Here is a 57464-nt window from a genome sequence, read left to right on the forward strand (position 1 = left end):
CCGGCCACCGCGCCCACCAGGTGTACCCGTCGTGGGAGTCGTTCTCCGCCGGGTACGTCCTCGGCCGGATGCTGCGCTTCGACGACGGCGAGTTCGGCGAGTGGTACGAGCGGTCGCTCACCGGCCACCGGGTGCTCGCGGAGGACCCGTCCAGCCCCTGGCGGCGCATGTCCTGGGGGTAGGGCCGCCAGGGGGCGGGGTCACAGCGCGTCGATCTCCTCGATGATCGCCTGGCGGGCGGCGGCGTCCAGGGACGAGGCCGTGACCGCGTTGCGGGCGAGGGCGGCCAGCGCCGCGCGGTCGAGCCCGAACACCTCGGCCGCCGCCCGGTACTCGCCGGTGAGCGTGGTGTCGAACATGGGCGGGTCGTCGCTGTTGAGCGTGACGAACAGGCCCGCCTCCAGCAGGCGCGGCAGCGGGTGCTCCGCGAGGGAGGCGACCTGGCCGGTGCACACGTTGGAGGTCGGGCACACCTCCAGCGGGATCTGCGTCTCGCGCAGGTGGGCGACCAGGCGCGGGTCGTCCAGGCAGCTGATGCCGTGCCCGATCCGCTCGGCGCGCAGCCCCTCGATGTTCTCCCAGATCATCTCGGGCCCGCTCATCTCGCCGCCGTGCGGGAGGCTGCGCAGCCCGGCGGCACGGGCCGCCGCGAACGCCTCGCGGTAGGTGTCGCGGTGCGGCGGGCGGCACTGCTCGATGCCCGCGAGCCCGAACCCGACCAGCGCCTCCGGCGGATGCGTGAGCGCGTGGTCGAGCGTGCGGCGCGCCGCCTCGGCGCCGAACTCGGTGGGGATGTCGAAGATGTAGGCGACGCGGACGCCGTGCGCCTCCCGCGCCTCCCGCACGGCGCGGTCGAGCGCCTCGGTGATCGCGGGCATCGGCATCCCCGCGCGCTGGTGGGTGTAGGGGGTGACGGTCAGCTCGACGTAGCGGACGTTCTGCGCCGCGAGGTCGCGGGCCGTGCCGAGCACGAGCGTCGCGACGTCCTCGGGCGTCCGGACCAGGCTCGACACCGACTCGTACACCTCGGCGAAGTGCGGGAAGTCGCGGAACCGGTAGAAGGAGCGCAGCTCGCGCTCGTCCAGCGGGACGGGGCCGTCCGGGTGGCGGCGGGCCAGCTCCAGGACGGTCGGGACGGAGGCCGAGCCCACGAGGTGGACGTGCAGCTCGACCTTCGGGAGGGCGTCGATGAACGCCTCGATGGAGGTGTTTTCGGTGAGCACGCCGCGAAACTAACAGCCGCCGGGCCGTGGCCGACAGGAGAAACCGCGGAACCTCACACCAGATTGTCAAGAACGGACGGGACGGTCGCCGCGGGTGCCAGGATGGGAGCGTGAGGGCTTCCCGGTTGATCTCGCTCGTCCTGCTCCTGCAGTCGCGGGAGACGATGACGGCGGCCGAGCTGGCGCGCGAGCTGGAGGTGTCGGAGCGGACCGTCTACCGGGACGTGGAGGCGCTGTCGGCGGCGGGCGTCCCGGTGTACGCCGACCAGGGCCGCCACGGCGGCTACCGGCTGGTCGGCGGGTACCGGACGCGGCTGACCGGGCTCTCCCGGGAGGAGGCGGAGGCGCTGTTCCTGTCGGGGCTGCCGGGTCCGGCCGGGGAGATGGGCCTCGGCGGCGCGGTCGCCTCGGCGGGGCTGAAGGTGCTCGCGGCGCTCCCCGCGTCGCTGCGGGACGCGCCGGCCCGGGCCGCGCAGCGGTTCCACCTGGACGCGCCGGGCTGGTTCCAGGAGGCCGGGCCGCCGCCGCTGCTGCGCGAGCTGGCGCGGGCGGTGTGGGAGGACGAGGTCGTCGAGCTGCGCTACCGCAAGGACCGGGAGGTCGTCCGGACGGTCGAGCCGTACGGGCTCGTGCTGAAGAACGGCATCTGGTACCTGGTCGCGCGGGTGGACGGCAGGCCGCGCACCTACCGGGCGGAACGGGTCACGGCGGTCCGGCCCACCGGCGACCGGTTCGAGCGCGACGAGTCGTTCGACCTGGCCGCGCACTGGCGGGAGCAGGCGGCGGCGTTCGTGCGCTCGATGCTCGGCGGCGAGGTCACGGTGCGGCTCAGCCCGGCCGGGATGCGGGGGCTGCGGTGGGCCGTCGAGCAGTACGCGGCGGAGCGGGCGGCGGAGGCGGCGGGACCGCCCGACGAGCGGGGATGGGTCGTGACCACCCTGCCCGTCGAGTCGGTGGCCGTCGCGTTCTCGGAGCTGCTGCGGCTCGGGCCCGAGGTGGAGGTCCTGGAGCCGCCGGAGCTGCGCGCCCGGATGGCCGGCGCCGCCGCCCGCCTCGCCGCGCTCTACGGCTGAGGCGCCCCCGCGCCGGCCGTCACCGGTACCCGGTGACGTCGGCGGGCAGGTCCCGCTCCACGACCTCGGTGATGTAGCGCCAGGCGTCGGGTCGGCTGCCGTCGGTGTCGGTGAACCCGTACTCCTTGGCCAGGCCGCCGCTGGACTGCGACGTCCCGTTCCAGCGGGCCCGCTCGGGGTCGGCGGCGACGGCCGCGACGGCGCGTCCGACGAGGGCGGGCGTCTCGGAGATCGCGAAGTGCGGCACCTTCTCGACCGCGTCGCGCCAGGTCTCCTCGGTGACGCCGTAGTTGTCGAGCATCCCCTCCGACCGCAGCCAGCCCGGCGTCAGCGAGAGCGCCGTCGCCCCGTACGGGGCGATCTCCACCGACTGGGCGAGCGCCATCCGGATGACGGCGCTCTTGGCGAGGTCGTAGAAGAACCCGACCTCCTTGCGGTACTTCGCGTTGTACTCGGCGGTCCCGTCGGTCACCTCGACGACGAGCCCGCCGGGCTCGCGGATCAGCAGGGGCAGCGCGTGGTGGCTGGTGATGGCGTGGGTGTGGATGGAGAGCCGGAGCATGCGCAGGCCGTCCTCCAGCGACTGCTCCCACAGCGGCTTGCCGAACTCGAAGAGCCCGTCGCCGCCCCAGATGTCGTTGACCAGGACGTCCAGCCGCCCCTGCTCGGCGTCCACGCGCCGGACCAGCGCGGCGACCTGGTCGGGGTCGAGATGGTCGGCCGGGGCGGCGATTCCCTCGCCGCCCGCGGCCGTCACCAGCTCCGCCGTCTCCTCGATGGTCTCGGGACGGTTCATCTCCGACCGGCGCTCCCGGGTGGAGCGTCCGGTGCAGTACACGGTCGCCCCGGCGGCGCCCAGCTGCACGGCGATGCCGCGCCCCGCGCCCCGCGTGGCCCCCGCGACCAGTGCGATCTTTCCAGTCAGTGCACGGTTCATGAAGACCAGGCTGGCACCGAAACCTGACAGGTTACGTCAGGGTTTCTCGTGGCCCCGCCCGTCTCCGGGGGGAATTTCGGTCAAGTGAAGATGCTGACGCCACCGGGGCCGACCAGCAGGCCGACGACGATGAGGACGGCGCCCCAGATGAGGTCGCGCCGCGCGAGGATCACATAGATGCCCGCGATGACCAGGATCACCGCGATGAGCCACAGGATTGTCATCATGCTGAGGGGGATCCCCTCTACAAACCCGGCAAAACACTCGCACCTGTTTCGGTCATCCGAAACATGGATTTGGTACGGAGGGGGGACGCCTCCCCCCTCCGTGGGGGATAACAGCGGTCAAACACGTGTCACGGAAACGTGGCACTCTTGCCGTCACAGAGTCTTCCGTCCCGGGCCCCCGCACGGTAGGGACCACGGAACCATTTCCGGCCCGTTCGGCTAGTGCCTCGGGACTAGGGCCGCCGCCCGAAAGGCCCCGGGCCGCGGTGACCGCCCGGTCAGCGGCAGAGCCGCAGCACGTTGGCGACGATCCGGTGCCCGGCCCCGCCCGAGGCCGTCAGGATCGACTCGGGATGGAACTGGACGGCCCACCGGCGCCGGCGCGGGTCCTCGATCCCCATCACCACGTCGCCGGTCAGCGCCGTCACCTGGAACCCCTTCAGCCGGTCGGGCGTGGTGTGCAGGGAGTGGTAGCGGGCGCCGGTGAACTCGTCCGGCAGCCCCTCGAACAGGCCGCCGCCGGTCACCTTCACCTGTCCCGGCTTGCCGTGGGAGGGCTCGGGCAGCAGCGCCAGGTCGCCGCCCGCGTGCTCGACCATCGCCTGGAGCCCCAGGCAGACGCCGAAGACGGGGAGGTCGCGCTCGTCCAGCGCGTCCAGCAGCGCCGCGGCGCCGAAGTCCTCGGGACGGCCCGGCCCCGGCGACAGGACGACCAGGTCGGGGGCGTGCTCGTCCAGCATCCGCGCCGGGAACCCGTGCCGCAGCGTGACGACCTCCGCCCCCTCCTGCCGGAAGTAGTCGGCGAGCGTGTTGACGAAGGAGTCCTCGTAGTCGACCAGCAGGACCTTCAGGCCCTCGCCCGGCCGCTCGGCTGCCGGCTCCGCCTCCTCGACGGGGGCGGCGCCGGTCTCGGCCTGCGCCGCCGCGAGCGCCCCGAGCAGCGCGCTGGCCTTGAGGTGGGTCTCGCGCTCCTCCTCGTCGGGGTCGGAGTCGTACAGCAGCGTGGCGCCCGCCCGGACCGTCGCGACGCCGTCGCGGATCTGCGCGGTGCGCAGCGTCAGCCCCGTGTTCATCGACCCGTCGAACCCGATGAAGCCGACCGCGCCGCCGTACCAGCGGCGGGGCGACTCCTCGTGGTCCTCGATGAACTGCATCGCCCACGCCTTCGGGGCGCCGGTGACGGTCACCGCCCACATGTGGGTGAGGAACGCGTCGAGGGCGTCGAACCCGGGCCGCAGCCGCCCCTCGATGTGGTCGACGGTGTGGATCAGCCGGGAGTACAGCTCGATCTGCCGGCGGCCGAGCACCCGCACGCTCCCGGGGACGCAGATCCGCGACTTGTCGTTGCGGTCCACGTCGGTGCACATCGTCAGCTCCGACTCGTCCTTGGCGGAGGTGAGGATCGCGCGGATCTGCTCGGCGTCCTCCAGCGCGTCGCCGCCGCGCCGGATCGTCCCGGCGATCGGGCACGTCTCGACCCGGTCGCCGGTGACCCGGACGAACATCTCCGGCGAGGCGCCCACCAGGAACTCGCCGTCGCCGAGGTTGAACATGAACTCGTAGGGCGCCGGGTTGGTCTCGCGCAGCCGCTCGAAGAACACGGCGGGCGCGTCGCACCGCCCGTACATGGCGTGCCCCGGCGTCACCTCGAACAGGTCGCCGCGGACGAACCGCTCCTTCGCCTCCTCGACCATCCGCGCGTACACGCCCGGCACCGGCTGCGCGGGCAGCTCCGCCGCCGCCTCGGGCACCGGCGTCGGCTCGGTGGCGCGCGGCAGCCCGGCGGTGCTCGCGCCGCCGACCTCGAACTCATACGACAGGCGGTGCGAGGTCTCGCGCTTGCGGTCCACGACGACCATCTCGTCCGCGAGGTGCAGGACGAGGTCGCGCTGGTCGGCGGGGCGCTCCAGGCGCGTCCGCAGCGGCTCGAACTGGAGCGAGAGGTCGTAGCCGAACGCGCCGTACAGGCCGAGCCGCGGGTCGTCGCAGCGGAAGACGTCCGCGACGGCGCGCAGCGCGGTGAACACGGTCGGCTGGCGGCTGCGCTCCTCCTCGGCGAAGAACTCCTCGGTGGGCGGGACGAACACCGCGAAGACGTCCGCCTCGTCGGCCCTGACCTCGCCGGTCGCGCGCAGCGCCGGGACCAGCGCGGGCAGCACGACCCGGCCGCGCCCGTTGAGCGCGCGCACGGTGACGGTCCGGCCGCGCGCGACGATCTCCAGGCAGGGGTCGACGTAGGCCATGTGCCAGCGGCTGTAGCGGCCGGGGTACTCCATGCCCGAGCTGAGCACCCCGCCGCGCCGCTCCCCCACGGCGGTGACGAGCGCGTTGAGCACCGCCGACTTGCGCTCGGAATCGACCGGCGTGGCCGAGCGGGTCACGCCGATGCCCCCGGCCGTGACGAACTCGCTGGTCATCGGCTGCTGTGAGACGGTCTCCACCGTGGTGGCCCCTCATCGATAGGGCCCTGCACCGGCGGAGGACACACGAAACGACCGCCGGGAGGGCGGTCGCCTTGGTCTGGAACGTACACGAACCGGCGCCGCCTCAGCGGCGCCACCACCACTGGAAGGTCGCGGTTCGCATACGGCGAGATTACCACGGCGGGCGCGCCCGCGACGGCGCGTACTCCCCGGAACCCGGCCCGTGACCAGGGGGCCTACGAAGCGAGATCGGCCCGTGACCGCCCGGGGATAGGCTCACCCGGCTTCGATCATGGCCCGGACCGCGTCCCGGGACGGGCCGCGCGCTCGACCGCACGTGACGAGGAGGGCCCCTTGGCCTCGACAGAACCCGGCACGGACCGCACCCCGCCGCCGCCTCCCGCCCGCTCCGACCGCAGCCGCTGGAACTGGCTCCTCGCCGTCCCCGCCGTGGTGCCGCTGCTGACCTTCCTGTACAACGACGACGATCCCCGCCTCGGCGGCCTCCCCGCGTTCTACTGGATGCAGTTCGCGTTCATCCCCCTGGGCGTGGTCTGCACGGTCCTCGTGTACCGCATGACCCGGAAGCGGGGCTGAGCGGCGTGTCAAGCGACCACCTCACCGAGATGATCGTGTTCGGCGCGCTCTTCCTGCTGGTCAGCGGGATGGGCTTCGTCGCGGCACGGTGGCGCCGGCCCGGCGACATGGACAGCCTGGACGAGTGGGGCCTCGGCGGCCGCAGCTTCGGCGGCTGGATCACCTGGTTCCTGCTCGGCGGCGACCTCTACACCGCCTACACCTTCGTCGCCGTCCCGGCGCTGGTGTTCGGCGCGGGCGCGGCGGGCTTCTACGCCGTCCCCTACACGATCGTGATGTACCCGATCGTCTTCCTCGTGCTGATCCGGCTGTGGTCGGTGTCGCACGTCCACGGGTTCGTCACCCCCGCCGACTTCGTCCGCGCCCGGTTCGGGTCGCCGACGCTGGCCCTCGCGGTCGCGGTCACCGGCATCGTCGCGACCATGCCCTACATCGCGCTGCAGCTCGTCGGCATCGAGGCCGTGCTGAAGTCGATGGGCGTGCACGGGCACTGGCCGATCGTCATCGCGTTCGTGGTGCTGGCGGCCTACACCTACCAGTCGGGGCTGCGGGCGCCCGCGCTGATCGCCTTCGTCAAGGACGTCCTGATCTACCTGGTGGTCATCGTCGCGGTGCTGTACATCCCGACGAAGCTCGGCGGCTGGGGCGATATCTTCGACTCCGCGCAGGCGAAGTTCGCCAAGTCCCCCGCGCCGAGCGACGGGATCCTCCTGGACGGCACGAACCAGCTCAACTACGCGATGCTGGCGCTCGGGTCGGCGCTCGCGCTGTTCCTGTACCCGCACAGCGTCACGGGCGTGCTGGCGAGCCGGAACCGCGACGTGGTCAAGCGGAACATGGCGGCGCTGCCCGCCTACAGCCTGGTGCTCGGGCTGATCGCGCTGCTCGGCCTCATGGCGATCGACGCGGGCGTGAAGCCGGTCGTGACCGACGGCAAGCCCGACACCAACACGGTCGTCCCGCTGCTGTTCGACAAGATGTTCCCCGACTGGTTCGCGGGCGTGGCGTTCGCGGCCGTCGGCATCGGCGCGCTCGTCCCCGCGGCGATCATGTCGATCGCGGCGGCGAACCTGTTCACGCGCAACATCTACAAGGAGTACCTCCGCCCGGACGCGACCGAGAAGCAGGAGGCGACGGTCAGCAAGCTGGTCTCGCTCGTGGTCAAGGTCGGCGCGGTCGCCTGCATCCTGCTGCTGGACCCCGAGTTCTCGATCGACCTCCAGCTCATCGGCGGCGTCATCATCCTGCAGACGCTGCCGTCGGTGGCGCTCGGGCTCGTGACCCGCTGGTTCCACCGCGGCGCGCTGCTGGCGGGCTGGGCGGCCGGCCTGGCGGCGGGCCTGTGGATGCTGTACGGGATCCCGAACCCGGCGAAGGGCAAGGAGCACTTCGGCGGCTCGGCCTACAAGCTGAGCGACCTCGGCCTCGACACGAGGATGACGGTCTACGTCGGCATGCTGGCCCTGGCCGTCAACCTCGCCGTCGCCGTGGCCGGCACCGTGGTCTGCCGCGCGGCGCGGCTCGCCGACGGTGTGGACGCCACCCGGCCGGACGACTACCTCGCCGACGCCGGCGACCCGAAGGTCCAGCCGATCGAGCTGGCGGGCAGCACCTGATCCGCGCCTGACATGTGACCCATGTCATACAACCGAACGGCGGCCCGACGGGGTCTCCCAGGTGTGAACGCCTCACCGCGCCTCTCCTCGCGCGCCGCACCGCGCGACCCCGTCGAGCTGTCGGTCGTGATCCCGGCCCACAACGAGCTGGCGCGCCTGCCGCGCACGCTCGGCGCCGTCCGGGACCACCTCGACCGGGGCCCGGACCGCTGGGAGCTGATCGTCGTCGACGACGGCTCCACCGACGGCACCGCGCGGCAGGTCCGGGCGGCCGCCCGGCGCGACCCGCGGATCCGGCTGCTGCGCACGCCCGCCAACCGGGGCAAGGGCCACGCCGTCCGGACCGGCGTGCTCGCCTCGCGCGGGCGGCTCGTGCTGGTCACCGACGCCGACCTCGCCACCCCCGTCGAGGAGCTGGGGCGGCTGCGCGCCGCGCTCGGCCCCCGCTGCGCGGCGGCGATCGGCTCGCGGGCCCGCGTCCGCCGGCACCCGCTGCGGCTGGCGCCCGCGCGGCTCGGCCGGACGCTGATCCGGGCGCTCGCGGTGCGCGGGGTCGAGGACACCCAGTGCGGCTTCAAGCTCTTCGACGGCGCCGCGGCCCGCACCGCGTTCGCCGTGGCCCGCGTGGACGGCTGGGGCTTCGACGTCGAGATCCTCGGCCTGTTCGCCCGGCTCGGGTGGCCGGTCGCGGAGGTCCCGGTCCGGTGGACGCACCGTCCGGGGTCCAAGATCCGTCCGGTGGATTACGCGAAGGTGCTCGCCGAGGTCGTCCTGATCGGCCTGCGGCTCGGGCCGGTGCGGCTCGTCCCGCCGCCCCGGGAGCCCGCCCCCGTCAGGGAGATCCAGGACGGGCGGGTGCCGGCGTGACGGCGGACGTGGGCACCCGGCCCGGCGTGGACGGCGCGCGTTCCCGGTGGCGGCTCGGCGGGTGGCGGGCCGACCTCGCGGTCACCGCCGGGTTCCTGCTGGCCGCGGTCGCCGTCCTCGGGCGGCTGTGGATCGACCCCGGCGACCGCTACCTCGTCGACGGCGGGCAGGACCAGACCCAGTGGGAGTGGTTCTTCGCCGTCACGGCACGCGCCGTCACCCACCTCGACGACCCGTTCTTCACCACGCTCCAGAACTACCCGTCCGGCGTGAACCTGATGGGCAACACCGTCATGCTCGGGGTGTCGGTGCCGCTGACGCCGGTGACGCTGGCCTTCGGCCCCTCGGTGACGTGGGCGCTGGTGCTGACGCTCGGCCTCGGCGGGAGCGCCGCCGCGTGGTACCGGCTGTTCCAGCGGCACCTCGGGGCGTCCCGGGCCGCCGCCGCGGTGGGCGGCGGGTTCTGCGGGTTCGCGCCGCCGCTCGTCTCGCACGCCAACGCCCACCCCAACTTCGTGGTGCTGGCCGCGATCCCGTTCATGATCGGACGGCTCGTCCGGCTGGCCCGGGGCGAGGGCGGCGCCGTCCGCGAGGGCGCGCCGCTCGGGCTGCTCGCGGCGTACCAGATCTACCTGGGCGAGGAGGTGCTGCTGCTCGCCGCGGCCGGGCTCGCCCTGTTCGCGGTGGCGTACGCGGCGCTGCGCCCGGCGGCGGCGCGGGCGGCGGCCCGGCGGCTCGCGGCCGGGCTCGGCGTCGCCGCCGGGGTGTTCCTGCCGCTCACCACGTACGCGCTGGTCTGGCAGTTCTTCGGCGGGCAGAGCTACGACGGGCTGGTGCACAACCCGTCCGGCAACGACGTCACGGAGCTCACCGCGTTCGCGCGCCAGTCGCTCGCGGGGCACCAGGCGGTGCCGGGGCCGCTGGACGCGAGCCCGACCGAGCAGAACGCGTTCTTCGGCTGGCCGCTCGTGCTGCTGGTCGCGGCGCTGCTGGTCTGGCTGCGGCGCGACGCGCTCGCACGGGCCCTGGGCGTGGTGATCGGCGGCGCCGCCCTGCTGTCGCTCGGCCGCGAGGTGGTCGTGGACGGATACGAGACCGGGATCCCGGGACCGTGGCGCCTCGTGTCGCGGCTTCCGCTGTTCGAGTCGGTGATCGAGTCGCGGTTCGTCCTGGTGTGCGTCCCGGCGGTCGGGCTGCTGCTGGCGCTCGGCACCGACCGGTTCCTCGCCGCCGCCCCGGCGGGGCGGCGGGCCCGCATGCTGTGCGGCGTCGTCCTCGCCCAGGCGCTGGTGCCGATCGCGCCCAAGCCGCTGGCCGCGCACGACCGTCCGCCGGTCCCGGCGTTCTTCACCGACGGGACGTGGCGGCACCACGTCCGCCCGGGCCGGACGCTGGTCCCGGCGCCGCTGCCCGACGTCCCCGACGCGACGCCGCTGCACTGGCAGGTCGAGGCCGGGCTGGGGTTCCCCGTCCCGGAGGGCTACTTCATCGGCCCGTTCGGATCCGACCGCGAGGGCGGGTACGGCGCGCCCCGGCGGCCGACGTCCGACCTGCTGGCGAAGGCGCGCGACGAGGAGGACCCGCCGGTCGTCGGGGACGCCGACCGCGCCGCCGCCCGCGCCGACCTCGCCTACTGGAAGGCCGACGCGGTCGTGCTCGGCCCGGCGGAGCGCCACCGGGTGCTGCGCGAGGTCCTCCAGGAGCTGTTCGGGCCCGGCAGGTACGAGGGGGGCGTGTGGGTGTGGGACGTCCGTCCCCTTCTCGATGGCGCGGGGAGGTGACCCCGTCGACGAAGGCGAGTACGTGGAGTACGTGACCGGGGCGCTGCCGGGGCTGCGGCGGATCGCGCACCTGCTGTGCCACGACGCGCACCGCGCCGACGACATCGTCCAGACCACGCTGACCAGGCTCTACGTGCACTGGCGGCGCGCCCGCGCGGCCGAGGACACCGACCGGTACGTCCGCGCGATGCTCGTGCGGGTGTTCCTCAGCGAGCGGCGCCTGGCCTGGACGCGGGTCCGGCTCACGGGCGCGCCCGCCGACACGCCGGGCCGGGCGTCCGCGCCGGGGCCGGACGTGGAGACCCGGGCCGTGGTCCGCGCCGCGCTGGAGCGGGTGCCGCGCAAGCAGCGCGCCGTGCTCGTCCTGCGGTTCCTGTGCGACCTGCCGGTCGCGGAGGTCGCGGAGATCCTCGGCTGCTCGGAGGGCACCGTGAAGAGCCAGACCGCGCACGGCCTCGCCCGCCTGCGCGCCCTGATGGGCGCCCGGGACGCGGCGTTCCCCACCGGACGGGGAGAGGAGTAACACCATGGACGACCAGGACAAGGAGGCCGTGCGGCTCCTCGGCGCGCTGCGCGGCTTCGAGGCTCCCGCCGGCGGGGCCGTGGACACCGGACGCGCCGTCCGGTCGGGGCGCCGCCGGGTGCGGGCCCGCCGCGCGGCGGCCGCGGCCTCCACCGCCGCCGCGATCGCGGCGATCGCCGTCTCGGCGGCCCTCGCGCAGCGGGCGGCCGGTCCCGGACCGGAGCCCCGGCCCGTGGCGTCGGTGGAGCGGTTCGACGCGCGCCGGCACGCGTTCACGGTCGGGTCGGCGGGCGGGTTCGCCCCGCAGTCCTACCGGCCCGGACGCGACGTCCAGCGGATCACGCTGCGGGTCGAGCACCCCGGCGGCGCGCTGCGCGCGGACGGGATCGTGGAGATGTACCCGGCGGGCGGGCTGCCGCCGGGAAGCGGCGGACGCCCCCCGTCGGGACGGCGCGCGCCCGACGTGCACGGCCACCGCGCCTACTTCCTTCCCTCTCCCTTGCTGCGGCCCGGCGCGGTGGAGCTGGCGTGGGAGTGGAAGCCCGGGGCGTGGGGGTTCGTGTCCCTCAAGGGGCAGGGCGTGGACGAGGAGCGGGCCCAGCGGGTCGCCCTCAGCGTGCTCCCCGCCGCGGGCGGGTAGGCCCGGACGCGGCGGCGGGGAGCCCGCCGAGGATCAGCTCGACCAGGCCGTCCACGACGTCCGCCCTCGGCACCTCGCGGTCGTGGTCGAGCCACCAGTCCCCCGCCGTCCGCACCATGCCGACGATCGCGTGGCCCCACACGTGCGCGCGGGTCGGGTCGACCGACTCGCCCTCGGCCACCAGCATCTCGGCCAGCTCCCGGCCGACGTCCCGGATCATCGTGCTCATCGCGCCGTGCGCGGCCGAGCCCCGCGCGCCGGCCCGGTGGACGAGGAACCGGTAGAGGTTGGGGTCCGCCGAGATCGTCGCCAGGTAGGCGTCCACGGTGGCGCGGGCGCGCGAGCCGATCGGGGCGTCCCGGGAGAACTCGCCCCGCAGGACCTCGATCAGCGCGCGGGTGTGCCGCTCGGCCAGCGCCCGGTACAGCCCGCCCTTGTCGCCGAAGTGGCGGTACAGGATCGGCTTGCTGATCCCGGCCTCGGCGGCGATCGCGGCCATCGACGCGGCCGGCCCCTCCCGCCGGATGACCCGGTCGGCGGCCTCCAGCAGCGCGCGGCGGCGCTCCGGATCACGTCCCGCGCCCACCGTCATGATCTCGAACCTACCCGCCCCCCGCGCCACCGGCGGGCGGGCGAATCGAGAGGAGTACCTCTCCACCGCCGAGTGGGCACGCGACACCTGGGCGGGTCAGGAGGCGACGGACAGGACGATCTTGCCGGTGGTGCGGCCGGTCTCCCCCAGGATGTGGGCCTGGGCGGCTTGTTCGAGGGGGAAGACCGCGTCGGCGACCACGCGCAGGCGGCCGTCCTCGACCAGGGAAGTGATCTCGCGCAACCCCGCATGGTCGGGTTCGACGAGCATGAACACCGCCCGGATCCCCGCCGCTTCGGCCTCCTCGGCGGGGAAGGTGTGGTCCAGCGGCAGGATCGAGATCAGCGTGCCGCCGGGCCGCAGCGTCCGCAGGGTCCGGGCCCAGTTGGGGCCGCCGAGGGAGTCCAGGGCGACATCCACGTCGCGGACGGTCTCGGCGAAGTCCTCGGTGCGGTAGTCGAACAGCTCGTCGGCGCCCAGCGAGCGCAGCAGCTCGTGCTTGCCCGCGCTGGCGGTGCCGATGACGTAGGCGCCGCGGGCCTTGGCGATCTGCACGGCCAGGTGGCCGACGCCTCCGGCGGCGGCGTGGATCAGGACGCGCCGGCCGGGCTGGAGGTTCGCGGTGTCCACCAGGGCCTGCCAGGCGGTCAGCGCGGCCAGCGGCAGGGCGGCGGCCTGGATATGGTTCAGGCCCTTCGGACGCGGCGCGAAATGCCGGGCCGGGGCGGCGACGTACTCGGCGTAGGCACCCGCCGGGTGCGGGAAGCACGGCATCCCGTACACGTCTTCGCCCGTTCGGAAGAGGGTCACCCCCTCGCCGACCGCCTCGACCACCCCGGCGACGTCGAAGCCGAGCGTGAACGGCGGCTCGGCGCCGTCGGCGAACACACCCCGGTCGCGGGTCTTCCAGTCGGCCGGGTTCACGCCCGCCGCGTGCACCCGGACCAGGATCTCGCCCCGGCCCGGGACGGGGCGCCGCGTCTCGATGACCTTGAGGACGTCCGGTGCTCCGGCGGCGTCCTGGGAGATGGCGCGCATGGTCGAAGGGATGATGGCGTGCTTCATGATGACGTGCTCTCTTCAACGAGGGGTTCGTAGGGGTCGTGCCGGCTTCGCCTGGGCACCTCGCAAGACTGCCCCGGCGGAGACCCCCCGAGTAGTGGCCCGATGGCCAAGCAATGAAAGGATCGGGTCATGCACCGCGTTGGCGTTCTGGCCCTGGACGGCGTGGTCCCCTTCGAGCTCGGCATCCCCGCGCGGATCTTCGGCGCCGCCCGCGACGGCAGCGGCGAACGGCTCTACTCCGTGACCACGTGCAGCGTGGACGGCCTGCCCGTCCGCGCCGAAGCCGACTACCAGATCACCGTCTCCCACGACGCCTCCCTGCTGGCCGCCGTCGACACCGTCGTCATCCCGCCCTCCAACGCGCTGGGGCCGATCCGCGAGGAGGGCCGCCTGCCGGACGCATTGCGCGAGGCTCTGGCTGCCATCCGTCCCGGAACCCGGATCGTGGCGATCTGCACCGGCACCTACGTCCTGGCCGCCGCGGGGCTGCTCGACGGCCGTCCCGCCACCACCCACTGGCGCGAAGCCGACCACCTGCAGCGCATGTTCACCACCGCCCGCATCGACCCCGACGTCCTCTTCGTCGACGACGGCGAGATCCTCACCTCGGCCGGGGTCGCCGCCGGTATCGACCTGTGCCTGCACATCGTCCGCCGCGACCACGGCAGCGACACCGCCAACGAGGTCGCCCGCTCCTGCGTCGTACCGCCCTGGCGCGACGGCGGCCAGGCCCAGTACATCCGGCGTCCCGTCCCCGACCCCGCCGCCCCCGGCACCGCCCCCACCCAGGCGTGGATCATGGAACGGCTCTCCGAGCCCCTCACCCTGGCCGACATGGCGGCCCACGCCAACGTCAGCCTGCGCACCTTCACCCGCCGCTTCCGCGACGAGACCGGCACCAGCCCCGGCCAATGGCTCATCCGCCAGCGCGTCGACCTGGCCCGCCACCTGCTGGAGACCACCGACTGGCCCGTCGACCTGGTCGCCGTCCGCGCCGGCTTCGGCACCGGCGTCTCCCTGCGCCAGCACCTCCACACGGCCATCGGGGTCACACCCCAGGCATACCGCCGCACCTTCCGCCCCCACCCGCCGACGATTCGACGCGGTAGCGGCAGAGCGTCGAAGGACCGGTCACTCTCGACCTGACCCGTAAGCGTCCGCGCGAGTCGGCTCTTCGCAGAGCTTCCGAACAGGGCGAAGTAGGCCGTTGGTGACCATCCCCTGGAGACCGGGCTCGACCGCAGACCGCTTGATCGCGCGCGACGTGCCTCCACGGAGCCGACGGGCAAGCGTGGAGAGTGTCTGGACATCTGCCCCGGGGAGATCGTGCTGGGGGCACAGGCGCAGTCCCGGCTGGGAAACAGGCGACGAAGGCCGGGCGATTGAAGGCGGACGCGACGCGCAACGGCCTGCTGAGCGGGTCGCGGCCGCCAGCAACGCCATCGCCGATGCCCTGGCGGAGTGGCGATCACGAGGTGTTCCTTCCTGCCCGAGGAAAAGACTTAGTCGTCAAGAGTAGGCTAATCAACACTCTCAGTAACGAGGGAGCCGCTCCGCTTCGGGACCGTCCCGCCGGGGTGGGGTGGGAGGACGATCTCGGCCGCGTACGCTGCCGCGAAGTCCCGGCGTGGCGGACCATCGCTCCGGGTCACGCCGATCTGAGGGGCCGGTCAGTCGCGGAGCGTGCCGCTGGGCGGGTGCCCGTAGGCGGCCTTGTAGGCGGCGGCGAAACGTCCGGCGTGCAGGAAGCCCCAGCGGGTCGCGACACCGGTGACGGTCGTGGTGGCCGGATCGGCGGCCCGTAGGTCGGCGTGGGCGGCGGCGAGCCGTACCCGCCTCAGGTGTCCCATCGGCGTGGTGCCCAGGTGCGCGCGGAAGGCGTACTGCAGGGACCGGACGCTAACGCGCGCCGCGGCGGCGACGTCGGCGGTGCTGATGGGGTTCGCGGTGTTGTCCTCCATGAAGGAGATCGCGCGGCGGACGGACACGGGGCGATCGTCGCGCGGTCCCCCGGCGGCGGAGGTGAGGGCGCTGTTAGGGAACGTGGAGAGCACGGTGGCCGCCAGCAGTTGGGAGGCGGCGGAAAGCATCAGCGGCAGTTCGGTCGCCTGGGGGTCTGCCAGCAGGTCCCCCCGCACGTGCTCGATGGTGCGTGCCAGCCTCCGGCCAGCATCGGCGGAGACGGGCCGGTGATCGAGGAGCCTCACCGGCTCCTCGGCGCCGGTGACGTCCGCGAGCAGCCCGGGGTCGAGCATCGTGATGACGTAGCGCGACCGCTGGACCTCGCCCTCGTACGGCCGGTCGGGGGGCGCCAACACGACCGTGTCCCCCGGCCCGTAGACGTCCTCGGCATCACCGGCGACGCGGTTGCGGATCGTGCCCGACTGCACCGTGCACAGGCAGAGCCTGCCCAGGGGGGTGACGTCGTAGCTCATGTTGTAGTTGAGATCGAGCCGGTCCACGCTGACCGTTCCCGCGGCGTCGCGGAGGATCTGCGTCCGGGAGGACCGGGTGTCGCCCCCGATGCGCATCTTGGCGTAGGCCTGGTTGAGGAACGCCTCGGTCCGTCCGAGATCGTCGCTGTCGAAGGCGAAGGTTGGCATGAATCTCCTGCTCAGCCCGACCGGTCCGTCCCATTATGCGCGACCGGTCTGCGTTTTGTGGCCATGACCATGCGCTCGCTGCGCTGCGCGGCCGTGCGCCCCGGTGGTGAGGTCGACGCATGGACAGTGGCGCAGCATGGCCGGACACGGCAGAGCAGACCGAGCGGTCAGACGCTCCGGCATCGTCGGTCCCCGCACCGTCGCTGGTGCGTGCGGCGCGCACGCACCTCACCGGCCGCTTCGCCCGCGCGGCGGCGGGGCTGCTGTGGGAGGAGCACCAGGTCCCGCTGCCCGACATCGAGGCGGCGGAGGAGACGGTCGCGGCAGCGGAGGGCGGCCAGGCCACCGGCCCGGACCTCGCGGCGGCGCTGGTCGTCGCGCAGGCGGCTCGGCTGGACGCCGACCGGCTGGAGTACCGGGTCTGGCAGGCCGCCGAGCGGGCGGGGCTGAGCCTGGAGCAGATCGCCACAGTCCTGGAACTGCCCTCGGCGGAGGCGGCGCGGCAGCACCGGGCCTGGCTGCGCGCCCGCGCGTCCCTGCCCACCGTCCCCGACGGGCCGACCATGCGCCGCCGCGCCCCCCTCGGCCGAAAAGCCCGAGTCTGACCGTCGACGCCCGCCCTTCCCGACGGAGGGACGAACGCAACACCTCCCCCCGCCTTCAACGGCCGTCTCACCGTCCGGCGGGAGCTGCTGAGGAGCCAGTTGTTCACGCTCGTCCCCCACCATCCAAAGGGCACGCGAGCAGTCCGTGCCCAGAACCGTCCCGGTTCTGGGGACGGTCGCACCCGCTTTTCATTCGTGTTCAGACGAACAGCAATACGGGAGCGTAAGCCCGGAGCCGCGAACGGTGGCCGCCCCAACACGGACTCGACAGCCTGACCTGCGGTTCCACCCATTCGGGCGGGCCATGGGAGGCGGATGGTCTTGCTCGGGGACGGTTACTCAAGCGTGGGCGTGGTCAGAGATAGTCGCGCCAGAACGGCACGGTGGCTTGAGGCGCCCAGTCGCGGGGGTGCGCGGGTCGGGGCTCTTCGAACTCCTGGTCGATGTAGTCGAGCAGATCAGCGCCGTAGTAGATAATGTCGCCACCCCACATCGACAGGACCGGGTGGCCGAAGCCGCCGCGGCCTGCGGGCAGGAACCTGTGCCCATAGACAGGGACCATCCTTGGCACCCCGTCCAGCCACGACCGCGCCAGGTCCACGGCCGCTTCGCCGGAGACCGGCCGCTCTCCCCAGGCCGCTTCCCAGAGCCCGTGCTCGACGTCCTGGAGCAGGAGTTCGATCGGCAGATCAAGGCGCCGGCGAAGTTCATCGGGGTCGCCGTTGCGCCAGTCTGGCAGAGGTCTTTCCCACGCGTACCTTACGCCTGGCGTCTCTTTCCTTGGCTAATAGACCGGCAGCCCTGCGGCGAGGAAGGCACGGTGATCGTCGGCGAACTCGAACCCATTTTCATGCTCGATGCGAGCGAACTCCGCTTCGGTCAGACCCGCCTCGATCACGCAGCAGCCGAGTTGGATCAGGCGGTCCGCGGCTTGCCTTCCGAGCCGAGCCCCTCCGTCGCTGATCACTTTCGAACCGTATCGCGGTGTCGGCTGCGCCGTGGGGCCGGTCCTCGGAGCTGGCGACACACGCCGGCCCTCCTGCGTCGCCGCTGCGCTCCTGACCGGTCTCCAGGTGGCCCAAGCTCCGCCCGCGGACTTCGCCATCCCAACGCCGAGATCGGCAATAGTGCTGGCACAGCGCGTCCATAAATACATGGTTCTTCCAGGGCGCTCCCACAAGGCTCGATGGATACTTTGCCCTTGTCGAAGTGAGCGAGCGAATGACCGTTGCCTCCCGGCCTTCGGCGCACCACCTCACGCCCAGGACACATGATGGGTCTGCGTTCCACCGCACGTCCGAAGTCGCGCGCATGCGACACCGACCAGGGGCCCGCTGCCACGTCGGTGACCGGTCACCGACCCAGCGGACCGGCCGGCGAGCTGCCTCGGTAACGCCTTTCCGGCGCCGCGCCAAGTAGGGGTGTAGCCGCGAGAGGAGAAAGCATGGCCAAGTCCGGGAGCGCCCTCAGGCGCATCGGTTCGGATACCGCCGCCTTCGAAGAGTTCTATCGGCAGCATGTCGAGCAGGTCAGCCGGTTCATCGCGCGCCGTGTCGGTGATCCGCACACCGCGGCCGACCTGACCGCGGAGGTCTTCCTGGCGGTCATCGACTCCGCGCACACCTACCGGCCCTCGGCGGGCAGCGAGTCGGGCTGGCTGTACGGGATCGCGCGCAACGTGGTGGCCACGGAGCACCGTAGGGCGGCCAGAGAGTACCGGGCCGTGGGACGGATCGCCGGGCGGCGGCTGCTGGACGCCGGTGACATCGCCCGCCTGGAGGAGCGGATCGACGCCGAGAGCGCCGGACGGCGTGTCTACGAGGCGCTCTCCGACGTTCCGGAAGGCATCCGCGCCTTGCTCGAACTGATCGCGGTGGACGGACTGACGGTCACCGAGGCGGCCGCCGCCCTGGGCATCCGGCCCGTCACCGCCCGCGTCCGGCTTCATCGGGCCCGCAAGGCGGTGCGTGCCGCACTGCCCGCCCAGTCCGCCGCCCTCGCCTTCTCGAAGGAGTGATCATGCAGAGGTTCGAAGAACGGCTCCTGACGGAGCTCAAGGCCGTCGTCGCCGAGCGGACCGCACCGGCGCCGGCGGACACCCACCTCCAGTCCGTCCGGTGGCGGCGTTTGGGACTGGTGGCCGCCGCCGCAGCGACCGCAGGGGGACTGGCGATCGGCATCCCGGTGCTGACCGGTGACCGGGCGCCTCAGGCCAACGCGGTCGTCCGGGACTCCGACGGCTCGATCCGGATCTACATCCACGACTACCGCCATCCGGAGATCATCGCCTCCAGGCTGCGTGGGCTGGGCGTGCCCGCGGTCGTCGACTTCGTGCCCAACGACAAGCGCTGCCGGACGCCCCGCGGGTCCATCACCCCCAGCGACGGCTCGATCCTCACGGGGGAGCCTGAGGACGAGGACGGCGAGGGGCGCTTCAACCGCCTCCATCCCGACCGTGTCGGGCCCGGAAAGACGCTGGTGCTTGAGGTCAGTTTCACCAGCTTCGGCAAAGGCGCATCCGTCGGATCGATGTTCGTCGGCACCGCCACAGGCCACGTCGCCCCCTGCGTCCTGGTCCCGGCGCCGCCCAAGGTGACTCAACTGCCGGACGGCAGCGTGGGCGGCTGACCCATCGCACGATGGCGGGTCAGGCCCACACGCGCCCCAGAAGCGAACATCTTGGGCCGACCCGCCACCGCGCGCGCCGCTACTCCCCGCAGGCCCAGCGACCCAACCCGCCGAAGCCGCGAATGCCGGTCTGTGCCGCCGCGCCGGCCAGCGAACACACGCTTCTCCAGCCCATCTCCGGCTGGACAACGGCGGTGGACACGCTCTCGGAGTAGCCGACCAGAATCACGCCCGACCTCGTCCTTCTCTGCATGGAAAAATCATCTCATTCGGGTGCAGCTCTTTCTCAGTGAATGAATTGATCAGACGGCGTCCATGGCGGTAGTCGATCTCCGCATCACGTGGGAGAGCCTCGCGATTCCCAGCAGCACGGCGAGCGCCAGGACCAGTGCCGCCGCCTGCCACGCCGCTATGTTCAAGCCCCTCGATACCGGATTGGTCCAGTCGTTCACGGAAAGAGCTCCCTCAATCGAGTAGGACTGGCCTTGCGGAGCCAGAAGCGCCCGCGCCTGCTCCCACACATCCCAACCAGCGGGCACCAGCAGGACGACACCCGCGGCACCTGGCGCCCATCTGCCCCACCAGCCTTCCGAATGCGCCGCCAGAATATCGAGAAGCACGGCCACCGTTGCGGCTCCGGCCACCGCCAACGCCCTGTCGCGCACCACCGGGCCACTGATGAACAACAGGGTCTTGCGGTCGCCCAGTTCAGCGATCCAGAACGACAGTTCATACATTCCCAGCGCGCCGATCGCCAATATCGCGAAAATCATCGAGGGCAGCCAATGGCGAACATTTCCTGCCTCACGTCCGGCATACCTTGCACCAAGGACGGCGACCGCCGCAGCGAGCACGCCCAGCGGGATCGACGACATCGCCAACAGATCAGTGGCGAACATCATCGCCGGGTAAGGCGTCCCGGTCAGCTCGCCGAGCGGCATCACGAACACCTGCATGGGCCAGTCGTACAGCGGTGCCTGCCACAACAGCATCCACGCCTGGGTGGCGGCGGGAAGCACAGCCGCGATCGCGACACCGGCCCGGCGGCCTCTGGCCAGACCGAGCGCTACAACCGCGCAGCCGGTGAAGAGCAGTGGGGCGGCGACCTGGTCCAGTTCACAGGACCACGCCCAGTCAGCGATCCATGTGTAGGCGGCATAACCGCCCGCCAGGAGAAGCGCCAACGTCGCTGAAAGGGACTGGAGTCCCGTCAGTAAGAGCACGATCCGCGACAGATTCTCCGGGTGGCTAGCCGGACCCTGGCGGCTGATGAGGAGGGACATGGCGGCTGATCGTAGGACACGCCCCCGACAGTTGCATGCGCAGTGCACCGCGGCGCTCGGCTCGCACATCCGATTGAAAATAAAACCGACCTCGTAGCCCAGGCAAGTTGCCCAGGAAGCCATCCCCCGCCGCCTCGTCGATCACCCCGAGCCCCAGCAATCGAGAAATACCGTCCATCAGCTCTCACTGACCAGAACCGGACAGCCGGCAGGCCACCGAAGCACCACAACCTGATCAGCGGCGGGTATCGCCTGCGACAATGGTTTTACCCATCCGAGGCGAGGAGGCCATGCGAGTATCCGCCAACATAGTGACCTCCTGTTTCCCAGGCCGAACCAGCACCCGAGTTGAGGCCGCCATCATCCCGATAGCCTCGCCCGGTGTGCGGCGCCCCGGGGGCGGTACGGCGATCAAACCGCCCACCAGGTAGCTCCCACCGCTGACAGAAACGGTCGAAGCGGCGGGCATGAATGTGTCGTCTGAGAGGAAGACGGCTGCAGCGCTTTCCCCTTCCCTCCCAAGCTCCCTATCCCATGGGGCGCCCCTGGTGCCGGCTCTTCTACAAGGTCACAAAGTCGAGTCACCGATTGCGGGAGACCGGTCCCGGCACCGCGCCTCTACCGTGCGTCGGGCACAGCGAGAACGAGCCCGATCCGCACGGGAGAGCCGACATGGACGAGCTGCCACACGACGCAGGGGCCGGGAGCGATGGTCCGGGCGACGAAGGCGACCGCCCGTGGCAAGAGCCGGCCGCACCGCCGGGGCAGCCCGCGGCGGAGGCATGGTTGGTCACGCGGCGCCGCCTGCTCATCGGGGCGGGCGCCCTCCTCGCGGCCAGCGCCGTTCCCGCGGGGCCCGTGGTCTCCGGCGGTCGCGGGAACGGCGACGCGAAGCAGGCCAGGACGAGCACCCGCCGCGGCTCTACCGCCATCACCACCGCGCCCCTTCGTACGCCCCCACCCGCCGCCATCCCGACACGTCCCACCCTGCGGAAGCTCGGCACCCTGAAGGGGCACCGCGGCGAGATCGACACCCTCCGCTTCAGCCCGGACGGCACGAACCTGGCCTCCCTCGATTCCCGGGACGGCGTCCTGCGAGTGTGGGACGTGGTCGGCCGCAAGGAGCGGGCCACACCCGTCCAGAACCCGGATGCCGTCGTCAAGACCGTGGCCTTCAGTCCCGACGGCCGCACGCTGGCGGCCGGTGGAGAGGAACGGGCCCAGTTCTGGGATGTCGCCACACTGCGCCCGCAGGGCGTGCAGATCGTCAAGCCCGCGGACGACACGCTCCAGGACCTGTCAACGATCGTCTTCAGCCCGGACGGCAAGACCTTCGCCGCCAGCGGATTCGGCGGCGACGAGATCCGCTTCTACGATCGGGTCACCCGCAGGCCGATCGGGCCACCATTGCAGTTAGAGGGCGCCGAGGCCCACACCATGGTCTTCAGCCCGGACGGCCGCACGCTCGCCAGCGTCGATGAGTCCGGTTTCGAGGGCGTGAAGATCTGGGACGTGGCCGCCCGCAAACAGCGGGCCGGCCCGTCGCTCGACGTCTCCGGCGGTGCCCAGCACCTCGTGTTCAGCCCGGACGGTGCCACACTCGCCATCGACAGCGACTCCTACGAGGTCCGCTTCCTCGCGGCCGCCACCGGCAAGGAACAGGGTCGGCCGCTCGGCGGCCACATCGGCTCCGTCACCGGCCTGGCCTACAGTACCGACGGCCGCACCGTCGTGACCTCCGACTACTCAGGCCTACATTTCTGGGACGCGGCCACCCACAAGAAGCTGGCCACCGCCACCACCCCGGGGACCCCGCCCTCCGTGGACCGCTTCGGCAGCGTCACCGTCACCAAACCTGGAACCAGGACCATCCACAGGTTCGCCCTGAGCCCCGACGGGCGCACCGTGGCCACCATCGGCTTCCAGGCCAAGAGCATCGCTCTCTGGCACCTGGAATGAGTACGCCCACAGCCAGCACCCGCCGACGAAGGACCGTCGGGGGGACACTGCATGGACGCTGGCGGGCGTCCACGGCGATCCGGAAAAGGGAATCCCCGGCGGCAGATGACCGGGAAACTCGCGATCGTCGGTCCCGGCTCGACAAGTACCTGCACCCGAGGCCCTCGGAGCGGATCGTGAAGAACGCGCACGGGGCTCCAGCACGCTCGGCCGCACGACACAGGACGAACTGGAGCGCCTCGTCTCGGCCATGACCGCCGCCGGTTGCCGCGACGCTCCCGGCCGTCCGGGCGCCTGCGACCGGAGGTCTTGGTAGCGCGGCTCGACACCGGCGTCCCGCGCATAACGGGAGTATGATCTTGGACAATGCGTGAAGGACGCGCAGGGTGTGCCGGGAAGTCTGGTCGGTGTTGCAGGGGCGCGTGTGCCCGCAGTCACCGCATTCCCGGAGGTCGTCCTTCGATGCCCTCTCGTCGCCCAGCAAGACCCTTCACCGCCCCTGTTCTCGATCCCTGGCGGGATGGTGGATCATCACGATCGGGGCTTCGGTGTTCGTCATCATGGTGTTTCTGAGGCTGTACAAGCTTGAGGACTACCCCGAGGATCTGAGGCCAAAATCGAGAGGCGGAGAAGTTCGTGGAAGTACTACCTAGCGGCTCCCTTCTGCCTCGCCGCGCTTCTGGGGGCCAACCTTCTGGCCGTTTCCGGTCCGCGGTCGGATGCCGCGTCATTACATCGCCCAGAAGCGCGACCCTGACATCGAGATCAAACTCGATCGCGGGGTGACTGCCTGGCTCCTCGGCTTCTATTCGGCGGTATGCGTGGCGTTCACAACCGCGTCCATGGCAGGTAGCCCCTGACTGACCGTCCTCGCGAAGCATGTCGAGAGCCGTGGCGCTCTGAACTGTGGAAACGTCGCACCACACTCGACTGAGCGGGGCTTTCTGGGGCCTGACGTGCGTGGCCTTCGCCGGTGGCCAGTCCAGTCGGCTGCACTCCTATAGCCAGGGCGGGATGCCCGCCCTGGCCAAATGGGACCACCACCCGCGAGACCCACCTATAAGGGGCTCATCGAGGGCAATGTGAACGCGTGAGCGCTGCCGCCGAAGCCATGCCCAACACCGTTACGCGCGGCTCACTGACCGGAATACGGGTCCGTCCAGGTCAGCGCCGGTGATGCGGGCCCGCATGCCTGGCGTGCTCAGCGTCCCTCGGCGATTCCTGGGCGTCGCGGCTGGGGCCTTCCTGGCGTTCCCACACCGGAGCGGCGGTGGAACCCTGGCGAGTGCCTTCCGCGGCGACGCCTTCCGCCCCCGCCCGCTCCGCGGCTGCTCGGCGCGCCTCTCGGACGCCGACCACCAGGAACCGTCCCAGTGCCGTCGCCGCCAGCATGATGATGATGGCGCCGAGGCCCTGGAAGAACGACAGCTGTTCGGCGATCCGGCGTGTCTGGCCACCGAGCGCGGCGCCCGGACTGGCGTCCCACAGCGGGGCGATCGTGGTGCCCACCACGAACCACAGGCCGCCCAGAATGGCCAGCCAGGATCCGATGAAGGCGACGGGGCGGTTGGCGCTGATCAACAGGATCAGTCCACCCACGATCACGGCGACCGCCGGAAGGATGGACAGCACCAACCGATCGGTGTTGTAGTCCCAGGCGTTGCTGGAGCCGAACCCGAAGTCGAAGTAGGGGCCGACGAACGGGATGAGCCCGCCCCACACCCCCAGCGGCACCAGCAGCAACCCACTGAGCATGCCCCGGCTGCGAGGGGCCCTCATCGTCCTTGACATACGGGTGCGCGGAGCACCCTCAGTCCCAGTCACGAGAAACCTCCCTGACCAGGTCGAAGTATCCTATTTCAGGCATGCCTTACCCGGTGCGTCCCCGCCCAACCGGCCAGGTCAGGCAAAGTCTGGGCCGCCCGCGATAATCGTCGGAAGGGACCTGCGAGAACCCGGCCGTCGAGATGGAGCGGGAGACCCTCCAACGCAGAACCGGACTCGTGCCGTCACGTGGAGCATGGACGCCTGTCGTTCGGCCGCCGCCACACGGCATGCGAGAGTACGCGGCCGCCCGATCGCCACGCGGTCCCTGACCTGCCAAGAACTGCGAGGCCGTCTCCGATGTCCTTCAGGCCGGTCACCGGCGTCCCGTGACCACGCTCCCAAACGTCCGCCATCGGCCCCGCCCACGGAGCTCGCGCGATCTTCGTTCCGGGGGGCCGGCGGGAAGGGCCCGTCCGTCGACCGATGAGGACCTCCGCGGCACGGCCGCTCACAACGTCTTACGCGCTAACTGGGCCCGGAGCCGGACGGGCCTCGTGGCGACGCGGTTCACTTCAGGGGCGGGGTACTCACCGGTGGTCGGCGGTGATGGGTCGCCTGCTCGTAGGCGAACCCCAGTCCGAGAAGTTTCGGCTCGCTGAACGGCCGTCCCAGCAGTTCGACTCCCACCGGCATGCCGTCGGGCGTGAACCCAGCCGGGACCGTCAGGGCGGGGAATCCGGTGTTGGCGGCGAGGGCGCAGCTCTTGAGGTTCACCTGGGGCTGCCCGATCAGCGCGGCGGGCTGGGAGACCGCCGGGTAGGCCAGGGCGTCCAAGTCGTATCGCTTCAGCAGCAGGTGGAGCAGCCGTTGCGCCTCTCTGCGCCGTGCCAAACGTTGGTGGTAGGCCTTCTGCGGACCGGTGGAGGTGCCCAGCCGTTCCTTGAGCCGCTTCAGGACCGTGGGCGTGACCTGCCCAGAGGTGACGATGTCGGCCAGGGTGACGATGTCGGTCGGCGGCTCCAGGCGGGCCAGCGAGCGCGGGAACCGCGAGCCCGGCGCCGCCAGGTAGCGGTTGAGGTCGCGCTCCGTCTCGTCGGCGAACACGCTGGAACCGTCCACCGCCGACATCAGCTCGGGCTGGGCGGGCAGCTCGACGATGGTCGCGCCGCGCGCCGCCATGTCCGCGGTGGCCGTCCGGACCAGCGCCGACGTCGCCTGCGCGGGCTTCGTCGTGCCGAAGTAGTCGGTGAACACGCCGATGCGAGCGTGGGTCAGGGCGGTGCCGTTCAGGGCGGTGCCGTTCAGGGCGGCGGTGTAGGTGCGGGGGATCCGTCCGATGGACGCCTTGGTGGACGGGTCGTCCGGGTCATACCCGGCGGTCGCGTCCAGGATCAGGGCGATGTCGCCGACCGACTTGGCGATCGGGCCGCCGACATCTTGCGTGGCGGACAGGGGCGCGATGCCGTCGCGGCTGGACAGCCCCAGGCTCGGCCGTAGACCGACCAGGCTGTTGTGCGCCGCCGGGCTGCGGATGGAACCGCAGGTGTCCGAGCCCAGGCCGGCCGCGCCGAAGCCCGACGCGACACCGGCGCCCGTGCCGCCGCTGGAGCCGCCCGGGTTGCGGGTCTGGTCGTAGGGGTTGCGGGTCTGCCCGCCGAGGGAGCTGATGGTCTCGACACCGGCGGCGAACTCATGGAGGTTGGTCTTGGCGACGATGATCGCGCCTGCCGCGCGCAGCCGCGCGACCTGCTCGGCGTCGGCGGCGGTGCGCCAGTGCCGCAGCGCCAGCGAGCCGCTGGTGGTGGGCAGGTCCTCGGTGTCGTAGTTGTCCTTGATCAGGAGCGGGATGCCGTGCAGCGGACCGCGGACGTGTCCCCGTCGGCGTTCGGCGTCGAGCCGGGCGGCATCGGCGATCGCCATGGGATCCCGGCGGATGACCGCGTTGACACCGGGCTGGTCGGCGTATGCCTCTTCATAGGCGTCGATGCGCGCCTGATAGGCCCTGACGAGTTTCACCGAGGTGACCCGACCGCTCGCGAGCAGTCCGCGTAATCCGGTGGCGTCCATGTTCACCACCCACCTGCCGACGTCGGCCGGTGTCGTCCGGTCGCCGGCGGCAACGCCGCCCGTCGCCGCACCGACCGCGACCATGGGCGGCGTCAGGACGACGATACCGGCTGCCAGGGCCGCCGCCGGGGCGCGCAGATTCCGCCTTCGCCTTGCCACATCGGCCTCCTCGGCGCCGATCGGCGCCTCGACGCACAACACGGACGACCGTTCGACCCTGCCGATCACGACCGGCCGCTGGCGGGGCCGCCTTGATTATCGCCCGGGGCAATCCGCGCGGCTACCCACCAGGGCGCTGTCTGCACAGCCGGTTATTCACCCGCCCCGACGACAACGCCACCCCGAACCGGTCCCGTTATATGTGACACCGAACGCGAGGGCTTCCGCGTCCCGGCGATCGTCCAGTTCTTCTATGTCCGCCGCACCGCCGGTGAACAGGAACTGCGGGCCCGGCTCGCCCTCAGCGGGCAGCGGGTCGGCCGGTAGGCCATGCGCACCCTTCCGGCAGGGCTCGTCCTGGCTGTGGTTGGAATACGTCCTGCCCCACGGCCTGTCCCGGATGCCCGGCAGACGCCCCCGGCTTCACCCCGCACTTCGACCGAGGACCCGTGACCGCGCTCGACGGCGATGGCCGGTAGTGGGAGATCGGTGTCCTCGGTCACGGCGGCGGCCAGGAGTCGCCGAGTAGAACCGCGCCTACTGCAACAGCGCCCCGGTCCCGGCTTTCGCCAGGCCCCGTCCTCGCTTACCGGATCCCACTGATCAGCCGACCCTGACCACCCGACCTCCCCCTAGCGAGGGTGCTCCTACGTCGGCGATGGGGCCTCAGAGGACCCGGACCTGATCGCCGGAGTTGCTGCTGGGACCGCGCGGTGCCGCGTGTCCGAGGTGGCTCCTTGGGTGGGCGGTCCAGGGAGCGGCAAAGCGGCGTGGGCTGTCATGTGTGAGCGGTACGAGGACGGGTGCGCGGCATCAAGGCCGCAGCGGCCACCAGCCATACTGTGCCGCCGAACCGGACGACGGGCAGGAGATAGCTGAAGCCGGACGCCAGCAGGGTGAGCGCGGAGAGCATTCCGACGGCGGCGAGGACGAGCCCCGTCCAGGCAAGGGCACGCGGCAGAAGGCCGGCCAGCAGGCCCGGCACGGAGATCCCGGCGACGAGCAAGGCGAACGTCACCGCGTAGCCGGGGCCGCCGGACACGAACGACAGGTCGGCCAGGGCGCGTGCGAGTGCGGAGTCGGCGTCCGCCGGGAGCCTGCCTCCCGTCCAGGCGGTCATGGCGCTGATGGTCAGCGCGATCGTCGCCAGAACTCCACCGACCAAGGCGATCGCGGAGCCTGGCGCGGTGATGCCCAGCGCGCGCAACCGGCGGTAGAGGACGGCCGATGAGATCGCCAGGGGCACCGCGGCGGAGAAGAGCAGGAAGGTGCCGACCTTGATCGTGGTGCGGTGCGCATCGGCGTACTTCAGGACGTCGAGTCCCGAGGCGTCCGGGTGGGGGGTGGAGCGGCTGGCGACGACGTAGGCGACGGTCAGCGCGGCGAAGGCCAGGACGGGCGCCAGCAGCGGCGGACCCGACTGCGGACGCCGGGCGGCCGCGGCCGGACGTGGGGAGGAAGTGGTGGACATGGTCGATGCTCCTCGATCGTTCCTATACAGCGGATAATGATTACACTGTAGAACGATTGTCAAGCAGGTATGATGTACCCATGAGCACGAATGCTGTGGGTGGCGGGCCCGGCCCCCAGGGAGGGGCGGCCTTCCTGCTGGCTCAGCTCGGGGCGCACGCAGCCGGCCGGTTCGCGGAACGGATCGACGGGCTCGATCTGACTCCCGCGCAGGCGGGCCTCCTGCGCTTGGTTGCCGACACTCCCGGACGGAGCCAGCGCGAACTCGCCGACGCCCTCGGGATGCCGCCGAGCCGATTCGTCCCGTTCGCCGACGAACTGGAGGAACGCGGGTTGATCGAGCGGCGGCGGAACCCCCGGGATCGGCGCCTGTACGCACTGCACCTGACCGACTCAGGCGTCGCACTGCTGGCCGAGCTCCGCGAGGCCGCCGCCGCTCACGAGCAGCAGATCTGCCAGGCGCTGTCCCCGGACGAACGCCGGCAGTTGCGCACGCTGCTTGGGCGCGTCGCCGAGCAGCAGGGGCTCACGCCCGGAATCCATCCGGGCTACCGGTGGATCCGTCCCGACCGGACACACCGCCCCCGCGACCCGCGCCCTCCCGAGACTCCACCGACGCCCGACCCGAACGGAAGTGCGTAGAACGCGCGAGGTGACACCCGTGAGGACAGGCAGCGGCCATGATCGACACCCGCCAAACACTGGTCTCCGACCCGCCTGAAACGTTGACCGAGCGGAGCGAAACAGGTGCCACAGATAACGCAGCACACGGTCACGGTCAATGGCATCGCCATGCATGTGACCGAGGCCGGGGAGGGTTCTGCGGTCGTACCGCTGCACGGCTTCCCGGAGCTTGCCTATTCGTGGCGGCACCAAATGGCAGCCCTGGCCGAAGCCGGGTACCGCGCCATCGCCCCTGATATCCGCGGTCACGGACGAACCGACGCCCCCGTCGGGGTCGAGGCGTACGGAATGCGCACGATGATGGCCGACATCACCGCACTGATGGACGCGCTGGAGGTGTCCGAGGCGGCCATGGTCGGTCACGATCAAGGGGCGCTGCTTGCATGGGCGCTGGCCGAGGCACACCCGGAGCGGGTGAGGGCGATCATCGCGCTCGGAGTGCCCTACCACCCCAAGCCGCCGATGCCGCTGACGCAGATGCTGGCCGAACACAACCCAGGCAGATTCAATGTCGTGAACTACTTCCAGCAGCCACGAGTACCAGAACAAGAGCTGGAAGCCGACGTGCGCGCCACGCTGCTGAGGGTGTTCGCCGCCCAGTCCGGCGATGCCGAGCCGGACCTGGTGCCGAGATGGCTCACCGGCACCCCCGCCGGTGCGGGATTCCTCGACGCGCTGCCGATGCTCCCGCTCGATCAAGGTGCCGGTCCTTCTCGTCGTCGGGGACCACGACCGATATTGCACCGCCGAGGTCTGCACCCCTGCCACGATGCTGGCCCACGAGCGGCCGTACTACTCCGACAAGGCGAACCTCAGGGTCATCGTCGTCCCGCACAGCGGCCACAACGTGCAACTGCACAAGAGCGCGCCCAGGACGAACGCGGAGATCCTTACCTGGATCAAAGGTGCGGTGTCCTAGTACCGCGACAGACATCGTTCATCTGATCAGCGGAGGGCACGTGCGGCGCATCCAGCCGAGCGAGCGAAGCCCGAAGGCGCTCCCGACCCTACGCCGCACCGTTTCTGGATAGCCGAACGCGGCATGTTCGAGGGCCCTCTCCGGTGGCCGGAGAGGGCCCTCGATTACCGAACGTTCAGCCACCGGTCGCCGACCGCGCCGCGTCCCATTCGCCGCACTAGCGGTTCCTTTCCGCGCGTCTCACAACCCAGAAGATGCGGCCCGTGACCCCGAACGCGAGTACTCCGGCAAGGAGGCAGACCGTCGCGATGGTCCAGTCCCCGGCGGATACTCCGGTCCAGATCAGTGTCGCCTCGACGAGCGAGACGATACCGACGGCCGCGATCGGCGCCACGCCCTTGTAGAGCATGGAGCGCGGAGGACGAGGCGTTCTCTCTGGTGGCATTCTTCTCTTCCTTAGGGCAGCGTCAGGGCGTTCTTCCCGAGGTACTGGCTGCTGGCCACCCCGGCGACACATCCGGTGACGGCGACGCCGGCCGCGATCTCCGGTGCGGCTTCGGGGGCCATGGCGCTGATGTACAACTCGGCCGGCGCGGCGGCTTCGGTGAGGGCCTCCGCGCCGCCCCAGCAGGCTGCGGCAGCGCCGGCGATCTTGGTTCCGACGCTCAGGGCCGAGCTGAGGAAGCTCTGTCCGGTGGGGTCGACGTTGTTGGTGGGGTCGTCTCCGGAGTAGGCGTAGCGGTTGGCGTTGCCGGGGTCTCCGATGGCGTTGATGGCGTCCTGCTGGGTGAAGCGGCCTCGGCCGGTGTCGTAGTAGCGTCGGCCGAGTTTGAGCAGCCCGGTGTTGGGCTCCTGGAAGCCGCCGGTGTAGCGGATGAGGTTGATGGCGGCCTGCCAGCCGGTGTCGGCGGTCGTCTCGCCGTAGGGGCCGTAGGTGTAGGCGGCGGCCTGGTTCCCCGACGGGGAGACGATCGAGGTGGTGGAGCCGAGGCCGTCGGTGCCGAAGGCGTAGGGGTTGGACCCGTCGGAGTAGCCGAGCGGGGTGCCGGTGCTGTCGTGGATCATCCACACCGAGGTGCTGCCGTTGGAGTAGGACAGGATCCCCGCGCTCGTCGCGCCCGTGCGTCCGTAGACGAGGGCGGCGCCCTTCGCCGTGACCATCTCGGCTTGGTCGGTGCCCGCGTAGGTGATGGGGATCGTGGTGGTGCCCTTGGTGAGCTGGGTGGTCTGCTCGGCGGCGTTGTAGGTGCCCTTCAGGCCGCCCGAGCCGGTGGTGGCGGTGAGGTTGCCCGCGGCGTCGTAGCTCTCACCGGCGGTGGTGGCCTGGTTGGCGGAGTTGAACGTCAGCGACTGGGACTGGGTGCCGTCGGTGGTGACGGTGGTGCGGTTGCCGCGCTCGTCGTAGTCGTAGGTGTAGTCGTGGCCCGCGGTGTTGGTGGCCTTGGTGAGGCGGTTGCCCTTGTCGTAGGTGTAGTCGCTGATGGTGCCCGACACGTTGTTCTTCGACCATTGCCGCAGCCCGGTGTCGGCGGCCTTCGCGGTGTCGCACGAGGTCCCGGTGCCGCGCTTGGAGTAGCAGTACGACACGTCCGAGACGATTTTGGAGTCGTCACTCGCGCGGGTCGTGACGACGCGGGTGATGCGGCCGGAGTCGTCGTAGCTGTGTTTGGTGTGCATGGACCAAGCGGTGTCGGAGGTCTTGTTGAAGTAGGTGTGGGTGCGGTTGCCGTCGTCGTCGTAGTCGAATTCCCACTTCTTGCCCGAGTAGTCGGTCATGCCGGCCAGTAGATTGCGGACGGAGTGGACGTAGTGCAGCGTCCCCGGCTGGCTGAGCTGGTTGACCAGGTTCCCGGCCGGGTCGTACTGCCAGTCGATCTCCCCGCCGCCGCTGGTGGATTGGCGGGCGGCCATCAGATTGCGCTGGGTGTAGGACCACGTCGTGGTGCCCGTCGCATCGGTGCGGAGTTTGATGTTCCCGGCCTGGTCGTAGGTGAAGGAGACGGTCGGGGTGCCGTCCGAATAGGCCACGCTCAGGACGCGGTCGTTGGCGTCGTAGGTGTAGGTCGTCTTCTTTCCGTTGCCGTCGGTCGCGGTGCCCAGCCGACCGTATCCGTCGTAGGTGAAGGTTTTCTTCTTCAAGGTGTTGCCGGTGGGCGGAGTGACCGAGGTGAGCTGGTGGTCGCCGTCATAGCCGTAAACGGAGTCGTTGGAGCCGTTGCCCGGGTCGGTGGAGTTCTTGACGGTGCCGTCGGAGTTGTAGGTGACCTTGGCTTCGGCGGCGAGCGCGTTCTTGGCCGAGTTCAGGTTTCCGGGCCCGTCGTAGGTGAACGCGGTGGAGTTGCCCTGGGTGTCGGATCCGGCCGAGGGCTGGTAGGCGGCCGTCGGGTTCTGGCTGGTGGGCGCGTTGCCGTAGGTCAGCGACGCCGACGCTCCCGTCGGGGAGGCGGACCTGGTCTGCGATTCGCCGTTGTTGGCGCCGAAGGTGTTGCTGGTCAACCCCTGGTTACCGTTCTGGAAGGAGGCGATGTCGCTGAACGGGGTGTAGCTCCTGGAACGGGTCTTGCCGGCCGGGTCGACGGCCTTGGTGACCCGGTCGTTGTCGTTGAGGGTGTAGGTGGTGTGCGGGACGTCCGCGACGGGCTTGGACTGGTCGGTGTTGGGGTCGGCCACCTGCGACTGGGTGTCGGAGGCGTACGCCAGCCTGGTCACCTGGTCGGCGGACTGCCCGACCCGGGTCACCGACAGCACCCGGTGATCGCCGTCGTAGGCCAGCCGGGTCACCGCGCCCTTGCCGTTGGTGATGGAGTTCAGGTTGCCCGAGCCGTCGTAGCCGAACTTGGCGACCTCGCCCGCCGGCTCCTGGATCTGGGTCAGCCGCCCCGATCCGTCGTAGCTGTAGACCGCGATGCGCTCGCCGCCGCCGGTCTCGTCCTGGGTGTAGGAGGTGATGCGGACGCCGTTGTAGATCCCGACCTTGATGACCCGGCCGGACGCGGCGCCCTCGGGCTTGTAGGTGATCGTCGAGATGTTGCCAGAGGTGTAGCCGAAGTCGGTGGTGTTGCCGTTGCGGTCTTCGAGCTTGGTGGGCAGCCCCGAGGCGTTGAAGTACGACCGGGCGCCCGAGCCGTGGTCGGTGTACCTCCACCCGCCGCCGGACTGGGAGACCAGATCGCCCTTGAACTCCTTGGGCGTGGAATAGCCCGTCCCCGAGACGGTGAACACGCCCGACGTGCCGTCCGGGCCGGTCATGGTGACCGAGTCGTCGCCGTTCTTGTACAGCCGCACGTCCTGCCCGAGCCGGGTGCGCCAGCCGGGTGAGATGACGCCGGTGCCCACGCCGGCGGCGTGCAGCAGGCTGTTGTAGGCCGCGCCGACCGTGACGTTGCCGCCGATCCCCGGCAGCGACATGTCGGTGGTGCGCACCATCGCGTTGCCCGACCCGACATTGACCTTCAACTGCAGGTAGTCGGCCAGATCGAACGACAGGAACGTGCCGTTGCGCACCGGACCGATCCCCACCGGCACGGACGCCGCCGCGGCGGGTTTCGCCGTCGGCCGCCCTGCGTCGCCCGCCCCGGACGGCGCACGTGCGGGGATCTTCGTCCTGGCCGGGTCCCCGACCGTGCCCGGGCTGACCAGCCGGACTCCCGCCCGCTTCGACGGTCCCAGCTTCGGGGCACCGGCGTGGGGCGAGCCGAGTTCGGGATACAGATGCTGGAACCGGTACGGCTGGGCCGCGGCGGGCGTCTGCGCCTGAGCGGCGGCGGGTACTCCCAGGCCGGCAAGGGCCAGCGCCGAAACGGCGACACATCTTAAAACACGCTGGGACATGAAGACTTGATCCTTTCCTGTTGGTAAGCGGACGAGCAGTCGGCCCCTCACCTGACCCAGCACACTTTTCGCGAGCATGGGCATGGCGAGGAGAGTCAATGGCGGCACGCTGCGCCAGCGAAGAAGGCGGCAGGGCCACCGGGAGAAAAAGGTTCCCGTTTGAAGGTCGAGGGGCGGGAGTAACGGGCGCGGCGGCACGTCGGCATGCAGCCTTAGAAGCAGGGCGCGTCCCTCACCCGTCCGCACCAGGGAACATGCCCACAAGTCACCCCACCGTAGGGAAGAGGCGACACGAAGTGGTCAGAGCACAAAACACGCGCCCCGCCCGTTTCATCTGGACAGGTCCCAGAAGTGCGGAGTCAATAAGAAAACACGGGTCGCGAAGGCCGGACGGAGAGGGACCAGGAGGAGAAGGCCGTTATATCAGGGGGAGCGAAAAAGCTTGGCAAGATGGGGAGGAACCGCAAAAGCAATAGTCCAGCATCGAACTGGATCAGTAAAGCCTCCTTCTCCGTTACGGTCCATGACTAAAAGTGACCGCACTTCCGGCCATACATGGAAAAGCCCACCTCAGCCGCCTGTTTCGGCCTCGCGTCCAACCAGATACAGCCCCGCATCGGTCGCCGCGGCCGTGATCGCGGGCGGGTTTCATCCTTCAGATCCCGGCGCTGATTCGTGTAGGCCCGAATAGGGGATCGACCGGGCGGTGGGCCGCTGGGGAGTCCCCGCGCGGCCCACCGGAACCTCCGCGGTCAGGACGCGGTGTTCTCGAACCTCCAGTCGCCGGAGCCGATCTCGAAGAGGGCTCGGCCGTCCCGGACGCCGAGTCGGCGGGCGTCGGAGGGGGCGCTCGGCCTGGAGTTCCCACCGAGGAGCGGGAACTCCACGCGGGCCTTCGCGCCGGGCGGGACGGTCACGTCCAGCCGCAGCCTCCGGCCGGTGCGCCGCCATGAGCACGCCGCCCGGCCGCGGGGCGTCTCGTAGGTCGCGGCGGCGCGGGTGACGTCGCCGACGACGGCCGGCCGGACGAGCAGCGTCTCGAACCCGATCGAGTCGTCGGTCTGCCCGAGGCCCGCGAGCCCGGCGTGGAACCACTCGTCGATCGCGCCGAGCATGAAGTGGTTCTGCGAGAGGCCGGAGGTGGGCCCGTCCCAGTTCTCGGTCAGCGACGTCGCGCCGTGGACGACCTGGTACCCGTAGCTGGGGTTGCCGGTCTGCGTGGCGAACGCGTGGACGACGTCGTCGCGTCCCGCCGCGGACAGCACGTGGAACACCGACGGCAGCGCGATCTCGCCGACGGTGAGGTGGTAGCCCCTCGCCTTGATCGAGTCGACGAGGTGGGCGAGGACGGCGTCCCGTCTCGCGGCCGGGACGACCCCCATGTCCAGCGCGAACGCGTCGCACGCCTGGCTGCCCGACCCGTAGGTGTCGCCGGTGGCGTATCTGGCGTTGAACGCGTCGCCGATGTCCTTGGCGAGTGCGTCGTACTTCGCGGCGTCCGCTTCCCGGCCGACGACCTTCGCGATACGGGCGAGCGCGGAGACGGCCCGGTGGTAGCCGAAGGTCGCGGTGACGCCGTTCGGGGTGCTGGTGTCGAACGCGATCCAGTCGCCGAGGCCGTGGTCGAGCAGGTGCCCGCTCGCCTTGCGGGACAGGTAGTCGACGTAGCGGACCATGTTCGGGTAATAGGCGTGCAGCGTCGCGGTGTCGCCGTAGGCGCGGTACATCTGCCAGGGCGCGAACACGATGACGTTGCCCCAGTTGGGGTCGTCCCGGAACCCGCCACCGAAGACGGTGAACTCGGGCGCGATGTCGGGGACGAGCCCGTCCTCGGTCTGGGCCTCGGCGATGTTGCGGACGAGGTCGCCGTAGTAGGCGGCCACGTCGTAGTTGCGCGCGACGGCGGGGAAGACGAGGTTGGCCTGCTCCAGCCAGCCGAGCTTCTCCCGGTGCGGGCAGTCGGTCAGGACGGAGTACATGTTGCTCTGCACGGCCCGGTCGATGATCTTGTGGATGTCGTTGAGCAGGCCGTGCGAGCTGGTGAACGTGCCCGCCGTCTCGTTCGCGGCGCGCAGCACGATCCCGGTGACCGTGCCGTCGTCCGGCGCGGACGGCAGCCCTTCGAGCTGCAGGTAGCGGAAGCCGTGGTAGACGAACCGCGGATGCCACGTCTCGGTGCCGCGCCCGGACAGGGTGTAGGTGTCCCAGATCGGCGAGCCGGTCGTGTGCTGGCTGACGGTGCCGTCCGCGGCGAGCAGCTCGCCGGGGCGCATCGTCACCGTCGTCCCGGCGGGACCGCGGACGCGCAGCTTCGGCCACCCGGCGAAGTTCACGCCGAGGTCGACGACGTACACGCCGTCCTTCGGCCGCGTGATCTTCCGGGTGCGCAGCACGGCGACCGGCTCGATCGGCGGGGACGTGCGGGCGGCGAGGCTCGCGGTGGGGGACGCGACCTCGACCGCGTCGGTCCAGTCGCCGTCCCCGGGCACGCGGCGGGCGTCGTGGTCCTCGCCGCCGTACCAGTTGGCGAAGGTCGTGGCGCCGAGCGCGGCGCGCCAGGACGCGTCCGACGCCACGGTCTCGCGGGTGCCGTCGGTGTAGGTGATGTCGAGCTGGGCCAGGAAGGCGGGCTTGCCGTCCGAGCGGGTCAGCTTCTCGTAGCGGCCGGGGGTGGGCGGGACGTGCGCCATCCCCGGGCCCAGCTCGACCCGCACGGTGTTGCCGCCCCGGTGCAGCAGCTCGGTGACGTCGTAGGCGGAGTAGACGAGCCGCTTCTTGTACGTGCTGTACGGCGGCTCCAGGACGGCGTCGCTGACGGGGCGCCCGTTCACGGTGACGTCCAGGACGCCGAGCGCGGTCGTGTAGAGGCGGGCCGTCCGCACCCGCTTCCCCAGCCTGAAGCCGCGCTCGAAGACGGGCAGCGCCTCCGGCAGGCGGTGCAGCGGCGGCGGCGCCTCCTGCCCCCTGACCGTGGCGGCCGTGTCGAAGGCCGTGCCGTCGTTGGACGTCTCGACCGTGAAGTCCTCGGGGAAGTTGGGCGTCCTCTCGTCGTCGGTCAGGGCGTCGGTGCGCGGATACAGCACCACGCGGTCGAACCGCCGCTCCTCCCCCAGGTCGATCCTGAGCCAGACCGGGCTGGCGAGCGCCTGGTCCCGGCGCTCCATGCTCGTGTAGCCGAACGGGGCGTCGTCGCTGGTCAGCGAGCCGTCGGTGACGGCCTTCGGCTCCCACTGCCCGCCGACCGTGTAGCTCTCGGACGCGGCCACCGCCGCCCTCAGCGCCACGTTCGCGCCGGACGCGCCGTCCCGGACCTCCACCTCGGCGAGTTGCAGCCGCGACACCTTGTAGGGCCAGCCCTCCTTGATCGGCAGGCCGAGCCGGGTCACGTTCAGCCGGACGTACCGCGCCGTCCTGGCGGGGAACGCGACCGTCGCGGACTTCGGCCGCGGCTCCCCCGCCCACGCGGGGTGGCCGATCCAGCGGGCCGTCCAGTCCGCGGCGGCGAGCAGGCCCATCTCGAAGTGGGACGGCTCGCTCCACGCGGACGCGCGGCCCTGCCCGTCCCACACCCTGACCTGCCAGGACGCCCGCTCACGCGACCGCAGCGCCCGCCCGGCGTAGACGGCGGACACGGCGCCGCCCGCGACCTTGCCGGAGTCCCACAGGTCGGGGCGGGCGAGCCGGTCGTCCGCGCTCGCCACCCGCACCTGGTAGGCCGCCTGCACCGCGTCGCGCGGCCCGGCGGCGAACCGCCAGCCCAGCGTCGGCCGCGCCGCGTCGATGCCGAGCGGCGACCGCCGGTGGTCGACCCGCAGGTCGGCGGGACGCAGCGTCCGCGCCGCCGCGCGGCCGGGAGCGGCGGCCGCGGGCGCGGCGATCGCGCCGCCCGCGGTGACCGCCGCGGCGGCGGTCCCGCCCGCCTGGACGAACCTTCTCCTGGACAACTCGCTCATGAACGTGCTCCTCAGCGCTGGTTGGAACGAAGGTCGAGAGGTGGGAGCGGGTCGTCGTCCGTCAGGGGTTCACGTGGACGAGTCCGCGACACGCTCGGCGGACCTTCTCAGCCGCGGCAGCAGGCCGGGGAACTGCGGCCAGTACGCGCCGAGGCCCCCCGCCACCAGGCCGACCTTCACCGGCGGCCGGGTCGTGTCGTCCGGCATGTCCTCTCCTCGTGGTCGTTCGTCGGGATGGGGCCCCTGGGCCGCCCCTTCGGTCGAGCCGGCCCTTCGGGGAAGGCCGGCGGCCCGGACGGGACGGTGCGGCCGCGGCGCTGTGGGCGCCGCGGCCGCGCGGTCCGGGCCGCCGGCCGGGCTCCGCGCGGCGACCGGTCTGCGGCGGGCGGGGTCAGCGCAGGAACGCGGCGGCGACGCCCGCGTCCACGGGGACGTGCAGGCCGGTCGTGTGGGTCAGGTCCCCGCCGGTGAGGGCGGCGACCGCGGCGGCGACGTGCTCGGGCAGCACCTCGCGTTTCAGCAGCGTCCGCTGGGCGTAGAACTCGCCGAGCCGCTCCTCCTCCACCCCGTACACGGCGGCGCGCTCGGCGCCCCAACCGCCCGCGAAGATCCCGGAGCCGCGGACGACGCCGTCGGGGTTGACGCCGTTGACACGGATCCCGTGCTCGCCCAGCTCGGCGGCCAGCAGCCGGACCTGGTGCGCCTGGTCGGCCTTGGCCGCGCCGTAGGCGATGTTGTTCGGCCCGGCGAACACCCCGTTCTTCGACGCGATGTAGACGACGTCGCCGCCCATCGCCTGCTCGACCATGACGCGGGCGGCCTCGCGGGAGACGAGGAACGAGCCGCGCGCCATGACGTCGTGCTGGAGGTCCCAGTCCCGCGCGCTGGTCTCCAGCAGCGGCCGGGAGATCGACAGTCCGGCGTTGTTGACGACGAGGTCGACGCCGCCGAACGCGAGGACAGCGGCCCGGACGGCGGCGGCGACCTCGTCCTCGGACGTCACGTCGGCGGCGGCGGGCACGGCCGCGTCGGTGGGCCGCAGGGCGGACCCGCCGATCTCCGCCGCGACCTTCTCCGCCGCCGCGGCGTCCCGGTCGGCGACGACGACGCAGGCGCCCTCGGCGGCCAGGCGGCGGGCGGTGGCCGCGCCGATCCCGGACCCGCCGCCGGTGACCAGCGCGATCCGCGCCGCCAGCGGCCTCGGCTCCGGCCTGCGGCGGAGCTTGGCCTCCTCCAGCTCCCAGTACTCGATGCGGAACTTCTCCGCCTCCGGGATCGGCGCGTACGACGACAGCGCCTCCGCGCCGCGCATCACGTTGATCGCGTTGACGTAGAACTCGCCCGCGACGCGCGCGGTCTGCTTGTCCGCGCCGAAGGAGAACATGCCGACGCCGGGGACGAGCACGATCGCCGGGTCCGCGCCCCGCATCGGCGGCGAGTCGGCGGTGGCGTGCCGCGCGTAGTAGGCGGCGTAGTCCTTGCGGTAGGCGGCGTGCAGTTCGCGGAGGCGCGCCTTGGCGTCGTCGAGCGGGGCGTCCGGCGGCAGGTCGAGCACCATCGGCGCGACCTTGGTGCGCAGGAAGTGGTCCGGGCAGGAGGTGCCGAGCGCGGCGAGCCGCGGGTGCTCGGCGCGGGCGACGAAGTCGAGCACGGTATCGGAGTCGGTGAAGTGCCCGACCTGCCGCCGGTCGGTGGACACCAGCCCGCGCAGCAGCGGGAACAGCGCCGCCGCCCTCGCCCGCCGCTCCCGCGCCGGGAGCGCCGGGTGGACCACCTCGCCGAACGGGTCGTCCCTGCCGTGCTCGGCGATGTACGCCTCGGCGGTGCGGATGATGTCGAGCGAGTTCGCCTCGCACTCCCCGCTCGTGGCACCCCACGCGGTGACGCCGTGGCCGCCGAGGATGACGCCGATCGCCTCCGGGTTCGCCTCCTTGATCGCGGCGATGTCCAGGCCGAGCTGGAACCCGGGGCGCCGCCACGGCGCCCACGCCACCCGGCCGCCGAAGATCCGCCGGGTCAGCTCCGCCCCGTCCGCCGCCGTCGCGATCGCGATGCCGGAGTCGGGGTGCAGGTGGTCGACGTGCGCGGCGTCCACGAGGCCGTGCATGGCGGTGTCGATGGACGGCGCCGCCCCGCCCCTCCCGTGCAGGCAGTAGTCGAACGCGGCGACCATCTCGTCCTCGCGCTCGACGCCCGGGTAGACGTTCGCGAGCGCGCGCAGGCGGTCGAGCCGCAGGACGGCGAGCCCCTCCTCGGCCAGCGTGCCCAGGTCGCCGCCGGAGCCCTTCACCCACATCAGCTCGACCGGCGACGCGGTCACCGGATCCTCCACCACCGCCTTGGCGGACGCGTTCCCACCGGCGTAGTTGGTGTTGCGCGGGTCGGACCCGAGCGCGTGCGCACGCTCGATCAGCTGCCCGACCTCGGGCGGACTGCCCGTCATCGGCCTCTCCTCACCTGGAATCGATGGATGCCCGGACCCGCCTCGAAGCGGCCGGGGCCGAGCCGCCGCGCGCCGTCCAGCGCGACGGCGCCGGCGGGCAGGCGCACCTCGGCCACGGCGCCGACCGGCACCTCGGCGCGGAACGCCAGCCGCCCGTTCTCCCGCCGCCAGCCCACGGCGGCGCGGCCGCGGACGGTGTCGATCGACGCCTCCGCGCGGGCCAGCCCGGCGGGCAGACAGGGGCGCATCAGGATCCGCCGGAACCCGGGCGCGGCCGGCTCGATCCCCGCCAGGTACCGGTAGAACCACTCCTCGACCGTGCCGAGGAAGCCGTGGCCGCGCGAGCGCGAGCCGAGGTGCCACATCTCCCACAGCGATGTCGCGCCGTTGGCGAACCAGAACCCCCAGCTCGGCTCGGTGGTCTGCGTCGCCACCCGGTAGGCGAGGTCGGCGTGGCCGTGGTCGCACAGCACCGGCAGCAGGTACTTGGTGCCGAGCACGCCGGTGTCGAGGTGGCCGTCGCGCGTCTCGGCCACGTCCCGCACCAGGTTCGCCACCACCGCGGCGACGTGCTCGGCCGGCACGAGCCCGAACGCCAGCGCCAGCACGTTCGGCGTCTGCCGGTACTCGTCGTCGGCCCGGTACAGGCCGCGCCCGGAGTCCAGGTACGCGGCGTTGAACGCGCGGGACAGCTCGGCGGCCTTGCCGCGCAGGCGCCGCGCGTCGGCGTCCTTGCCCAGTTCGGCGGCGATCTCCGCGAGCTGGACGTGGGTCCGGTGCACGTACGCGGTGCCCATCAGCGCGTTCACGGCGGCGTTCTGCGCGGACGGCGCGGTGTAGTCGCCCCACTCGTCGGTGCTGAGGCCCCTGCCGTCCAGCCGGCCCGCCTCGTAGGCGGCGTACCGGTCGAGCGAGTCGTAGTACTCGGCCAGCACCCAGGGCGCGTCGTAGTACCGGTGCAGGTTCCACACGGTCGCGACGTACTGGTTCGCCCAGGACGGCGACGGCCGGCGGAACCCCGGCCGCGGCTGCGGCGCCCACGAGGCGATGTCGCCGTCCTCGCCCTGCGTGTCGCGGATGTCGGCGAGCCACTTCGTGTAGAAGCGGCGCATGTCGTAGTTGGCGAAGGCGGAGTCCTCCATGAGGCCCGCGTCGCCCGTCCACGGCAGCTTCTCCTCCATCGAGCCGTCGGTCGGCACCGAGACGTGGTTGTTGAGGAGGGTGGAGCGCGCGGCCTCGTGGATCCGGTTCAGCAGGTCGTTCGCGCAGCTGAAGCGGCCCGTGCCGGCGACGGCGGTGTGCAGGCGCAGGGCGCGCAGCGCGTCGCGTCCCGGGGTGCCCGGGTAGCCGCGCACCTCGACGAACTGGAAGCCCTTGTAGCTGAACGACGGCTGCCAGACCTCCGTGCCCTTGCCGCTCAGCACGTAGGTGTCGGTCTGGTCGCGTCCGCCGGGGTGGACGGTGCCGTCCGCGTCGAGCCGTTCGCCGTGCCGCAGCCGCACCTCGGTGCCCGCCGGGCCGCGGACCTTCAGCCGGACGACGCCCGCGATGTTGGCGCCGAAGTCGTACACGTGCACGCCCGGCGCCGGATTGGTGATCCTCACCGGGCGGAGCGAGTCGGTGATCTTGATGGGCTCGATCGCCTGGGCCCGCACCTCGACGCCGGCGGTCCGGATCGGCTTCGCGGGCGTCCAGGCCGCGTCGTCGAAGCCCGGGGAGGACCAGCCGGGGACGGCCAGCCGGGCGTCGTAGTGCTCGGTGTCCGGGGTGACCGCGCCCGAGTACGACGGGCCGGGCGTGGTCTTCCAGGTGCCGTCGCCGACGATCGCCGCACCGTCCGCGACCAGCCGGAACAGGAGGCGCTGGCGGCCGTCCCAGCCCGTGCCCGGCTCCGGCGCCGGATCGCCGGGCCCCATCTTCCCGGTGCCCATCCCGGCGAACCAGCCGCGCCCGAGCGCGACCCCGACCGCGTTGCGCCCCTTGGCCAGGTGGTGCGTCACGTCGTGGACGACGTAGCCGACGCGGCGCGCGTAGTCGGTCCACGCCGGGTCGAGCACGTGGTCGCCGACGCGCTCGCCGTTGATGAACAGCTCGTGGTAGCCGAGCCCGCAGATGTACGCGCGGGCCCGCGACGGGCGCGCCCGCAGCGTGAACTCCTTGCGCAGCAGCGGGTTGTACGGCCGGGGGAAGGCGACCGCGCCGGTGATCCGCAGCTCGCCGTCCGCGACCGCGCCCGCGCTCCACCGGTAGGGCGCGCCGCCGGTGAGGTCGTCGTCGAGCGGCGGGCCGCCGCCGGTGACGGTGATCCGCCGCAGCACGCCCGCCTCGCGCCCGTCGGTGCGCAGCCCGACGGTGCCGGACGCGAACGTGCCGTCGGACAGGGTGTCCACGAGCGCGCCGTCCACGTACGTGCGGATGGTGGCGCCGCGCGCGTCGATCGCGACCTTCAGCGGGGTGCCGATCACCTGGCCGACGGGGATCGGCACGCTCTTCAGGACCGTCCAGGCGCCGTTCACCAGCTTGTGCGGCCGCAGCAGCGACCCCTCCGAGAGCTGCCACATGTAGCCGTTGGACCCGCCGTCAGCGCGGAAGAACAGGCCGAACGCCAGCTCGGTGACGGTGAGGTCGGCCTCCAGGCGGAAGTCGTCCCAGACCGGGACGGTGGAACCCGGCCAGATCCAGCCGGTCCCCCAGTCGCCGACGCCCGTCTCCCACCAGCCGGGGTCGCCCCATCCCGACGTGCGGCCCGCCGCGTCCCAGGCGCGCACCTTCCACTCGTACCGGCGGCCCGGCTCCAGTTCCGGACCGCCGTACACGATGTTGCGCGTCTCGGCGGAGGCGACCCGGCCGCTGTCCCAGACGACGTCCCGCCCGGAGGAGACCACGACCTGGTAGGCGGTCTGGGCGTCACCCTGGCGCGGCGAGACCAGTCGCCAGCCGAGCCGGGGGGCGGGCTCGTCCATGCCGAGCGGGTTCGGGGCGTCCTGGACGTCGAGCGCGGTCACCCGCATCCCGCCGCCGGACCCCGCCCGCGCCGTGGCGGGGACGCCGAGCGCGACGCCGGTCGCGGCCGTGGCCCCGAGGAAGCCTCTTCGAGAGATCATCACGCGCCCCATCCCGCCGCCTGGCCGGCCGTCCGCTCGGCGCGGACCTTCTCGAAGTAGCCGGACGCCCTGTACGCCGCGACCGGGTCCGGGTGCAGGCCCATCTCCTCGCGCAGCTCCGCCAGCAGCGGGCGGACGTCGGTGTTGTAGGCGTCCATGAACACCGCGTTCGCGTCGAGGACGTCGCCGGCCTCCTGCGCGGCGCGGAGCGCGTCGCCGTCCACGAGCAGCGCCTTCGCCGTCGCCTCCTGGACGTTCATCACCGAGCGGATCTGGCCCTGGATCTTCGGCTCGATGTTGTGGCACTGGTCGAGCATGAACGCGACCCCCGTGTCCGGGTCGTAGCCGCCGCCCCGCACCACCTCGTACATGATCCGGAAGAGCTGGAACGGGTCGGCCGCGCCCACCATCAGGTCGTCGTCGGCGTAGAAGCGGGAGTTGAAGTCGAACCCGCCGAGCCTCCCCTCGCGCAGCAGGAACGCGACGATGAACTCGATGTTCGTGCCCGGAGCGTGGTGCCCGGTGTCGACGACGACCTGCGCCTTCGGGCCGAGCTTCACGCAGTGCGCGTAGGACGCCCCCCAGTCCGGCAGGTCGGTCATGTAGAACGCGGGCTCGAACAGCTTGTACTCCAGCAGGAACCGCTGGCCGTCGCCGAGCCGCTCGTAGACGGCGGCGAGCGCCTCGGCCATCCGGTCCTGGCGGGTCCGGACGTCGTCCTGGCCCGGGTAGTTCGTGCCGTCGGAGAACCACAGCTTCAGGTCGCGGGAACCGGTGGCGTCCATGATGTCGACGGCGTCCAGGAGGTGGCCGAGCGCCTTGCGGCGGACGGCCGGATCCGGGTTGGTGACGCTGCCGAGCCTGTAGTCGTCGTCCTGGAAGACGTTGGTGTTGACCGCGCCTATCCGCACCCCCCTCTCCTCGGCGTGCGCGGCGAGCGCCGCGTAGTCATCGACCCTGTCCCAGGGAATGTGGACGGCGACGGTCGGCGCGACGCCGGTGAACCGGTGCACCTGCGCGGCGTCGTCGATCTTCTCCCACGGGGTGCGCGGGACGCCCTCCTGCGCGAAGACCTTGAACCTGGTCCCCGAGTTCCCGTACGCCCACGAGGGGGTCTCGATCTGCTGGCGGCGCAGGGCGCCCTTCACCGCGCTGGTGTCAACCACGGGCACTTGACCTCTCAATCCAGGTGGAAGACCTCAGGGAGCGGCCGCATCCCCCGATCGGGACGGCCGTCGAGGTCCTCGAAGAACGGCGCCATCTCCGCCTGCCGGCGGGCGTTGACCTTCGTGCGGCCATCGCCGCCCGGGCGGCCTCGAAGTCGTCGGTCTTCAGGTAGCCGACGAGGAGGCCGTCCTCGCGTAGGAAGAGGGAGTGGTCGTGCCAGCCGGAGTCGCGCAGGGCGTCCCGCATGCCGGGCCAGACCGCCTGGTGACGCCGCTCGTACTCCTCCAGGCGGTCCTGCCTGACCTTCAGCAGGAAGCAGACGCGCTTCCCGTTCACTTCTAGAAGTGGTACTGGTCGATGTTCTTGGCGTCGAAGACGGTGGGCGGGCCGAGGATCACCTCACCGTTGCCGCCGATCGTGCGCTCGCCGAGCTTGCCCGCCTTGAACCTCTCGCCCTGCGCGCCGGTGATCTGCCCGGACGACAGCGCCGCCGCCGCGTACGAGGCGAGGTAGCCGAGGTTCTTCGGGTCCCACAGCTCGAACTGCTTGACGGTGCCGTCCTTGACGAACTTGCGCATCTGGTCCGGCGTGCCGAGGCCGGTCAGGGCGACCTTCCCCTTGTACTTGGAGGCGGAGATGTAGCGGGCCGCCGCCGCGATGCCGACCGTGGTCGGCGAGATGATGCCCTTGAGGTTCGGGTACGCCTGGAGCAGGCCCTGCGTCTGCTGGAACGACTTCTGGTCGTCGTCGTCCCCGTAGGCGACCTTGACGAGCTTCATCTTCGAGTACTCGGGCTTCGCCAGCTCGTCCTTCATGAACTTGATCCAGGTGTTCTGGTTCGTGGCGTTCGCCGTCGCCGACAGGATCGCGATCTCGCCCTCGTGCCCGAGCTGCTCGGCGAGGAGCTTGACCTCGCTGCGGCCGATCTCCTCCGAGCCGGCCTGGTTGATGAACAGGTCGCGGCACTGGGGGTTGGTGTCGGAGTCGTAGGCGACGATCTTGATCTTCTTGGACCGCGCCTGCTTCAGCGGCCCGCACACCGCGTTCTCGTCGTTCGCCGCGATGAGGATCGCGTCGTGCCGCTGCTGGATCAGCGTGTTGATGTAGGAGACCTGCGAGGACGCCGACGCGTCGGACGGCCCGACCTCCTTGGCCTCGCCGCCGAACTCCTTCGCCGCCGCGATGCCGGCGTCGTCGACGATCGTCTCGTAGGGGTTGTTGACCTGCTTCGGCAGGAACGCCAGCTTGAGGCCCTTCTTCAGCGGCGCGTTCGGGTCGGCCGACGCCGTCCCGCCGGAGGTGCCCGCGTCGGACGCCGACGAGGAGTCCTTCGTGGTCCCGCCGCAGGCGGCCAGGCTCAGGGCCAGGACGCCGGCCGTGGCGACCGCGGCCAGCCGCGGGGCGCGCAGACGAATGGTCATCAGGGTGCCTCTCAGGGTTCTTTCTTCCGGGGGGTGGGTCGCGGCGGGGGGCTCGGGCGCCGGGTCAGGGCAGGGCGGCGGCCGCGGTTCGCGCGCCCCGCCGTCTGCCCCGGGCCTCGCGCGCCACGGCGATCAGCCGCGGGGTGAGGACGCTGACGATGAGCAGGAGCCCGGTGACGATCGACTGGACCTCGGTGGAGACGTCGTTGAGCATCAGCAGGTTGCGGAGCAGGCCGATCAGCAGGACGGCGGCGATCACGCCGCCGAGCGTGCCCTTGCCGCCGTCGAAGTCGATGCCGCCAAGCAGCACCGCCGCGATGACGGTGAGTTCGAGTCCGAGGCCGTTGTCGGCGCGGGCGCTGCCGTAGCGGAGCGTGTAGACGACGCCCGCGAACCCCGCCACCAGCCCGGACACGACGAACAGGACCAGCTTGGCGCGCTTCACGCGGATGCCGGCGAAGTAGGCGGCGTCCTCCTGCGCGCCGATCGCGAACAGCGACCGTCCGGCGCCGGTGGCGTGCAGGACGGTCCCCGTCACGGCGGCGAGCACGGCGAACAGCGCGATCGGGTACGGGATCGGCGTGCCCGGGACGGACGACGTCGCGAGGTCGGTGTAGGCGGCCGGGAACTCGGAGATCGCGCCCGTCCCGAGCGTCACGTACGCGAGGCCCCGGTAGAGGGTCATCGTGCCGATCGTGACGGCGAGGGACGGCAGCCCGAGCCGCGTGACGAGCAGCCCGTTGACGAGGCCGCAGCCGACCCCGACGAGCAGCACCAGCGGGATGATCATCTCGATGGCGAGGCCCGCGTCCCACAGCTTGCCGGTGAGGGCGCTGCACAGGCCGAGGATCGAGGCGACCGACAGGTCCACCTGGCCGCAGACGACGAGCAGCGTCATCGGCAGCGCGATCAGCGCGATCTCGCTGAGGTCGTCCAGGGCGAACGACAGGTTGTCGCCGCCGGCGAAGTCGGGCGAGAACCCGGCGCCGCCCGCGAACACCACGACCAGCAGGGCGGTGACGGCCGTCTCCCAGCGCAGCATGCCTCCGATGCGGCTCATGGCCGTCCCTCCCTGTGCGCGGTGGATTCCAGGGAGCGCTGCTTGAGCGCCCGGGTGACGCGCAGCGCCAGCAGCCGGTCGACGCTGATGGCGAGCAGCAGCAGGACGCCGGTGATCGCGTCCTGCCAGAACGAGTCGACCTTGAGCACGACCAGCACGCTGCCGATGGTGGTGAGCAGCAGCGCGCCGAGCGCCGCGCCGTACACGGTGCCGACGCCGCCGGTGATGGCGATGCCGCCGACGACGACCGCGCTGACGACCTTGAGCTCCCAGCCGTGCGCGGCGTCGGCGACGACGGTGCCGAACCGGGCGAGCCACAGCACCCCGGCGAGGCCCGCGAGCGCGCCGCTGACCAGGTACGCGGTGAGGACGCGGCGGCGGATCGGGACGCCCGCGAGCAGCGCCGCCTCCGGGCTGGACCCGATCGCGTAGAACTCGCGTCCGGACGAGTAGGACCTCAGGTAGTACCCGACCGCCAGCATCACCACGACGGTGATGACCGGCAGGTACGGGACGCCGAGCACGCCGTCGCTGCCGAGCTCCAGCACCGAGGGCGGCAGCTCCGCCGCGCCGATCTGGTCGCCGTGCGCGATGCGGTAGTCGAGCCCCTGGATCACGTACAGGGTGCCGAGGGTGACGACGAGGGCGGGCACCCGGCAGAAGCTGACGAGCAGCCCGTTCACCAGCCCGCACACCAGTCCGATCGCGACGCCGACCAGCAGCACGAGCACGATGTTCCGGTCACCGCCGGAGGCGAACCTCCCGGCGCTGAACGCGACGAGCCCGACGACGGACCCGACCGACAGGTCGATGTTGCGGGTGACGACCACCATGCTCTGCCCGACGGCGAGCAGCACCAGGATCGAGGCGTTGAGGAAGATGTCCTTCACGCCCTGCCCGGACAGGAAGCGCGGGTTCGCGATCGTCGTCCCGACGACGAGGACGGCGAGCGCACCGAGGATGCTCAGCTCCCGGGCGCGCAGCACCATCTCGACCAGCCGCCGCCCGCCGCCCGGCGGCCCGCCCGCTCCCGGCCGCGCCGGGGACTCCGCCAGTACGGTCATCACGCCGCCTTTCCATTGCCGGGACGGCCCGTCGCGGCGGCCATCACGGTCTCCTCGGTCGCGTCCGCGCGCGGGATCTCGGCGGTGAGGCGGCCCTCGTGCATGACGAGGACGCGGTCGGCCATGCCCAGCACCTCCGGCAGGTCGGACGAGATCATCAGCACCGCCAGGTCGTGGGCGGCCAGTTCGGACAGCAGCCGGTGCACCTCGGCCTTGGTGCCGACGTCGATGCCGCGGGTCGGCTCGTCCACGATCAGGACGGCGGGCTCGGTCGCGAGCCACTTGGCGAGGACGACCTTCTGCTGGTTGCCGCCGGACAGGACGCCGACGGCGTCGGTGAGGCGGGAGTACTTGAGCTGGAGCCGCAGGCCCCAGTCGGCGGCGCGGTCCCGCTCGACCCGGCGGGAGATCAGGCCGCCGCGCCCGCTCTCGCGGCGCAGCGCCTTGAGCTGGGTGAGCCCCATGTTGCGCTCGATGGACATGCCCATGACGAGGCCCTGCTGGCGCCGGTCCTCGGGGACGAGCGCGAGCCCCGCCGACATCGCGGCCGTGGGGCTGCCGGGCGGGAGGGCGCGGCCGTCGACCTCGACGGTCCCGGCGTCCCACCGGTCGACGCCGAAGAGCGCGCGGGCGACCTCGCTGCGTCCGGCGCCGACCAGCCCGGCCAGCGCGACGATCTCGCCGCGCCGGACGTCGAACGACACGTCGGTGAACGCGCCCTCGCGGGTCAGCCTGCGGACCTTCAGCGCGGTCTCGCCGGGCGTCACGTCCTGCTTGGGGTAGAGGGCGTCGAGGTCGCGGCCGACCATCCGGCGGACGAGGTCGTCCGGGGTGAGGTCGGCGACGAGGTCGGTGCCGACGAAGCCGCCGTCGCGGAGCGTCGTGACCCGCTGGCACAGCTCGAAGATCTCCTCCAGCCGGTGCGAGATGAACAGCACCGCGCAGCCCTGCTCGCGCAGCGTGCGGGTCACCGCGAAAAGCCGGGCGACCTCCTGGCCGGTGAGCGCGGCGGTGGGCTCGTCCATGATCAGCACCCGCGCGTCCCGGGAGATGGCCTTGGCGATCTCGACGACCTGCTGGTCGGCGATCGACAGTCCCCGGGCGGGCTGCCGCGGGTCGAGCGGGACGCCGAGCCGCTCGAACAGCCGCGCCGTCTCCGCGTGCATGGCGCGGCGGTCGATCCGGCCGAGACCGGCGCGGGGCTGGCGGCCCATGAAGATGTTCTCGGCGACCGACAGGTCCGGGAACAGCGTGGGCTCCTGGTAGATGACCGCGACCCCGGCGGCCCGCGCGTCGGCGGGGCCGCCGAACGTCACGGCGGCGCCGTCCGCGCGGACCTCGCCCGCGTCCGGCCGGTGCACGCCTGCGAACGTTTTTACGACCGTTGACTTGCCCGCGCCGTTCTCCCCGGCCAGGGCGTGCACCTCACCCGCGTGGAGCTCCAGCGTCACGTCCTGGAGGGCGCGCACGGCGCCGAACGATTTACTCACGTTGACCAGCGCCAATGTCGGCGGCGCCGATCGCGCGGGTGCTGTCATCAGGGCCCTCCTCGGGAGGCAGCTCCAGGACGCTGGGATGAAAAACGTTTTAACAAGATGTTGCGGAGGACGCTAGATGTGAGCCAGAGCACCCGTCAAGAGCCGATCTTCCGCCGGGGTCGCCCAAGATCGCCGGAAACCCCGGCGCAGTAAGGGCCTGTGAGCACTTCGAAATCGTTCGCGACCGGCACCGGCCACCCGCCTATCGGCCTCCAGCGCACGGTCGGCGGGGTTGACACGTTTTAATGCGATGACCCAAAGTGAGCCGATATCAGCGATCGGACCGGGGGCACACAGATTGAGCACAGACGGCACCGACCGTCCCGGCGCGGCGCGCGGGACGGTCGGGATCAAGCAGGTCGCGGCGCACGCCGGCGTCTCGCCCGGCACCGTGTCCAACGTGCTCAACCGGCCGGAGCGGGTCGCCGAGGCGACCCGGATCCGGGTCGAGGGCGCGATCCGGGAGCTCGGGTTCGTCCGCAACGGGTCGGCGTCCACGCTGCGCGCCGGCCACAGCAGCACGATCGGGCTGATGGTCCTCGACCTCGCCAACCCGTTCTTCACCGACGTGGCCCGCGGCGTCGAGGACACCGCGAGCGAGCGCGGCTACGCGGTGATCCTGTCCTCGTCCGGCGAGTCGGACGAGCGGGAGCTGCGCAACCTGCGGGTGTTCGCCGAGCAGCGGGTCCGCGGCGTGCTGCTGACCCCGGTCGGCGACGACGGCGCGGCGGCCGGGCGGCTGCGCGAGCGGAACGTCCCGGTGGTGCTGCTCGACCATCCGACGCCGCGCGCGAACCAGTGCTCGGTCGCCGTCGACGACGTCGCGGGCGGCGAGCTCGCCACCGCGGAGCTGCTGGCCGCGGGCGCCCGCACGATCGCTTTCGTCACCGGGCCGACGGTGCTGCGGCAGTGCGCGGACCGGCGCAAGGGCGCGCTGCGGGCGCTGCGCGCCGCCGGGCTCGGCCGCGACGCGCTGCGCGAGATCCCGGTCGGGGCGATGAACGCGCGGGCCGGGCAGGAGGCGGCGCGGCGGATGCTGGAGGCCGGGGCGCCGCTGCCGGACGCGATCTTCTGCGCGAACGACCTGCTCGCGCTCGGCGTCCTGCGGGTGCTGCTCCAGACGGGGATCCGGGTCCCGGCTGACATCGCGCTGATCGGGTACGACGACATCGAGTTCTCCGCGGCGGCCGCCGTCCCGCTGAGCTCGGTGCGGCAGCCCACCTACCAGCTCGGCCGGATCGCGACCGAACTCCTGCTGGAGGAGTGCGACGACCCGGTGGGGCATGCCCACCAGCAGGTGATGTTCCAGCCGGAGCTGGTCGTCCGCGAGTCGAGCCGGTCCGAGGGGGGAGGCGGCATCGTGAGGTTGGCGCTGTGAGAGTCGCGTTGTTCCTGACCTGCGTGAACGACACCCTCTACCCGGGGACGGGGAGGGCGGTCGTGCGGCTGCTGCGGCGGCTCGGCCACGACGTGGAGTTCCCGTCCGGGCAGACGTGCTGCGGGCAGATGCACCTGAACACCGGCTACCGGCGGCAGGCCCTGCCCCTGGTGAAGGGGTTCGCGGAGACGTTCGGGCCCTACGACGCGATCGTGACGCCGTCCGCGTCGTGCGGGGCGATGGTCCGCGACTGGCATCCGCGGCTCGCGCCGCGCGCCGCCGGGGTCGCCTCCCGCGTGTACGAGCTGACGGAGTTCCTGGTGGACGTGCTGGGCGTCACCGACGTCGGCGCGTCGTTCCCGCACCGCGTCACCTACCACCCCACCTGCCACTCGCTGCGGATGCTGCGGGTCGGCGACCGTCCGCTGCGGCTGCTGCGCGAGGTGCGCGGCATCGACCTGGTCGAGCTGCCGGACGCGGCGGAGTGCTGCGGGTTCGGCGGGACGTTCGCGCTGAAGAACCCCGAGGTGTCGGCGGCGATGTGCGCGGACAAGGTCACCGCCGTCCGGGAGACGCGGGCCGGGGCGCTGTGCGCGGCCGACAACTCGTGCCTGATGCACATCGGCGGAGCGCTCACCCGCACACGCGCCGGGGTCCGGACGGTGCACCTGGCCGAGATCCTCGCGTCCACTGAGGAGGACCCGCTATGACGATGCCGACCTACGTCGGGATGCCGTCGTTTCCGGACGCGGCGCGGCGCGCGGTGGCCGACCCCCGGCTGCGCGCCAACCTGGCGCGCGCGACCACGACGATCCGGGGGCGGCGCGCGGACGCGGTCGCCGAGCTGGAGGACTGGCCCGCGCTCCGCGAGGCGGGCCGCCAGATCAAGGACCACGTGCTGGAGAACCTCGGCCACTACCTGCGGCTGCTGGAGGAGAAGGTCGCGGGCGCCGGTGGAACGGTGCACTGGGCGCGCGACGCCGCCGAGGCCAACAGGATCGTCGCGGACCTGGTGAAGGCGACCGGCGAGAGCGAGGTCGTCAAGGTCAAGTCGATGGCGACGCAGGAGATCGGGCTGAACGAGTTCCTCGCCGGGGAGGGGATCACCGCGCACGAGACCGACCTGGCGGAGCTGATCGTCCAGCTCGGGGACGACCGCCCCTCGCACATCCTCGTCCCGGCGATCCACCGGAACAGGTCCGACATCCGCGACATCTTCCTGCGCGCGATGGACGACGCGCCCGAAGGGCTGACCGACTCCCCCGCCGCGCTCGCCGAGGCCGCGCGGCGGCACCTGCGGGCCAAGTTCCTGTCGGCGAAGGTCGCGGTGTCGGGGGTGAACTTCGCGGTCGCCGACACCGGGACGCTGGTCGTGCTGGAGTCGGAGGGCAACGGCCGGATGTGCCTCACGCTCCCCGAGACGCTGATCTCGGTGATGGGCGTGGAGAAGATCGTCCCGACCTGGCGCGACCTTGAGGTGTTCCTCCAACTGCTGCCGCGCTCGTCCACGGCCGAGCGGATGAACCCCTATACCTCGGCGTGGACGGGCGTCCACCCGGGCGACGGGCCCCGCGACTTCCATCTCGTGCTGCTGGACAACGGCAGGACCGCGACCCTGGCCGACGAGGTGGGCAGGCAGGCGCTGCGCTGTATCCGCTGCTCCGCGTGCCTGAACGTGTGCCCGGTCTACCAGCGCGCGGGCGGCCACGCCTACGGCTCGCCGTATCCGGGGCCGATCGGCGCGATCCTGTCCCCGCAGATCAGGGGCATCGGGTCGGACGTCGACGCCTCCCTCCCCTACGCCTCGTCGCTGTGCGGGGCGTGCTTCGACGCGTGCCCGGTCGCGATCGACATCCCCGAGGTGCTCGTCCACCTGCGGGCGCGGGCGGTGGAGAAGGGGCCGCGCCATCCCCTCGAAAGGGTCGCGATGGCGGCGGCCGGGTGGACGCTGCGCTCCCCCACCCGGCTCGCGCTCGCCCAGCGCGGGGCGTCGGCGTCCCGCAGGCTGGTCGGGCGCGGCGGCCGGATCCGGCGGCTGCCCGGCCCGCTGTCGGCGTGGACCGAGACGCGGGACGCGCCCGTGCCGCCGCCCGAGTCGTTCCGCGCCTGGTGGGCCCGGACCAACGGGGGCGAGGGAGAGTGAGCGCACGCGAGGAGATCCTCCGCCGGATCGAGCGGGTGACGCCGACGCGTCCGGCCGCCGAGGTCGCCGCGTCCTACGGCCGGATCGACCGCGCGTACCGGCGGCGGCACCACGACGGCGACGTCCTCGACCTGTTCGCGGAGCGGGTCGCCGACTACCGCGCGACCGTGCGGCGCGTCGCGCCGTCCGGCGTGGCGGGGGCGGTCGCGGAGTGCCTCGCCGCCCGGCCCGGATCGTACGGGGTGCCCTCCGACCTGCCGCCGGAGTGGGTCGCCGGGGCGGGCGCCCCGCTCGTCCGCGACCCCTCGGTCGCCGCGCTGGACGGCCTCGCGGGCGCGGTCACCGGCTGCGCGGCCGCGATCGCCGAGACGGGCACGATCATCCTGGACCACGGCCCCGCGCAGGGGCCGCGCGCCCTGTCGCTCGTGCCCGACCACCACCTGATCATCGTGCGGGCGGAGCAGGTCGCCCCCGACGTGCCGGACGCCCTGGAGCGGCTCGACCCGCTCCGGCCGCTGACGTTCGTGTCCGGGCCGTCCGCGACCAGCGACATCGAACTGTCCCGGGTGGAGGGCGTGCACGGCCCGCGCACGCTCGACGTGCTGGTCGTCGCGTGAGCGAGGCGACCTTCGCGGCCGTGGACCTCGGCGCGTCCAGCGGGCGGGTGATGGCGGCGCGCGTCGGGCCCCGCACCCTGGAGCTGGACGAGCTCCGCCGCTTCCCCAACCGTCCTGTGCGGGTGAACGGCACCCTGCACTGGGACGTCCTCGGCCTGTACGGGAACGTCCTGGACGGCCTGCGCTCCGCCCCCTCCGGCCTGGCCTCGGTCGGCGTCGACTCGTGGGCCGTCGACTACGGGCTGCTGGACGGGAGCGGCGCGCTGCTCGGCAACCCCGTCCACTACCGCGACCCGCGCACCGACGGCGTGATGGAGCGGATCCGCGCCGAGGTGGGCGACGACCTCCTCTACCAGGCGTCGGGCCTCCAGTTCCTCCCGTTCAACACGATCTACCAGCTCGCGGCGGACGACCTGTCGCGGGCGCGCACCCTGCTCCTCATCCCCGACCTGCTCGCGTACTGGCTCACCGGGGAGACCGGCGCCGAGCGGACGAACGCGTCCACGACGGGGCTCCTCGACGTCCGCACCGGCGCCTGGTCGAACGACCTGCTCTCCCGCCTCGGCCTCCCCGCCGGGATCCTGCCGCCGCTGCGCGACCCGGGCTCGCCGATCGGCGTCCTCCGCCCGGACGCCGCCGCCGAGACCGGGCACCCCGGCCTCCCGGTCGTCGCCGTCGGGTCGCACGACACGGCGTCCGCGGTCGCCGCCGTCCCCGCCACGACCGACCGGTTCGCCTACATCTCCTGCGGCACGTGGTCCCTGGTCGGCGTCGAACTGGACGCGCCCGTCCTCACCGAGGAGAGCCGCAAGGCCAACTTCACCAACGAGGGCGGCGTCGACGGGACGGTCCGCTACCTGCGCAACGTGATGGGCCTGTGGCTCCTCCAGGAATGCCTGCGCACGTGGGGCGACCCCGACCTCCCCGCGCTGCTCGCCGAGGCCGCGCACGTCCCCGGCCTGCGCTCGCTGATCGACGCGGGCGACCCCGAGTTCCTGCCGCCGGGCGGGATGCCCGCCCGCATCGCCGCGCACTGCCGCCGCCGCGGCCTCCCCGTCCCGGAGGGCCGCGCGGCGACCGTCCGATGCGTCCTGGACAGCCTCGCCCTCGCGCACCGCGCCGCCATCCGGCAGGCGGCGGCGCTGTCCGGACGGGACGTCGAGGTCGTCCACCTGGTGGGCGGCGGCAGCCGCAACGACCTGCTCTGCCGGCTCACCGCCGACGCGAGCGGCCTCCCCGTCGTGGCCGGGCCGGTCGAGGCGACCGCGCTCGGCAACGTGCTGGCCCAGGCCCGCGCGCTGGGCGCAGCGGGCGGGCTCGCGGAGTCACGAGCGCTGGTCGCCGGGACGCAGCCGCTGCGCCGCTTCGCCCCGTCCGGCGACACGGACCGCTGGGACGAGGCCGCCGCCCTCCTCGCCTCCCCGGCACGGTGAAATGACCTTTTGGTCAGCTGACGGAAGGGACCGGCGGCAAAGGCGAATGCCCCGCAGGTCAATGGGTTGGGACAAAGGGGTCGTGCGACCCGCGACGCAGGGACGCGTCCCGGCAACACTCCGCTCGTCGGACGACGAGGCGCACCGGAGGAGATCGGGCGCGTCCTAAGACGCCGCCGAGGACGGCCATGGCTTCCTCGCCTCGGTCGGTGAGCCGGGCGCGGCCAGGACCCGGCCGACTCGTGTCGCGGACCGCGCTGCCGTTCGCGCCGTGGTCGACGCGCACACCCCCCGGCGGGGTGCGTCGTGCTGGATTACCCGCCGGGTAATGGATCTTCAACTGACCGTTCGGCAGGCTGACGAGCGTCTTCCCCATACCCGTTCTCATCCGCGAGGAGTGTCAGTGACCAGGCGTTCAGTAGAGGCCCTTGTGGCCGCGGCCGTGGCCGCCGTCCCGGTGGTGCTCGCCGTTCCGGCTCAGGCGGATGCCCCGCCCGTGACCGAGGGCAGGGTCACGCCCGCCGCCCAGAAGTTCATCGACCGGCAGACACGGTTCGGGGCGATGCCGACCTACACCACCCCGGACTCGCCAGATGAGAGGGACCTGGACAAGCGGGTCGCCGCCTACGGGGAGATGTGGGACCAGAACGCGACCCTGTGGGAGGCCGCCGCCGTTCCCGTCCAGGGGCGCGCGAACATCGAGAAGTCGATCCGCACATCGCTGGGGCTCGTCCCCTCGCTCAACTTCCGGCCCACCCGCATCGCCGCCGACCGGAACGTCGTCATGTACGGCGCGGACAACCGGGCCGTTCTCAACAAGAACAAGGTCGAGTACCCGGCGATCTACCGGGTCGTCCTGAACAAGAGGGGCGACGTCGTCCAGGGGCGGCGCTACTACGACCGGTTCCGCTGGTTCAAACCGCTCGACGGCACCCTGAGGGACCTGTTCGCCGACGTGACCGACCAGCGCCGCGGCACGGCCGCACTCGCCAAGGGTTCCGCGCGCCCCGACGACATCCCCGGCCGGGCCGCGGCCTGGAACCGGCGGGACGCAGCCGCCCTGGCGGACTCCACGGGCGATGCCGCGCTGTCGGGCACCGGACTCGACGGCCGCCGGTTGCGCACCCGCGCCGCCAAGCTCGCCTACCTGCAACGACTGTTCGGCACCTTCGGCAACGACCCCGGCGCCAGGCTCGACCCCGGCCAGAGGGTGCGCACCCCCGCCGCCACCTACCAGGAGTGGTTCGGGACGGTGAACAGCCAGAACCGCACCACCTCCTTCGGCGTCATCGAGCGGTTCGGATACCGCGACGGCCGGCTGACCGACTGGACACTGACCTTCGACACGCTCCCCCTGATCGCCGACGACCAGGAGATCCGCAGGCTCTATGGCCTGCTCCAGCCCCAACGATGAGCCGAAGCCGCAGTACACGCCTGACACCGAGCAGCCCGACGTCCAACACGGCGACATCGGCACCACCTGGATGCTCCAGCCGGGTGGGAGGCCCGTTGAACGAGCACGTGGTGCCCGCCCGCGCCACCTAACCCTGTAGGAGCGTCGCTGCCCCCTGGCCAGGGCCCACCGCTTTCCCCGGGTCGATGTGGCGAGGCGCCCTCCCCATCGGGTTCCTCCTTGGAGGTCCGCTGAGGTGGGAGCAGCGAACTCAGAAGGAGACCCGGTATCGGCTGGCCCTGGTCATCGCCGGGGGGCGGGCGCAGGCAGCCGCGCCTCGTCCTCCCACTGCTCGGCCACCGCGCTGCTCCGGCTGGTCAGCGAACAGGGCCGCCACGCCAGGAAGGAAGGGCGATGCGGCCGATGGCGGCGTCGAACGCGGCGCCTGCCAGCAGGCGGGTGGAATCGAGGGTCGGCAGCGGGGAGACGTCCGGCGTCACCAGGAGCGGAATCTCCGTGCAGACCAGGGCCACGGCGTCGCAGCCTCTGCTTGCCAGATCCGCGATGACGCGCACGTACTCCTGGCGCGAGCTCTCGGTGAACACGCCGTTGACGAGCTCGTCGAAGATGATCGTGTTGATCCTCTCCCGGTCCTCGGCCCGGGGGACCTCCGAGGCGATCCCCCGATCCGCGAGCGCCCTGTCGTAGACAGGCCCCTCCATGAGATACCTGGTACCGAGGACGCCGACGCGCTCGCGTCCGTCGCGCGCCGCGCGGTCGGCGACGACGTCGGCGATGTGCAGGCCGGGAAGCGCGAGGGCATCTCCCGGCAGTTCGAGGGCCATGTGAGCAGTGTTGTCGGGACAGACGAAGAAGTCCGCGCCCGCGTGGGCGAGCCGCTGTGCGCTTTCGGCGAGTATCGAGCGGATGGGGCCGTATTCGCCCTGGTCCCAGTGGGACATGCTGCGTCCCATGGCGATGCAGTCGAGGCTGACATCGGGGTGCTGGTGGGGGCCGAGCTCCCGGAAGCCCTCCCGGCAGAACGCCTGAAAACAGAGCGCCGCGCCTTCGACGCTGTGCGCGATGATGCCGAGATGCTTCATGGCTCTCCCCACGATCCGTGCGTAATGCTCGCAAAGCACAACACGAAGCGCTTTAGTGCACAAGATATGCTCTTCAGATTGAGCATTATGCGTAGAACCAGACACCGC

At 71.9% G+C, this 57464-nt stretch carries 48 protein-coding genes (1 of these 48 running past the window's edge); 22 read left to right on the top strand and 26 right to left on the bottom strand.

The genetic code is table 11. The annotated features are described in order from the left end of the window. Positions 1 to 182: the final stretch of a DUF1266 domain-containing protein gene (locus GNZ18_RS33945; RefSeq protein ID WP_156220746.1), read on the top strand. It extends 1051 nt beyond the left edge of the window; the window shows 182 of its 1233 coding nt (coding positions 1052–1233); its start codon lies beyond the left edge, outside the window; its stop codon occupies positions 180 to 182. 18 nt (positions 183 to 200) lie between these two features. Here GNZ18_RS33945 and add read toward each other — a convergent pair whose 3' ends face one another. Continuing rightward, positions 201 to 1223 carry an adenosine deaminase gene (add, locus tag GNZ18_RS33950; protein ID WP_312874895.1) on the bottom strand — a complete coding sequence of 341 codons (1023 nt, stop codon included), beginning with the start codon at positions 1221 to 1223 and terminating at the stop codon, positions 201 to 203. A gap of 110 nt (positions 1224 to 1333) precedes the next feature. On the opposite strand from add, the gene GNZ18_RS33955 reads away from it, so the two are divergent. Continuing rightward, complete coding sequence (locus GNZ18_RS33955) at positions 1334 to 2296, top strand: helix-turn-helix transcriptional regulator (RefSeq protein ID WP_214620320.1); 963 nt, start codon at positions 1334 to 1336, stop codon at positions 2294 to 2296. A gap of 19 nt (positions 2297 to 2315) precedes the next feature. Here the strand turns inward: GNZ18_RS33955 and GNZ18_RS33960 are convergent, their stop codons facing one another. The 3 genes from GNZ18_RS33960 to GNZ18_RS33965 all read right to left on the bottom strand — a co-directional run bounded on the left by GNZ18_RS33960 (position 2316) and on the right by GNZ18_RS33965 (position 5901). Then, on the bottom strand, positions 2316 to 3233 hold the full coding sequence (locus GNZ18_RS33960; protein ID WP_156220747.1) for an SDR family oxidoreductase: 918 nt from the start codon (positions 3231 to 3233) through the stop codon (positions 2316 to 2318). Between the two features lie 80 nt (positions 3234 to 3313). Beyond that, on the bottom strand, positions 3314 to 3460 hold the full coding sequence (locus GNZ18_RS40985) for a GPGG-motif small membrane protein (RefSeq protein WP_173390966.1): 147 nt from the start codon (positions 3458 to 3460) through the stop codon (positions 3314 to 3316). A 278-nt stretch (positions 3461 to 3738) separates the two neighbouring features. After that, complete coding sequence (locus tag GNZ18_RS33965; protein ID WP_312874896.1) at positions 3739 to 5901, bottom strand: anthranilate synthase component I; 2163 nt, start codon at positions 5899 to 5901, stop codon at positions 3739 to 3741. 336 nt (positions 5902 to 6237) lie between these two features. Between GNZ18_RS33965 and GNZ18_RS33970 the strand changes: the two genes are divergently transcribed. The 6 genes from GNZ18_RS33970 to GNZ18_RS33990 all read left to right on the top strand — a co-directional run bounded on the left by GNZ18_RS33970 (position 6238) and on the right by GNZ18_RS33990 (position 11907). Beyond that, positions 6238 to 6480 (top strand): DUF3311 domain-containing protein, encoded by a 243-nt coding sequence (locus GNZ18_RS33970; RefSeq protein WP_156220748.1) that lies wholly within the window; start codon positions 6238 to 6240, stop codon positions 6478 to 6480. Between the two features lie 5 nt (positions 6481 to 6485). Further along, positions 6486 to 8096, top strand: coding sequence for a monocarboxylate uptake permease MctP (gene mctP / locus GNZ18_RS33975; protein WP_312874897.1), 1611 nt, complete (start codon positions 6486 to 6488; stop codon positions 8094 to 8096). A 63-nt stretch (positions 8097 to 8159) separates the two neighbouring features. Beyond that, positions 8160 to 8963 carry a dolichyl-phosphate beta-glucosyltransferase gene (locus GNZ18_RS40990; RefSeq protein WP_216651529.1) on the top strand — a complete coding sequence of 268 codons (804 nt, stop codon included), beginning with the start codon at positions 8160 to 8162 and terminating at the stop codon, positions 8961 to 8963. Further along, positions 8960 to 10744 (top strand): glycosyl transferase, encoded by a 1785-nt coding sequence (locus tag GNZ18_RS33980; protein WP_173390968.1) that lies wholly within the window; start codon positions 8960 to 8962, stop codon positions 10742 to 10744. Before GNZ18_RS40990 ends, GNZ18_RS33980 begins: the two co-directional genes overlap by 4 nt. Further along, positions 10728 to 11267, top strand: coding sequence for a SigE family RNA polymerase sigma factor (locus GNZ18_RS33985; protein WP_156220749.1), 540 nt, complete (start codon positions 10728 to 10730; stop codon positions 11265 to 11267). Before GNZ18_RS33980 ends, GNZ18_RS33985 begins: the two co-directional genes overlap by 17 nt. Before the next feature lie 4 nt (positions 11268 to 11271). Beyond that, positions 11272 to 11907, top strand: a complete 636-nt coding sequence (locus tag GNZ18_RS33990) for a hypothetical protein (RefSeq protein WP_156220750.1) — start codon at positions 11272 to 11274, stop codon at positions 11905 to 11907. Here the strand turns inward: GNZ18_RS33990 and GNZ18_RS33995 are convergent. Then, positions 11879 to 12499 (bottom strand): TetR family transcriptional regulator, encoded by a 621-nt coding sequence (locus tag GNZ18_RS33995; protein ID WP_156220751.1) that lies wholly within the window; start codon positions 12497 to 12499, stop codon positions 11879 to 11881. The two genes, GNZ18_RS33990 and GNZ18_RS33995, sit on opposite strands and share 29 nt — an antisense overlap. Before the next feature lie 96 nt (positions 12500 to 12595). Continuing rightward, positions 12596 to 13564: an NADP-dependent oxidoreductase gene (locus GNZ18_RS34000; RefSeq protein ID WP_156220752.1), complete on the bottom strand. Its 969-nt coding sequence runs from the start codon at positions 13562 to 13564 to the stop codon at positions 12596 to 12598. Positions 13565 to 13693: 129 nt separating this feature from the next. Between GNZ18_RS34000 and GNZ18_RS34005 the strand changes: the two genes are divergently transcribed. Continuing rightward, positions 13694 to 14710 (top strand): GlxA family transcriptional regulator, encoded by a 1017-nt coding sequence (locus tag GNZ18_RS34005; protein ID WP_156220753.1) that lies wholly within the window; start codon positions 13694 to 13696, stop codon positions 14708 to 14710. Between the two features lie 524 nt (positions 14711 to 15234). Here the strand turns inward: GNZ18_RS34005 and GNZ18_RS34010 are convergent. Then, positions 15235 to 16167, bottom strand: coding sequence for a helix-turn-helix domain-containing protein (locus GNZ18_RS34010; protein WP_156220754.1), 933 nt, complete (start codon positions 16165 to 16167; stop codon positions 15235 to 15237). A 206-nt stretch (positions 16168 to 16373) separates the two neighbouring features. On the opposite strand from GNZ18_RS34010, the gene GNZ18_RS34015 reads away from it, so the two are divergent. Next, positions 16374 to 16772, top strand: coding sequence for a hypothetical protein (locus GNZ18_RS34015; protein WP_156220755.1), 399 nt, complete (start codon positions 16374 to 16376; stop codon positions 16770 to 16772). 355 nt (positions 16773 to 17127) lie between these two features. On the opposite strand, the gene GNZ18_RS41540 is transcribed toward GNZ18_RS34015, so the two are convergent. Both GNZ18_RS41540 and GNZ18_RS41545 read right to left on the bottom strand, forming a co-directional pair. Next, positions 17128 to 17334 carry a hypothetical protein gene (locus tag GNZ18_RS41540; protein WP_216651530.1) on the bottom strand — a complete coding sequence of 69 codons (207 nt, stop codon included), beginning with the start codon at positions 17332 to 17334 and terminating at the stop codon, positions 17128 to 17130. Between the two features lie 222 nt (positions 17335 to 17556). Then, entirely contained in the window at positions 17557 to 17739 is a 183-nt protein-coding gene (locus tag GNZ18_RS41545; RefSeq protein ID WP_216651531.1) for a hypothetical protein, read from the bottom strand. A 477-nt stretch (positions 17740 to 18216) separates the two neighbouring features. On the opposite strand from GNZ18_RS41545, the gene GNZ18_RS34025 reads away from it, so the two are divergent. Beyond that, positions 18217 to 18789, top strand: a complete 573-nt coding sequence (locus GNZ18_RS34025; protein ID WP_156220756.1) for an RNA polymerase sigma factor — start codon at positions 18217 to 18219, stop codon at positions 18787 to 18789. Between the two features lie 2 nt (positions 18790 to 18791). Further along, positions 18792 to 19400 (top strand): hypothetical protein, encoded by a 609-nt coding sequence (locus GNZ18_RS34030; RefSeq protein WP_156220757.1) that lies wholly within the window; start codon positions 18792 to 18794, stop codon positions 19398 to 19400. Between the two features lie 302 nt (positions 19401 to 19702). Here the strand turns inward: GNZ18_RS34030 and GNZ18_RS34035 are convergent, their stop codons facing one another. After that, on the bottom strand, positions 19703 to 20683 hold the full coding sequence (locus GNZ18_RS34035) for a hypothetical protein (protein WP_156220758.1): 981 nt from the start codon (positions 20681 to 20683) through the stop codon (positions 19703 to 19705). A 786-nt stretch (positions 20684 to 21469) separates the two neighbouring features. Between GNZ18_RS34035 and GNZ18_RS34040 the strand changes: the two genes are divergently transcribed. Then, positions 21470 to 22642 carry a WD40 repeat domain-containing protein gene (locus GNZ18_RS34040; protein WP_173390969.1) on the top strand — a complete coding sequence of 391 codons (1173 nt, stop codon included), beginning with the start codon at positions 21470 to 21472 and terminating at the stop codon, positions 22640 to 22642. Positions 22643 to 23806: 1164 nt separating this feature from the next. On the opposite strand, the gene GNZ18_RS34045 is transcribed toward GNZ18_RS34040, so the two are convergent. From GNZ18_RS34045 to GNZ18_RS34055, 3 genes are all read right to left on the bottom strand, one after another. Further along, a complete protein-coding gene (locus GNZ18_RS34045; protein ID WP_156220760.1) occupies positions 23807 to 24385 on the bottom strand; it encodes a hypothetical protein in 579 nt (192 codons plus the stop codon). Between the two features lie 591 nt (positions 24386 to 24976). Next, entirely contained in the window at positions 24977 to 26635 is a 1659-nt protein-coding gene (locus tag GNZ18_RS34050; RefSeq protein ID WP_216651532.1) for an amidase, read from the bottom strand. Positions 26636 to 27413: 778 nt separating this feature from the next. Beyond that, a complete protein-coding gene (locus GNZ18_RS34055; RefSeq protein WP_156220761.1) occupies positions 27414 to 28106 on the bottom strand; it encodes a DUF4386 domain-containing protein in 693 nt (230 codons plus the stop codon). 80 nt (positions 28107 to 28186) lie between these two features. On the opposite strand from GNZ18_RS34055, the gene GNZ18_RS34060 reads away from it, so the two are divergent. Both GNZ18_RS34060 and GNZ18_RS34065 read left to right on the top strand, forming a co-directional pair. Beyond that, entirely contained in the window at positions 28187 to 28747 is a 561-nt protein-coding gene (locus GNZ18_RS34060; protein ID WP_156220762.1) for a MarR family winged helix-turn-helix transcriptional regulator, read from the top strand. Between the two features lie 105 nt (positions 28748 to 28852). Then, positions 28853 to 29734: an alpha/beta fold hydrolase gene (locus tag GNZ18_RS34065; RefSeq protein ID WP_156220763.1), complete on the top strand. Its 882-nt coding sequence runs from the start codon at positions 28853 to 28855 to the stop codon at positions 29732 to 29734. 191 nt (positions 29735 to 29925) lie between these two features. On the opposite strand, the gene GNZ18_RS34070 is transcribed toward GNZ18_RS34065, so the two are convergent. Both GNZ18_RS34070 and GNZ18_RS34075 read right to left on the bottom strand, forming a co-directional pair. Then, complete coding sequence (locus tag GNZ18_RS34070) at positions 29926 to 30117, bottom strand: hypothetical protein (RefSeq protein ID WP_156220764.1); 192 nt, start codon at positions 30115 to 30117, stop codon at positions 29926 to 29928. Between the two features lie 47 nt (positions 30118 to 30164). Continuing rightward, positions 30165 to 33212, bottom strand: a complete 3048-nt coding sequence (locus GNZ18_RS34075; protein ID WP_173390970.1) for an RHS repeat-associated core domain-containing protein — start codon at positions 33210 to 33212, stop codon at positions 30165 to 30167. Between GNZ18_RS34075 and GNZ18_RS40995 the strand changes: the two genes are divergently transcribed. Further along, positions 33205 to 33465: a hypothetical protein gene (locus GNZ18_RS40995; RefSeq protein ID WP_173390971.1), complete on the top strand. Its 261-nt coding sequence runs from the start codon at positions 33205 to 33207 to the stop codon at positions 33463 to 33465. The genes GNZ18_RS34075 and GNZ18_RS40995 overlap by 8 nt on opposite strands. Positions 33466 to 34291: 826 nt before the next feature. On the opposite strand, the gene GNZ18_RS34080 is transcribed toward GNZ18_RS40995, so the two are convergent. The 10 genes from GNZ18_RS34080 to GNZ18_RS34125 form a co-directional block, all read right to left on the bottom strand. Then, positions 34292 to 37492 carry a family 78 glycoside hydrolase catalytic domain gene (locus GNZ18_RS34080; RefSeq protein ID WP_156220766.1) on the bottom strand — a complete coding sequence of 1067 codons (3201 nt, stop codon included), beginning with the start codon at positions 37490 to 37492 and terminating at the stop codon, positions 34292 to 34294. Positions 37493 to 37561: 69 nt separating this feature from the next. After that, positions 37562 to 37699: a hypothetical protein gene (locus GNZ18_RS34085; RefSeq protein WP_156220767.1), complete on the bottom strand. Its 138-nt coding sequence runs from the start codon at positions 37697 to 37699 to the stop codon at positions 37562 to 37564. A 184-nt stretch (positions 37700 to 37883) separates the two neighbouring features. Beyond that, entirely contained in the window at positions 37884 to 39935 is a 2052-nt protein-coding gene (locus GNZ18_RS34090) for a bifunctional aldolase/short-chain dehydrogenase (RefSeq protein WP_156220768.1), read from the bottom strand. Then, on the bottom strand, positions 39932 to 43039 hold the full coding sequence (locus GNZ18_RS34095) for an alpha-L-rhamnosidase (RefSeq protein ID WP_173390972.1): 3108 nt from the start codon (positions 43037 to 43039) through the stop codon (positions 39932 to 39934). The genes GNZ18_RS34090 and GNZ18_RS34095 overlap by 4 nt, the downstream gene beginning before the upstream one ends. Beyond that, on the bottom strand, positions 43039 to 44205 hold the full coding sequence (rhaI, locus tag GNZ18_RS34100) for an L-rhamnose isomerase (protein WP_214620468.1): 1167 nt from the start codon (positions 44203 to 44205) through the stop codon (positions 43039 to 43041). The genes GNZ18_RS34095 and rhaI overlap by 1 nt, the downstream gene beginning before the upstream one ends. Then, entirely contained in the window at positions 44198 to 44542 is a 345-nt protein-coding gene (locus GNZ18_RS34105; RefSeq protein ID WP_376766293.1) for an L-rhamnose mutarotase, read from the bottom strand. The genes rhaI and GNZ18_RS34105 overlap by 8 nt, the downstream gene beginning before the upstream one ends. Positions 44543 to 44544: 2 nt before the next feature. Further along, complete coding sequence (gene rhaS, locus GNZ18_RS34110) at positions 44545 to 45627, bottom strand: rhamnose ABC transporter substrate-binding protein (RefSeq protein WP_156220771.1); 1083 nt, start codon at positions 45625 to 45627, stop codon at positions 44545 to 44547. Positions 45628 to 45691: 64 nt separating this feature from the next. Next, entirely contained in the window at positions 45692 to 46687 is a 996-nt protein-coding gene (locus tag GNZ18_RS34115) for an ABC transporter permease (protein ID WP_156220772.1), read from the bottom strand. Next, the gene (locus GNZ18_RS34120; protein ID WP_156220773.1) at positions 46684 to 47751 is read right to left on the bottom strand and encodes an ABC transporter permease; all 1068 of its coding nucleotides are present in this window, start codon (positions 47749 to 47751) and stop codon (positions 46684 to 46686) included. Before GNZ18_RS34120 ends, GNZ18_RS34115 begins: the two co-directional genes overlap by 4 nt. Continuing rightward, on the bottom strand, positions 47751 to 49289 hold the full coding sequence (locus GNZ18_RS34125) for a sugar ABC transporter ATP-binding protein (protein WP_156220774.1): 1539 nt from the start codon (positions 49287 to 49289) through the stop codon (positions 47751 to 47753). Before GNZ18_RS34125 ends, GNZ18_RS34120 begins: the two co-directional genes overlap by 1 nt. Positions 49290 to 49587: 298 nt before the next feature. Between GNZ18_RS34125 and GNZ18_RS34130 the strand changes: the two genes are divergently transcribed. From GNZ18_RS34130 to GNZ18_RS34155, 6 genes are all read left to right on the top strand, one after another. Beyond that, positions 49588 to 50667, top strand: coding sequence for a LacI family DNA-binding transcriptional regulator (locus tag GNZ18_RS34130; protein WP_246250949.1), 1080 nt, complete (start codon positions 49588 to 49590; stop codon positions 50665 to 50667). Then, positions 50664 to 51377, top strand: coding sequence for a (Fe-S)-binding protein (locus GNZ18_RS34135; protein WP_214620353.1), 714 nt, complete (start codon positions 50664 to 50666; stop codon positions 51375 to 51377). The genes GNZ18_RS34130 and GNZ18_RS34135 overlap by 4 nt, the downstream gene beginning before the upstream one ends. Next, entirely contained in the window at positions 51374 to 52810 is a 1437-nt protein-coding gene (locus GNZ18_RS34140) for a LutB/LldF family L-lactate oxidation iron-sulfur protein (protein ID WP_156220776.1), read from the top strand. The genes GNZ18_RS34135 and GNZ18_RS34140 overlap by 4 nt, the downstream gene beginning before the upstream one ends. Further along, a complete protein-coding gene (locus tag GNZ18_RS34145; protein ID WP_312874898.1) occupies positions 52807 to 53427 on the top strand; it encodes a LutC/YkgG family protein in 621 nt (206 codons plus the stop codon). Before GNZ18_RS34140 ends, GNZ18_RS34145 begins: the two co-directional genes overlap by 4 nt. Before the next feature lie 50 nt (positions 53428 to 53477). Beyond that, positions 53478 to 54860, top strand: a complete 1383-nt coding sequence (locus GNZ18_RS34150) for a rhamnulokinase (protein WP_156220914.1) — start codon at positions 53478 to 53480, stop codon at positions 54858 to 54860. A gap of 403 nt (positions 54861 to 55263) precedes the next feature. Next, positions 55264 to 56274: a nuclear transport factor 2-like protein gene (locus tag GNZ18_RS34155; protein ID WP_156220777.1), complete on the top strand. Its 1011-nt coding sequence runs from the start codon at positions 55264 to 55266 to the stop codon at positions 56272 to 56274. A gap of 356 nt (positions 56275 to 56630) precedes the next feature. On the opposite strand, the gene GNZ18_RS34160 is transcribed toward GNZ18_RS34155, so the two are convergent. Then, positions 56631 to 57356: an aspartate/glutamate racemase family protein gene (locus GNZ18_RS34160; protein WP_156220778.1), complete on the bottom strand. Its 726-nt coding sequence runs from the start codon at positions 57354 to 57356 to the stop codon at positions 56631 to 56633. Between the last annotated feature and the right edge of the window lie 108 nt (positions 57357 to 57464).

It is taken from the genome of Actinomadura litoris (assembly GCF_009733595.1).
GTDB lineage: Bacteria > Actinomycetota > Actinomycetes > Streptosporangiales > Streptosporangiaceae > Spirillospora > Spirillospora litoris.

What these genes read in the sequence shown, in the direction of transcription:
- GNZ18_RS34070 (WP_156220764.1), bottom strand. Translation starts at nt 30,117, where the DNA reads ATGCTCTACAAGGGCGTGGCGCCGATCGCGGCCGTCGGTATCGTCTCG.
- GNZ18_RS34125 (WP_156220774.1), bottom strand. Translation starts at nt 49,289, where the DNA reads ATGACAGCACCCGCGCGATCGGCGCCGCCGACATTGGCGCTGGTCAAC.
- GNZ18_RS33990 (WP_156220750.1), top strand. Translation starts at nt 11,272, where the DNA reads ATGGACGACCAGGACAAGGAGGCCGTGCGGCTCCTCGGCGCGCTGCGC.
- GNZ18_RS34000 (WP_156220752.1), bottom strand. Translation starts at nt 13,564, where the DNA reads ATGAAGCACGCCATCATCCCTTCGACCATGCGCGCCATCTCCCAGGAC.
- GNZ18_RS34115 (WP_156220772.1), bottom strand. Translation starts at nt 46,687, where the DNA reads ATGAGCCGCATCGGAGGCATGCTGCGCTGGGAGACGGCCGTCACCGCC.
- GNZ18_RS34160 (WP_156220778.1), bottom strand. Translation starts at nt 57,356, where the DNA reads ATGAAGCATCTCGGCATCATCGCGCACAGCGTCGAAGGCGCGGCGCTC.
- GNZ18_RS34030 (WP_156220757.1), top strand. Translation starts at nt 18,792, where the DNA reads ATGCAGAGGTTCGAAGAACGGCTCCTGACGGAGCTCAAGGCCGTCGTC.
- GNZ18_RS40985 (WP_173390966.1), bottom strand. Translation starts at nt 3,460, where the DNA reads ATGATGACAATCCTGTGGCTCATCGCGGTGATCCTGGTCATCGCGGGC.
- GNZ18_RS34005 (WP_156220753.1), top strand. Translation starts at nt 13,694, where the DNA reads ATGCACCGCGTTGGCGTTCTGGCCCTGGACGGCGTGGTCCCCTTCGAG.
- GNZ18_RS41540 (WP_216651530.1), bottom strand. Translation starts at nt 17,334, where the DNA reads ATGGTCCCTGTCTATGGGCACAGGTTCCTGCCCGCAGGCCGCGGCGGC.
- GNZ18_RS34085 (WP_156220767.1), bottom strand. Translation starts at nt 37,699, where the DNA reads ATGCCGGACGACACGACCCGGCCGCCGGTGAAGGTCGGCCTGGTGGCG.
- GNZ18_RS33995 (WP_156220751.1), bottom strand. Translation starts at nt 12,499, where the DNA reads ATGACGGTGGGCGCGGGACGTGATCCGGAGCGCCGCCGCGCGCTGCTG.
- GNZ18_RS34025 (WP_156220756.1), top strand. Translation starts at nt 18,217, where the DNA reads ATGGCCAAGTCCGGGAGCGCCCTCAGGCGCATCGGTTCGGATACCGCC.
- GNZ18_RS34150 (WP_156220914.1), top strand. Translation starts at nt 53,478, where the DNA reads ATGGCGGCGCGCGTCGGGCCCCGCACCCTGGAGCTGGACGAGCTCCGC.
- GNZ18_RS34010 (WP_156220754.1), bottom strand. Translation starts at nt 16,167, where the DNA reads ATGCCAACCTTCGCCTTCGACAGCGACGATCTCGGACGGACCGAGGCG.
- rhaS (WP_156220771.1), bottom strand. Translation starts at nt 45,627, where the DNA reads ATGACCATTCGTCTGCGCGCCCCGCGGCTGGCCGCGGTCGCCACGGCC.
- GNZ18_RS33985 (WP_156220749.1), top strand. Translation starts at nt 10,728, where the DNA reads ATGGCGCGGGGAGGTGACCCCGTCGACGAAGGCGAGTACGTGGAGTAC.
- GNZ18_RS34080 (WP_156220766.1), bottom strand. Translation starts at nt 37,492, where the DNA reads ATGAGCGAGTTGTCCAGGAGAAGGTTCGTCCAGGCGGGCGGGACCGCC.
- GNZ18_RS34060 (WP_156220762.1), top strand. Translation starts at nt 28,187, where the DNA reads ATGAGCACGAATGCTGTGGGTGGCGGGCCCGGCCCCCAGGGAGGGGCG.
- GNZ18_RS34055 (WP_156220761.1), bottom strand. Translation starts at nt 28,106, where the DNA reads ATGTCCACCACTTCCTCCCCACGTCCGGCCGCGGCCGCCCGGCGTCCG.
- GNZ18_RS33960 (WP_156220747.1), bottom strand. Translation starts at nt 3,233, where the DNA reads ATGAACCGTGCACTGACTGGAAAGATCGCACTGGTCGCGGGGGCCACG.
- GNZ18_RS34095 (WP_173390972.1), bottom strand. Translation starts at nt 43,039, where the DNA reads ATGATCTCTCGAAGAGGCTTCCTCGGGGCCACGGCCGCGACCGGCGTC.
- GNZ18_RS34120 (WP_156220773.1), bottom strand. Translation starts at nt 47,751, where the DNA reads ATGACCGTACTGGCGGAGTCCCCGGCGCGGCCGGGAGCGGGCGGGCCG.
- GNZ18_RS34090 (WP_156220768.1), bottom strand. Translation starts at nt 39,935, where the DNA reads ATGACGGGCAGTCCGCCCGAGGTCGGGCAGCTGATCGAGCGTGCGCAC.
- GNZ18_RS34140 (WP_156220776.1), top strand. Translation starts at nt 51,374, where the DNA reads ATGACGATGCCGACCTACGTCGGGATGCCGTCGTTTCCGGACGCGGCG.
- GNZ18_RS34035 (WP_156220758.1), bottom strand. Translation starts at nt 20,683, where the DNA reads ATGTCCCTCCTCATCAGCCGCCAGGGTCCGGCTAGCCACCCGGAGAAT.